Consider the following 57,671-nt stretch of genomic DNA (forward strand, 5'->3'; position numbering starts at 1 on the left):
CCGATGGTACCAACGTTGACATGCGGTTTTAGACGTTCAAACTTGGCCTTTGCCATGGGTATTTCCTCTTTTTTTGGGATCAAATGCTTGGCTCGTATAAATACGACAACTAAGGCAATCTTGACCTCATTAAGATAATTGTTAAAAAATCACACATACTAATGTGCAGATATTATAAGAAAATAACAGCCAATAACAAGTCTTTTAACAAGTTATTGGCGTATTTTTCGATGACGATATAATGATATTAGCTATATTGCCGTCTTTAATAAATTTTTACTTACTCGTCATCATCTTTATTGTTGAACTTAGAGATGATTTCAGCAGCAACTGATTTTGGAATCTCAGCGTACTTTTGGAATTCCATTGAATAAGTAGCACGGCCTTGTGACATTGAGCGCATTTGTGTGGCATAACCAAACATTTCCGCTAATGGTACTTCAGCACGAATCTGTTTAGTACCGCCAGGTAAGTCTTCCATACCCTGTACTAAACCACGACGACGGCTAAGATCGCCCATGATGTCGCCCATATAATCTTCAGGCGTTTCAACTTCTACTTTCATTACTGGCTCAAGTAGTGCTGGGTCAGCTGCCATGAAACCTTTTCTGAAGGCCATAGAACCAGCCATCTTGAATGACAATTCATCAGAATCGACATCATGATAAGAACCATCATACAAAGTCGCTTTTACGCCAACTACTGGGTAACCAGCAAGTACGCCGTTTTTCATGCGCTCTTGGATACCTTTATCAACGGCACCATGGAATTCTTTTGGTACAGTACCACCAACAACTTCTTCAGCGAATTCATACTCAGTATCGCCAGCTGGATCAAGTGGCTCAAGACGTAACCAAACATGACCGAACTTACCACGACCACCTGTTTGACGTACGAATTTGCCTTCTTGTTCAACAGTGTTACGAATCGTTTCACGATAAGCAACCTGTGGTGCACCGATGTTAGCTTCAACGTTGAATTCACGCTTCATACGGTCAACAAGAATTTCTAAATGCAGCTCACCCATACCACTGATGATTGTCTGACCAGATTCTTCGTCAGTGTGTACACGGAACGATGGATCTTCTTTAGCCAAACGACCTAAAGCGATTGACATTCTTTCTTGGTCAGCTTTAGTCTTAGGTTCAACCGCTAGGCTGATAACTGGATCTGGGAATTCCATGCGCTCAAGCGTGATAACATTTTGCTCATCACATAGCGTATCACCAGTTGTTACGTCTTTCATACCAACCAATGCAGCGATATCACCAGTACGGATTTCTTGTAACTCTTCTTGAGAGTTAGCCATCATCTGTACGATACGGCCAACGCGCTCACGCTTCATTTTAACTGGGTTATAAACGCTGCTACCTTGAGTCAAAACACCTGAATAAACACGAACGAAGGTTAAGTTACCAACGAATTTGTCATTCATGATTTTGAATGCTAGTGCTGAGAACGGTACATCATCAGATGCTTCACGGAAGCCTTCTGACTCATCTTTGTCATCAAGGATACCGCGGATAGCAGGTACATCCATTGGTGCTGGAAGATACTGAATAACCGCATCCAACATCTTCTGTACACCTTTGTTCTTAAAGGCAGTACCACAAAGCAATGGGATGATTTGGTTGTCAATAGTCAAATCACGGATAGCGCTGTTAATTTGATCTACAGTCAATTCACCGTTTTCTAGATACTCATTCATGAGCTCTTCGTTTGCTTCAGCAGCACTTTCTACTAGATACTCGCGATATTCTGCGGCTTTGTCTTGTAGTTCAGTTGGAATATCGCGCTCGTCGTATTCCATGCCTTGAGACGCTTCGTCCCAATAAATAGCTTTCATGGTTACTAGATCGATAACACCTTCAAAATCTTCTTCTTTACCAATTGGGATAACCAATGGTACTGGCTTGCCGCCTAAGCGAGTTTTGATCTGCTCGATAACACGATAGAAATCAGCACCAACGCGATCCATTTTGTTTACGAATGCAAGACGTGGAACTTTATATTTGTTAGCCTGACGCCAAACAGTCTCAGACTGTGGCTGAACGCCGCCTACTGCACAGTAAACCATGCAAGCGCCATCAAGTACACGCATAGAACGTTCAACTTCGATCGTGAAGTCAACGTGACCTGGGGTGTCAATGATATTGATACGATGTTCATCAAACTGTTTTGCCATACCTGACCAAAAGCAAGTAGTTGCTGCTGAGGTGATAGTAATACCACGCTCTTGTTCTTGCTCCATCCAGTCCATGGTGGCTGCGCCATCATGTACTTCGCCAATTTTGTGGCTAACACCGGTATAGAATAAAACACGTTCGGTAGTGGTTGTCTTACCAGCATCGATGTGCGCTGAGATACCAATATTGCGATAGCGTTTTAGGGGAGTTTTACGAGCCATAGTGTTTTCCTAGGAAAAGTCGTGTATATAATAATGTATTGTGTCACTACCTCATACTCTATGACAAAGCGGTCAGCTTCATGACAAAGCAATCAACTTCGTAATATTACTTACTGATTATTAAGCCTAATACGGACAAAAAAAGAGCAAATACTAAGAATAGTGTGGTATCAAATTTGGGATACTCTCTCGTTAAACCTAGTTAATAGTTAAATAGTGTCTTTTTAGAGAAGCATCTTGATAGATGTCCGCCAACTTAATTGTAAATAGCTTTTGACTATTGGCAACTAAATAAATGATGGCGGCAATCAATAGAATAAATAACAGTGTAAGACTGGTTAACTTTAGCCAACCAGTCTAAAGCTACTAGTAAACAGTAGCTTAGAAGCGGTAATGAGAGAATGCTTTGTTAGCATCTGCCATGCGGTGAACTTCGTCACGCTTTTTCATAGCAGCGCCTTTGCCATCAGCAGCATCATTCAATTCGCCTGCTAAACGCAGTGCCATTGATTTCTCAGAACGCTTAGCAGCAGCTTCAGCTATCCAACGCATAGCCAATGCAGTACGACGGGAGGGGCGTACTTCCATTGGTACTTGGTAGGTTGCACCACCAACACGGCGAGCTTTTACTTCTACCATTGGGCGTACATTTTCTAAAACGTCTTCGAAGAAAGATACTGGATCTTCGATTTTACGTTTTTCGCTTACTGTTTCAAGTGCACCGTAAACGATACGCTCAGCAGTAGATTTTTTACCATGACTCATTACATGGTTGATGAATTTTGCAACAGTTTGGCTACCAAACTTAGGATCCGGTAGGATCTCACGGGTAGCAACGACGCGACGTCTTGGCATAATAAATTTCCTTGTCTTCAGGAGTGTCTGACATTCACAATCTCGCACCAGTTATTAATCAGGTGGCGTTATATCGAGTTGTCAGTCAGCCTTACTGCACGGCGGTATGTTTTAACAGTGAATCACTAATTTAATAATACTGTCAACACCAGACCCATGCACAGTTAATGTTTGGTATAAAAAGCTTATCTAATAACGATTAGTTATTAAACTTTAGGCTTCTTAGCACCATATTTAGAACGACCTTGCTTACGGTCTTTAACGCCTGCGCAATCCAATGCACCACGAACAGTGTGATAACGTACACCTGGTAGATCTTTTACACGACCACCACGGATAAGAACAACACTGTGCTCTTGTAGGTTATGACCTTCGCCGCCGATGTAGCTTGATACTTCATAGCCTGAAGTCAAACGTACACGACATACTTTACGCATGGCTGAGTTAGGTTTTTTAGGAGTCGTAGTATATACACGAGTGCATACGCCGCGACGCTGTGGGCACGCTTCCAACGCAGGAACTTTTGACTTTTCCTTGATGGTTTTGCGACCTTTACGAATCAATTGGTTAGTTGTTGCCATGAGGCATCCTTCTCCCGTTTGGTATAAAACAAAAAAATGGGGTAATGCACCATCCATCTGACGTTAATGACAGATTTTCGGAGCACCCATTTTTAGGACAGTGTATTATAAAGAGTTGTTGCTGCTATTTCAACCACTTATGAGTGATTGTACTTTACAACATTTGATAGATATGCATTCAGCCTGTTGCTGTACCCACTTAGCTACCTTTAATTAAAAGCCAACTAGAAAATAAGTCACTAAACGTGGCATAAAAACAATATCACATGTGGTCTGAATAAGATGTTTAGTGATAAATAGACATCTATGGTAAGTAAATGGCGATATTATCTAAATTTTCAAGAGTCAAAAGATAATACCACCAATATTAATAGTTAGCGATTGGCCTATAATGACTTATAAGCGCAGCCTTATGTAGAAAACTAAAAAATAGAGATGTTTGAATTGTCTTTATTTACTCTGCTTATCAGCAGACTTATCTTTTGCGGCGCTTGACGAGCTACCAGATGATTCATCTTTCTCATCTGTGCCATCTTTATTTTCAGTATTGCTATCTTTCGTATGGTTATCAGTACTTTCTTGCTCATCGCTCCTAGCCGCTTTATCTACTTTTGCTTCGCTACTGCTATCATCCGTAATTGCACGATTTGCCAGCTTGGCTTCTGGTGCGAAAGTCGCTTGAGCCACGCCGATTACTTCATCAATTAACTGGCTGTTATAGTGCATACCAATGACGACCGCTGTGGCCGGTAAGAAACGGCGTACCCACGATAAGTTGATTTGATCCAAATCAATGCCAACCTGACTGGCAACATTATCAATCTGTTCTGCATAGAAATTAACGTTTTTGTTTTTTAGGCCTAGGTTTTTTAGCTCGTTATGTAAACCACTGTTTTGCGCATTATCAAGTAAACCTTTACCGATACCGATACCAGCAAGCAATGCTTGTTTTTCTTGCATCTTGCTTAGGTCTGCATTTGATAGCAATTCATAAGCCATCTTGATACCTTGGCTGCCTGTCAGTGGTTTGTTATAGACAGCAGCTAATTGATAAACGGTACGTAATGATACTAGTAACAACCACAACGTATCAGCTAACAATCCTGGCAGACCCGCCAATCCTGTCAAACCACCTATTGTCGCAAGTGCGCGGTTTTGATTGGCGATATCCGTGGCCAATGCATAACGCTCTTCATCATCTAAACTAGCGATATTGGCAAAACGATGCTCACTAGGTAAATCAATCTGACTCCAGTTAGACGCGAGCTTTGCTATTTGTGCAAAAGCACCATCAACGGTTGTCTGAAAAAAACTGTTTGGTACTACTTTTTTAGCATATTTGCCATAAGTAGCAAAACGTGGCCCTAGCAATTGCTGAGTTGCTTTAAGTGTTTGCTCACGAAACAAGTCTTGCTGATAATCTTCGTCGCCCAAATTGACCGATTTGTATTGACGCGGCTTGCTTGTCTTGGCGTTGACACCGTCAATGATTGCACCTACGCGCTCTAGATTATTACGGGTCAGAGAGCCAACTGTTTTAATGCTTTTAGAAAGAATGCTACGCTTTGCCATCGTGATGTCCTTAATGTGGTGATTGATTTTATAATAATAGATTTTTACTTATAATTGATATGCTATCTTATCGAATGACTATATTCAGTGTCAGTGCGAACAATGTTATCGCCATTACAAACTTTGTATCTAAAAGTATAACTTAATCGATAGTTGATGCTATGTTAAAGTTTATTTGTTCAGTTATATTCAAGCACAGCCTCATATGTCTCTGGTCGATGTATCGACGACTGCCCTATTCATACTACCTTTTATGTATTTAGTTTTTGGATAACCTTTAACCTTAAGCGCTATTTTGTCGTTATTTTGCACTTGTACAAAGATTTTGGACGCTTGATACGTTATCATATGCCATAATTCACAGTACAGTTGTACTCGGATTTATAAAATACCCTTTATACAGTACATCTAGACAGTATATGTAGACCATACATCATTTAATTATGACAGCAATTATAGCTGCAACAGAAGCATTTGATAGTCAAAAATACTCTTTCTTTAACATATTCTTTAACACACTATTTTGACACATTGTGGTTATAAGAGAGTGGTACGTTTGAGATCAAATAATAGAAGTAGATATTAAAAACGGTTATTAGCAATAATTTATTAACAGTAATTATCAAAAAATCGTTATTTATAAGGAATAGAATATGCGCCGCGTTGTTATCACTGGAGCAGGGATTGTCTCTTGTATCGGACATGATTTAGCCACTGTTACTGCTGCTCTTAAGCAAGGACAGTCTGGTATTACGTTCAATGACTCTTATGCTGAGCATGAGTTTAAGTCACAGGTAAGTGGTAGTATTGATAAATCAGTACTGGATACGTCTGCTATCGACCGTAAGCTTAAAAGGTTTTTTAGTGATGCCAGTCTCTATGCTTATGTTAGTGCGTTAGATGCCATCAAACAATCTGGATTGTCGCTTGATGTCATCAGCCAAAACCCACGTGTCGGTGTGGTTGCCAGCTCTGGCGGCGCTTCAACAGAAAATGTAGTCGCTGCTGTCGATGCCATGCGTGAGAAAGGTCTACGCGGTGTCGGCGCAATGGCAGTACCTAAGACTATGGGCAGCTCAGTATCAGCAGCGCTCGCAACAGGTCTAAAAATCCACGGTATCTCCTACTCTATCTCCTCTGCTTGTGCGACTTCAACACATTGTATCGGTCATGCTGCTGAGCTTATTCAACTAGGCAAAGCCGATGTCGTCCTAGCAGGTGGTAGTGAAGCTGAGCATTGGACTCAATCATGCATGTTTGATGCAATGGGTGCGATGAGTACTCAATATAATGACACGCCTAAACAATCCTCGCGCGCGTATGACAAAGACCGTGATGGTTTTGTGATTGCAGCGGGTGGCGCGATGGTAGTCGTAGAAAGTTTAGAGCATGCACAAGCGCGCGGTGCCAATATCCTAGCGGAAATCGTCGGTTATGGTGCTAGTTCTGATGGTGCTGAAATGGTTGCGCCAAGCGGTGAAGGTGCTGTACGCTGTATGCAGCAAGCATTAGCTGAGGCTGGATTAGACAGCGTCGACTACATCAATACTCATGGTACCAGTACGCCTTTAGGTGACATCACTGAGCTTAAAGCAATTGCTAAAGTGTTCGGTGGTGATGTCAGTAAAGTTCCTGCTATCAGCTCAACCAAATCTATGACTGGTCATAGCTTAGGTGCAGTTGGCGCACAAGAATTAATCTACTGCTTACTAATGCTACAAGAAGGCTTTATCGCACCAAGTATCAATATCGAAGAATTAGACCCTGCTGCTGAAGGCTTTGATATCGTCGCCCAAATGCGTGAAACGAAGCTTGAGACACTTATGAGTAACAGCTTTGGCTTTGGTGGTACGAACGCAACGCTAATCATCAAAAAGTTCGACGCGTAACCGATGCACGCAAAAAATCATAAGACTACTGAGCAGACAGATTCTGCCCTATCGCCAGCTACTAATCCTAGCTGGCGTTTTGGTGAGCTACCTGCCGCAGAATTAATGCCGCACCTACAGCGTTATCTGTTAGCACAAGATGCTAAAGCAAATTGGCAGCTTGTTTGGCTGAATAACAATGGACGGCCCGTAATCGGCTTACTTCCTAAGGTGAGCTGGTCTGTCTATTTTAATACTGCTGATAATCAATTACCTGATACGCCATTGGCTACTTATAAAGTTATTCGACAATGCCGTGATATTGAAACGACCAACAATGCTGATAATAGTAATGTCATTACGACGGCCTATATGAGCTATGCGGAATGGCAAAACAGCTTAACGACTTATAGTCAAGATTATGACATTGATGGTTATGACGAAACATCGACAACTGATATCCATGAAAATCCTAATTATCATCATGGCTTAATAGGGTTTATCGGTTATGACATTGCGGCTCATGAGCTAAGTCCAGCTGCCAATATTGAACTGGCAGCACAGCCTTGTGCGGTATTGGGTCATTACGATATTTATCTGTCACCTAAAGAAAACAGCAGAACTGGTTGGCAGTTAACCGTCAATACAACGGCTAACAGCTCAGATAAAACTATTGATGATGAGTTGAGCGATAAAGCTGTCATAGCGCTTATCTCATATCTAGACAGACTAGATAAAACGTTGTCTGACACATGCCTGAGTCAAAAACACCTTGAGTCATCAACACCTGCTCCTTTAATACTACAAGCACGATGGCACAAGCATGATTATCAACAAGCATTTGATCGCACCCAAGACTATCTGAAACAAGGTGACTGCTATCAAATCAATCTAACGCAAGAATGGCGCGGTCGTCTCTCTCATAAAACAAGCAATACCCAATCAATATCCAATCTGATTGATTATTTGCCTATGCTATATCGTAATACGCAGGCGCCCTTTGCAGGATATCTGTCAGTTAATAGCATGCATGACAGTACAATCACTCCTGATATACCCATGAATCCGTTTGAATTATTAAGCTGCTCACCTGAACTGTTTTTTACCTTCAAAAAAGATACTAACACTGGTAAACATCACATCATCACTAAACCTATTAAAGGTACGATGCCGCGTGGTGCAACGAGTGAACAAGATAACCGCTATAAAAACCAACTAAGCGATAGTGAAAAGGATCGTGCTGAAAATGTGATGATTGTCGATTTATTGCGTAACGATTTGGGCAAATATGCCAAAACTGGTAGCGTAAAAGTACCACAGCTATTTGCAATAGAAAGCTTTAGCAATGTACATCATATGGTCAGCACCATCACTGCTGAGCTCCAAGAAAATACCCATCCGTTGGCAGTATTGTTTGGCAGTTTGCCCGCAGGATCCATCACTGGCACACCAAAAAAACGTGCCGTTGAGATTATATCTGAACTAGAAACTGCACCACGTGGTGCCTATTGCGGCACTATGGGTTATATGAATTTTGATGGTAGTGGTCAATGGAATGTACTGATTCGTACGCTACAGGCTAGCGCTTCATCAAATAATGATTTGAATAGAGAAAAACATGTCAGTTTATGGGCTGGAGGTGGTATTACAGTTGCGTCTGATTGCGATGCTGAATACCAAGAATGTTTAGATAAAGTAGGCAATCTACTGTCAGTACTCGCCCAAAAGAATCTGAGCAAATAAGATTATAGTCAGAGAAGTACATAAAAATAGAGCCTGCTCAACACAATGTTGGCAGGCTTTTTTTAATCAGTATTTATATAACAGGGACGATTCGTTAATCAGCAGTAACGTCAACATCCATTTGTAATGCTTTCAAGGCATCTGTTAGAGACATATTGCTCGGTACATGACATCTGTTCGTAGTACATACTTAACACCTGATATCACTGGTGCACCTTCATGAAACTGTTGATGTGCAAACAATAATGCTTGACCCTTTTTCGGTGTAATAATATAAGTCGGCGTATCGTTATTATACCAACCACCTTGCCATTGATAAAATTTCGTCTCGCCACCTTCGAAGTCGTCATTCAAATAAAACAATAGCGTTAAGAAGCTCTTATGAAATTCATCTTGCTCATAAGCACCATCAAAGTGTGGTTTGAACGTTTGGCCTTCGCCATAACGATAATAACGAAAACGCTCATTCAGCCCCGACAACTCCCATAAACCCTCATCCCATGTTTTTGGCAAATAACACGCTACTTGGTCAAAGAGTTCTTTTGCTAAGTCAGCATCATCAAATATGATACGGTCATTATTTCGGACACTCGTATCTGTTCGAAACTGATCGTTGCCGACCGTAATTTGTGCTTGTTCATACTGCTGAACTTCACTTTTTTTAATGAGTTTTTCACATTCCAGCTCAGTGAAAACGTGATCAATAGTACAAATCAATGGTCGATTACGAATCATATTCAGATTTTTCATCTATATGCTCCTCGCTCGCAGCGTAGTTAATGCGTTTATCAAACGCTCATTTTGCTCTACTGTACCGACAGTAATACGCAAGTACTCATTGATGCGCGGCTTATCAAAATGACGAACGATAATGCCTTGCTCACGTAACGCACTGGCCACAGCACTCGCATTGCCCTCTTTTGGACGCACAAATACAAAGTTGGCATGTGACGGCAGCACTTTATAATCCAAGGCTACTAGATCCGCTGTGAGTGACTCACGCAGGTCAATAACCTGCTGACGCGTTTGCTCAAAATATTCAACATCTAAAACACTGGCAGTCGCACCCGCTTGCGCTAACTTGTCTAATGGATAGCTATTAAAGCTATTTTTCATACGGGTCAATGCTTCGATTAATGATGCGTTACCGAAGGCCATACCGACACGCAATCCAGCGAGCGAGCGAGACTTTGAAAAAGTCTGCGTCACAAGAATATTATCATGCTCATTGATTAGGCTTATCGCTGAGACGGTAGTATCTGAGCTACCCGCCTCTATCTGAGCAAAGTCAATATAAGCTTCATCAATCACAATCACTGAATTAGAGTGCTCACTAGCCAACTTACTGATATCTGCAAGCGATAGTAGCAATCCAGTTGGTGCATTAGGATTGGCAATAATGATACCGCTACAAGGCTGACGATACGCATCTGGGCTGAGACTGAAGTCAGCCTCTAAGGCGATTTGTACCAGTTCGATACCAAAGGTGTGCGCATATACCGGATAGAAACTATAGCTAATATCAGGTGCTAAAACAGGGCGCTCTTTTAAGAAAAAGCTAGCAAACACTAATGCCAATACTTCATCTGAGCCATTACCGACGAATACTTGATTGACATCGAGGTTGTGTAACCCTGCTAATGCACTACGCAACTCATCAGACTCAGGTGCTGGGTACAAGCGCAAATCATCCGCTTGACGTTCCAACACTTTAGCGATAGCTTCTCCTACTTTTGGAGACGGTGGAAATGGGTTTTCATTGGTGTTTAATTTGCATAAATTGTCGTGTTGCGGCTGCTCACCTGGTGTATAAGGTGACAAATTGCGTGCTTTAGATGACCAAAGTCTCGTGTCTATCTTTAATTCACTCATAAGTTATCCTACTATTAGCCACAAAAATTATTAAAAAAGATGTCAAAATCCATGACAAAATTAAATTTTACAGTATTCAAAAAATATTACTGATAACGATAACGAGCAGAGCGCGCATGGGCATCTAAGTCCTCACGCTGCGCTAAAATATCTGCCGTTTCGGCCAATGGTTTACTGCCCGCTTCACTACAATAGATAATAGATGATTTCTTTTGGAAGTCATAGACACCCAGCGGTGAAGAAAAGCGTGCCGTGCCTGAAGTTGGCAATACATGGTTAGGACCTGCACAGTAGTCACCAATCGCTTCAGGCGTATGACGACCCATAAAGATTGCACCAGCGTGACGAATATCATTGAGCAGTTCATCAGGATTGTCTACTGACAACTCTAAATGCTCAGGTGCCACCCGATTGATCACTGCAATGCCCTCTTGACGGTCTTTAACTAAGATAAGCGCGCCACGGTTTTGCAATGAATCACGAGCGATATCAGCTTTTGGTAATTCTGCCAATGCTTTTTCGATCTCAGCCGCAACTTCAGCTAACTGATCTTCACTGGTCGTCACAAAAATAGCTTGGGCAATACGGTCATGCTCAGCTTGTGACAATAAATCCATCGCTAACCAATCTGCACGGTCTTGCGCTTCACCTTCTGCATAAACCAATACTTCAGAGGGGCCTGCAATCATATCGATGCCGACTTGACCGAATACTGCACGCTTGGCAGCCGCCACATACTTATTGCCCGGCCCCGTAATTTTATCCACTGCTGGAATCGTCGCGGTGCCATAGGCCAATGCGGCCACAGCTTGTGCACCACCAATAGTAAAGACACGATCAACCTGTGCCAAATGCGCTGCTGCCAATACCAATGGGTTTAGTACACCTTTGGGTGCTGGCACTACCATAATGACTTCGGCGACGCCTGCTACTTTGGCAGGAATGGCGTTCATCAATACTGACGATGGATAAGAGGCCAGACCACCAGGGACATAGATACCCACACGATCAAGCGGTGTGACTTTTTGACCGAGACGATTGCCTAGCTCATCTTCATATTGCCATGTCTCTTGTACTTGGCGCTCATGAAATGTCTGTACGCGTGTGGCCGCTGTCGTCAATGCAGTCTTGACGGTCTCATCAAGGTTGGCAAATGCCTCAGCAAGTGATTCTTTGGATAGCTCTAGCTCTTGCATCGTCGTCGCTGGATGCTGATCAAATTGCTGAGTCAAGGCTAGCACCACACTATCGCCCTCATGGCGTACTTGCGCGATGATGTCATCAACGGTCTTCAACAAGTCGGCATCATTAACGGTTTCAAAAGCAAGCAGCTCTGTTAATTGACTGTCAAAATCGGCATCTTGAGTACTTAGTTGGCGCATGACCTAATCCTATGGCTGAAATTAATAATGTAATGGTAGCGTGTATTGAATATTAACAATAATTTGATGCCTTATACATCAGATTATACTGAGCTTTTATTCTCTGACAAGCAAAGATGAAAAAACCAGTTTAGCACGCTATATCTATCATAGAGCACTAAACTGGTTTAAAAATTTGCATAACCATGCTTTATATTACCAATGATTGCCAGTGACTTACGATGCACTAGCAATACTGTTTTTAAAGCTATCTAAAATCGGCTCAAGTAGCGCGAATTTACGCTTATAGCTGACTTGATTAACGATAAGACGAGAGGAGACATCACAAATGTGATCACGAGCTTCAAGCCCATTCGCACGTAAGGTATTGCCAGTATCGACCACATCCACAATCAAATCGCCTAGACCGACCAATGGGGCAAGTTCCATCGAGCCATATAGCTTAATAACATCGACTTGCTGACCTTGGCTAGCAAAGTAGGCACGTGCCACGTTGACGTATTTGGTCGCGATACGTAGGCGACGATTTGGCAATGGCGCATCTTTTACGCCAGCAGTCATCAGCTTACATTGAGCAATTTGCAAATCCAACAACTCATAAACATGATTGGCACCATGCTCAAGCAAAACATCTTTACCTGCCACACCAAAATCAGCTGCACCGTGTTCTACATAGGTCGGCACATCGCTGGCACGCAAAATCAATACACGTACATTGGGATTTGAGGTTGGGAAAATAAGTTTGCGCGAGGCCTCAGGGTCTTCTAATAGCTCAACGCCAGCTGCGCGTAGCAGTGGCATGGTTTCTTCTAGAATACGGCCTTTTGATAACGCCAATGTTAAGCCTGAAAACTCATCATTTACTTCGTTTAATACACCGCTGATTGGTAAGGCTTTGGTTGCTTCAGTCATAATGACATCGTATCCATGTACAGTTGACAGCCCCATTAAAAGGGGCTTTTAGTTGTATATTACTAAGCTTTTCGTGATAACACCAATTACATCCGTAGTGGACGAATTGGTGCTGGATAGGCCAGTTAATATTAATCGTTGGTATTAGTACGTTCGATATTCACACCTAGCGCGCGCAATTTGTTTTCAACGTCTTCGTAGCCACGGTCAATATGGTAAATACGATCGATCAGGCTTTCGCCTTCAGCAGTCGCCGCCGCCATGACCAATGACATAGAAGCACGCAAATCAGTCGCCATTACTGGTGCAGCAGTGAATTTCTCAACACCTTTTACTACAGCGGTATGACCATCGACCTGAATAGAGGCGCCTAAGCGATTAAGCTCAGGGACATGCATATAGCGATTTTCAAAGATATTTTCGATAAAAGTACTCGTGCCATCCGCAAGACAGCTAATTGCCATCAATTGCGCCTGCATATCAGTCGGAAAACCTGGATGTGGCTGGGTGCGAATATCAACAGCCTTTGGACGACCCATCATCTGCGCACGAATCCAATCATCACCAGTGGTAATCACGGCGCCCATGGCTTCAAACTTTTCTAACACTGGCGTTAATAATAGTGCAGATGTATTTTTGGTCAATACATCACCGCGAGTCATCAACGCGCCGGCAAGGTAAGAACCTGTCTCAATACGATCTGGTACAACTGAATACTCACAACCATGCAAGCGTTCAACACCTTCGATGGTCATGACTGATGTACCGATACCGCTTATTTTAGCGCCCATCGCGACCAGCATATTGGCCAAATCAACCACTTCTGGCTCTAATGCACAGTTACCTAAAACAGTCGTGCCTTTAGCAAGTGCTGCTGCCATGATTACGTTTTCAGTACCGCCTACGGTAATCATGTCAAATGAGAAGTTACAGCCTATTAGCCTGCCACCTTTTGGTGCCTGTGCTATGACATAACCATTCTCGACGCTAATCGTAGCACCCATCGCTTCAAAAGCTTTTAGATGCTGATCAACAGGGCGTGAACCAATGGCACAACCACCTGGCAATGACACTTCTGCTTCGCCAAAACGCGCCAGCAATGGCCCAAGCACTAATATCGACGCACGCATGGTTTTGACCAAATCATACGGTGCATAAAAATTATCGATATCTTTGGTATCGCACGTAACAGTATCGCCCTGTTTTTGGATTTTGATGCCCATGCCGCCGATCAATTCAATCAATGTGCGCACATCTTGTAGCGATGGCACATTGTGTAATGTCGTTGGAGTCTCGGCTAATATCATAGCCGCAAGTAACGGCAACGCGGCATTTTTGGCGCCTGAGATAGTAACTTCCCCTGCGATACGACTACTACCAGTGATTAAAAATTGATCCATAGAGGTGACAACCTAGCGATGAGTGTAAAAAATGGTGAAAATTAAACTTATAACCAACCACCTAAACGGTCAGTTTAAAATGTTCAATCATATATATAACAGTTTAGCCTTTTGACTGGATATCCCATTCGGCAGGCGTTAATGCTTGAATATTGAGCGCATGAATATCGCCACTCGCAATCTTATCATTGACCAATGCATAAATCGCTTGTTGACGTTGAACGGCACGCTTGCCCTCAAAACTGGCATCAACCACACGTACATCAAACTTATTACCTTGGTTGGCAGCTTGAATAAAAGCATCTGGGAAGTGTGTTTGTAAAAAGGCAATCAAATCGTCAGCGTTCATGCTCATAGAATATCCTGTTAATAGCGGTAAAAAAGGGTTTTATTTTGAATGCAGGTATTATAACAAGAGTTTGAACATCTTACAGCACTGTCTGTGCATAAGAAAATCTGAACTATATAGATAATACCTACATAGCAATGAAAGCAGCCATGACTTAGTAATCAGTACTTGAAACTACTTCAGCTCTTTATCTAGATATGTCAGCACTTGCGAGCGCACATCGTTTAACCAACGTAATGGTGGTGCCATCGCGCCGATACTGGTGGCATGGCTGGCACCTTCTATTTCACTGACTTCTACCCTAGCACCATAATCTTTTAGCGCTTTTGTCATATTGACCGTATTGGTGTCATAGACAATCTTATCATTTTCAGCGGTCAATAATAGATAAGGCGGCTGCTCGCCCTTTAACTGTCTATCAGGCATGACTTGGTCAGGAGTAGCATCGGTAGGAAAAGCAGTAGCACTATCAAACTTTCTAAAGTCATAGCTATAAGGGCCTGCAATACCAACAACTGCTTTGATATCACTTGGTTTAATGCCGTAAGGTGCTAAGAAATCTTCGTTAGAGACTGCGGCAACTGCATTAAACGCGCCAGCTGATTGTCCCATAACGGCCATGCGCTGAGGATCTGCATGCAAGCTTTTGGCATTGTTATAGCTCCATGCAATCGCTTTTGCCGTGTCTTCTACATAATCAGGATATGGATGTTCGGGTGCTTTTCGATAGTTAATAACCGCGGTCACGTAGCCTGCGCGTGCCAGACTCTTACCCACGAAAGCATATTCTTCTTTGGTACCGTTTTCCCATGATCCACCATAGACAAACACGACCATAGGATAAGTATCAGTGATCGCAGTTTGGGCTTTCATGGCTTTTGCCAAAGGCTTCGGGTAATAGATATCTAAATCTTGTGAAGGCTCATCACCGTAGAGGATGTCTTTACTAACGCCAACGCCACCACTCGATGTAATGCTATTGACGATAGCCAGCGGTGATACAGCTTGCGCACTATGTGACGCTAGCGCGATACCCCCTATTGCTAGTACTGCTGTGAATCCTGCTCCGGTGAGTTTTAGCGTGCGTGGCTTTTTATAAGACGCTTTGCTATTAGAGGCTTGTTCATTAGATGTATTGCTATGATTGTTTGCGCTCTGCTGTGCGCGTTTCTCTAAATCCTTCATTTACCAGTATTCCTATTATATTTATAAACAATGATGAGCATTACCACAGCCACTTTATAAAATATCATTCACTAAAATTACCATTATTTATTGAAAGTACCATTTATTATTTGGTTGGCTGTTCTATTGCTGACTGTCTATATATTACTGGCTCGCTAAGGATTTATCGTGTTTTTCCTGTTAGTACTGTTTAGTCTTCTTGTCATTAAAATCCAATCACTTAACAGCCATCACTTATCTATCGGGTTTATAAATAATGACTGCTTTATCAACTTTGGCTTTCCTACTGATCTTTATACAGATCAATATAAGGACTAGAGGATGGCTGTTCACCTGTTGTACCCTCTTCTGTCACTATAACTGGCGTTGCGGTAGTGGCTGTATTGTTTCCTGCAGAGTTGCTAGGACTAAAATTATTAGTAGCAGCGGCACCTTCAACGACTGGTGTTGAATCAGCATTGCCCAAGTTATTATCAGTCATAATGTCGTCGTCGTTTATCTTTACCCCTCGATCATCCACGACTGTCGTCAGTAGCACCAGCTCTGTCACACCGACCGTCGTGTTGGCAATATCAATGAGGTTACTCTGTTGAGTAGGTGTCATACGTCCCATAATATAGACCACGCCGTTATCGCTCACTGCCTTAACCTGTGAAGAACTAACACCGTTACTAGCGGCCACTTTTGCCAGCAATTTTGAAGTGATATAACCGTCTTGCACGGTAGAGCTATAACCTTTTGAGGCACTGACATTCAATTCGTTATAAACGCGGCGCACATCAGGCATAGAGCTGACGACTTTTTCTATCTCTGTTTTGATGGCTTCAGTTGGCACTTCACCGGTCAATAACACCTCACTGTTGAAGCTATCAATGCCCATACGGCTGGTTTGTTGCAGGTTTTCTTGTAGACCATAGACATTGATTTTGGCAGTGTGTTCGATACTACGATCAAGCAGACGCTGCGGAATAGTGCGCTCTGTCATTGGCACACCATACGTGCCTTCTGTGCTATTGGTCAGATAGTTGGTCGTACAGCCAGTAACAGCGATACTCGACAGCAATATCATGCCAATCGCTGTGCGGCTTGATGAGCCGAAAATAGCAGTGCGCAGATGCATCCGTGTCATGATTTACCTCTTAGGACATGATTGTGACGATTATATAAATTTAATGGATTGAACAATTTCGATCTAGCGGCTTTTAGGACGTGTCATCAATTAGATTGTGAGGCTTAAAATGAGAAAAATTGTAGATAAACAAGGAAGAAATTGCCGTGAATATGTACATATTGGCAAAATTCCTAACGATGTTTAGCAAAATTTAGCCATTTTAAGACCACTAAATGTATTAATGCGCTAATTGATGACACGCTCTAACATAGCTGCTTATAATAACTTGTAATACAGCTACTTATAACATAGCTACTTTACTGAATTTTTGCTGAAGGCGGTTAGGTTTTTGGTAACGATAGCTGGATACCAAATTCTATGTGCTGTTTAGCCCGTACTGGTCACCTATATTGTCACCATGCTTGTGCTATAAAGGCACCCTGAAACCATTCTGGTTGAGTATCTATATGTTGGTTTTTTTTGCTCACACTGCTAGCCGTATTATAAGCAATCACATCAAACCGACATTCATAATCGCTATATTCAGGATTCTGTTGCAAAAAATAGCGCGCGGCCTTGATAACTTTGCGTTGCTTACTCGCTGTAATACTAATGGCAGCATCGCCAAATCCTGACTGCTTGCGCTGACGAACTTCGATGAATACCAACGTTGACCATGCCCGCCCTGTTTCCATCATGACTAAATCCAGCTCACCTACTTTCGGCTGCTGCCAATTTTGTGCAACTAACCTTAATCCTTGCGCCTGTAAAAACTCACATGCGTGCTGCTCAAACAGACTACCTTGGCGCTGTTTTGGTGAAGTAAGGGTTAAAGGTTTATGGTTCGCCATGATGTCGATTGGTCTGGTTAACATTTCAGAATTATCATAGCACATCATGCTAAACTAGCCACTTTCGCGTGCGGATGCTGGTATGGTTTTTTATGCTTTGCTTAAGTTCTATTTTTAACCAGTTTTGTCAGTCAGCTCGCCACATTATATTTTAATTCCCGCTTTTAATACTCCGAGGTTTTCATGTCTAGCCCTACCGCGATGCCAGCTTGTCTATATATCGTTGCCACGCCGATTGGCAATATGAGCGATATGACGCCGCATGCAATTGATGTCCTAAAGCAAGTCGCCATCATTGCCTGTGAAGACACCCGTACCTCAGGTAAGCTACTGTCACATTTTGGTATTGATACCAAAGGCAGCAAAACTGACGATGCAAAAGCATCAACGCCTCATCATAATGAAAACAGTGCTGCAGACGATACGGAAACCACTTCAAAACAAAAAGGCCACAATAAGCTGTGGGCGTATCATGAGCATAATAGCGCGATTCAAACACCGAAAATTATTGAAATGATTGAGCAAGGTCATTCGGTTGCTTTGATTAGTGATGCTGGCACGCCACTAGTCAGTGACCCTGGCTATCAATTGGTACAAGCAGCACATGCTGCTGGCGTCGCCGTGTCACCTATCGTTGGTGCCTCTGCTGCTATTGGCGCGCTTTCAGTTGCAGGATTGCCGTCAGATCGCTTTAGCTTTATTGGATTTTTGCCAGCCAAAACTCATGGTCGTCAAAAACAACTGAGCGCATTAATCGCTCGTACCGAAACCCTGATATTTTACGAAGCACCGCACCGTATTATCGCCAGCTTAGAAGATATGGCAACGATATTTGGTGCAGATCGCGAAGTCGCGTTTTGCCGTGAATTAACCAAAACCTTTGAGACGGTACGTAAGAGTACACTTGGCGATTTGGTTGAGTTTGTCAAAGCAGATGACAATCAACAGCGCGGTGAAATAGTTGTAGTAGTCGCTGGTGTGAATGTGGCTCAGGATTCAGACGACATCAGTATCCATGACAAATTATTGCAAAGATTGCTAGAAGACTTATCGGTCAAAAAAGCTGCGGCATTGGGCGCTGATATCACAGGCGTCAAAAAGAATGCGCTATATCAACGCCTACTTGAACTACAGGCTGAATAGCTTTTAAATATAAAAATGTGCGTTTATCACTTAATTGAGGAGAAGTAAGTAATGTACGATGTAATGGCGATAGGGAATGCGTTGGTTGATCACGAATATGTGCTGTCTGATGCAGCATTAGATGAGACAGAACTGACCAAAGGTCATATGACGCTAGCTGGTATCGAGGAGCAACAACAATTACTCGCATATTTCAAACTTGCTAACATTGACCCGTCAAAACAAGCGGGTGGTGGCTCAGCTGCCAATGCGATGTATGCCTTTGCCAGTCTAGGTGGTAAGCCTTTTTATGCGTGCCGCGTCGGTGACGATGATCAAGGAGCCTTTTACCTCAGAGACTTGCACGAAGCAGGCGTGGCTACCTCAGACAAGTCTATCCACACAGGCGGTGTGACCGGTTCATGTGTGGTTGCCGTCACCGAAGATGGTGAGCGTACCATGCAGACTTATCTTGGCACCTCAAGTGAGATTGTCGCTGATAATGTTGATTTTGATGCATTGACGCAAGCAGACTGGCTATATCTAGAAGGTTATCTAGCGATGTCTGAGAGCATCCAACCAGCGATGACTCAGTTACGCCAACAAGCCGGTATTCATAATGCAAAAATTGCGGTGAGCTTTGCTGATCCTGCGGTGGTGCAGTTTGCGAAAGATGGCTTGCTTAATATGCTTGGTAATAAAGTTGCCGTTATATTTTGCAACAGTGAAGAAGCTAAATTGTTTACGGACAAAAAACAAGTTAAAGCCGCCGCACGTGCCTTACTTGAATATTGCCAAACTGCAGTAGTAACCGATGGTGCCAATGGTGCCAATGGTGCTATTATCGCCCATAAATCTGATGACGATTCAGACATTGAGGTTTATGAAGTTGCTACACCAGTAGTTGCCAATGTCATTGATACCAATGGTGCAGGTGATAACTATGCTGGTGCTTTCTTATATGCATTATCGCAGCAATATAGTCTGCCAGAGTGTGGTCGACTTGCCAGCGAAGTATCGGCACAAATTATCCAACAGTTTGGGCCGCGCCTTGCCTCGCAAGACTATAAAGATATCGCTCAGCGTATCTTATCAGCGTGATATAAATAGACCTTTTTGATGTTAATAAAAAAAGCCCATATCGATTTGATATGGGCTTTTTTTGTCACTCAATAAGCAAGTTATTCAGTTCAATGAGAGTCTTCTAGTATTAAGCTGAAGCTAGTGCCTGCTCTAAGTCTGCTTTGATATCTTCAATGTGTTCGATACCAATCGACAGTCGTACCATATCAGTACTCACACCAGCATTAGCAAGTTCTTGCTCATTCAACTGGCGATGGGTGGTCGTCGCTGGATGACAAGCTAGTGATTTGGCATCACCGATATTGACCAAGCGAGTAATCAGTTGCAGCGCATCGATAAAGCGTGCACCAGCCTCCAAACCACCTTTAACCCCAAAGGTCAAAATAGCAGATGGTGTGCCTTTCATGTACTTCTTAGCAAGCTCATGCTCAGGATGATCCGGTAAACCCGCATATTTCACCCAAGCAACTTTATCATGGTCACGTAGATATTCCGCAACGGCTTGAGCATTCTGTACATGGCGCTCCATACGTAAACCCAGTGTCTGCAAGCCTTGTAAAATACTAAAAGCATTCAATGGGCTAAGTGCCGCGCCAGTATTACGCAGCGGTGCCACACGAGCACGAGCGATAAATGCCGCTGCGCCCACGTCTTTGACAAAGTTCACGCCGTGATAACTATGATCTGGTGTGTTTAATAATGGAAAACGCTCAGGATAATCACCCCATGCGAACTTACCGCTATCGACAATCGCACCACCAATCGACGTCCCCGTACCGCTCATATACTTGGTCAATGAATGAATGACAATATCTGCACCAAACTCAAACGGACGACATAGCGCAGGCGTTGCAACCGTACTATCAATTACAACTGGCACGCCATATTCGTGAGCAATATCACTTAATGCCTGAATATCTACGATATTACCCAATGGGTTACCGATACTTTCTGCAAAGACCATCTTCGTCTTATCATCGATTAAATCACGAATCGCTTCAGGGTTTTTGTGGTCAAAAAAGCGTACTTCGATGCCTTGACGTGGTAAAGCATGAGCAAATAAATTGTAAGTACCACCATACAAGGTCGACACAGCAACGATATTATCACCCGCTTCACAGATGGTCTGAATCGCATACGTGATGGCAGCCATACCAGATGCCACAGCAAGCGCACCGATACCACCTTCAAGCGCTGCGACGCGCTCTTCTAGAACGGCATTGGTTGGGTTCATAATGCGGGTATAAATATTACCTGCGACCTTTAAATCAAATAGGTCTGCGCCATGCTGAGTATTATCAAAGGCATACGAGCTGGTATGATAGATAGGTACTGCGACCGCTTTGGTCGTTGGCTCAACACTATAGCCCGCATGGATCGCTAAGGTCTCAAGACGCTGAGGGGTCTCTGATTTTTGGGCTGCTTGCTTGTCTGCTTGTCCATCACTCATTATATATTCCTTTATTTCGATAAAAGTTATTAATCAATAAATGACTAATCAACAAATTATTAATCAACAATCTACCACTGAAAATTCAGCTAAAAAACACTCTACCAAATCATAGCAATAAAAAAAGCCAAGTTCATCAAAACTTGGCTTTTTAATTAAAATAACTTTTCGCTATTACTTAAGTCTGCAACTTCCAGCTAGACTTTTATTTGTAATAAGCGTTTTCAGTACGGGTATGATCCGTCTCATCAATGACTTGGGTCAACTCTGGTATTTGCTGCTTGAGCTGTACTTCAACGCCTTGACGCAAGGTCATGTCGACTGCTGAGCACCCTTGGCAACCACCACCGAATTTCAATACCGCTGTAAGGCCAACACCTTCTTCATCAATCAGCTCAAGCAACTGCACGTCACCACCATGGGCGGCCAGACCGGGATTAATCTCCGACTGTAATACGTAGTTGATGCGCTCTTCTACACTGGCATCAGCACCCACTTTAGGTACTTTAGAGTTTGGCGCGCGGAAAGTCAGCTGACCACCGAAACGGTCTTTATTGTAATCGATAACGGCATCTTCTAGATAAGGAACTGAAGCCGCTTCGATAAATGCAGAGAAGCTGTCATACGTAAAACGCAAATCAGCGCTATCTTCTTCGCCCGGTTGGTTATAGGCCATACAGCACTCTGCACGTGGCGTACCTGGATGCTCGACGAAAATACGTACGCCGATACCGTCTGTATCTTGCTTAGATAACAAATCCGCTAAGTACCCTTGGGCTGACTCAGTAATAGTAATATTACTTTTTGCTTCAGTCTGATCAGTATCTAGCGCTGATTCATAGTCTGCTGATGGCGCTACTGGGCTATCAACTTGGTCATGCTCACTCATAATGTTTCCTATGCGTTATGACACAAACGCTATATCTATTATGGCTACTGTGTCGTGAATTTGAATGTTTAAAATTTTTACGGCTTGTATAAAACATGCAGGCTAGCAATATTTGAGATTTATTATTGTATGACGCTACCCGCCATGAGTATAAAGTTTAATTCGTCTATAGCACTCATTATACCTGAATCAAGCATTAATTCCGACCACGCTACTGTGAATTGAACGGTGGGCGCTGTAAATGGTTGTCATTGATTTTTTTAATGATGCTACCTACTGGCAAAGTAACTCAATATTTAAACAATGAAAAACAAACATGCCTAATAGTTGTGTTGGCTGCCAAGTTACTCTCTATATTAAGCTATTCTCTATATAAAGACAGCTATACCATTTATCAAGCATACTCAGCATTTTCGCTATGCGATACCGTTCACATCTCGTTTGAGCAAGTCATTTATATTTGACGTAGTATTGATAGTTTGAATAACTTTGTGCACTGGCTTTATGAGCATGGTAGCTTTGATGGCCATGTATAAATATTACGTATTTTTCGGATAGGATAATTTTTATGATGACACGGACGTTGCACCTAATAACTACCAAAGATGATGAGAAGATTGCCGTTTGGAAAGTAGTTGATACTATAGAAGACGGTATGATAACCAACACATTAGAAAACAGCTTACCTATTATAAAATCTCAAAATATATTTTTGACGCACGGTACCTTTTCGGACAAACAAACTTGCTTAAAAATTGCTGAGTATCTGGCTGCCCTTGGGCATCACTGCTACATCATGGAGTGGCGCGGTCATGGTGACAGCTCAATGCCAAAAGAAAAATTCAATTTCGAGACGGTTGCTACTTATGACTATGAAGCAACTTTCCGCTATTTTTTTGAGGAATTAAAAATTGAGAATTTGCATTGTATTACTCATAGTGGCGGTGGTATTGGTTTGATTATGTTTTTAATTCAAAACCCACGCTATATCGACAAAATAAACAGCATCAGCATGTTTGCTTGCCAAGCCTATGGTGCAGCATCAAAGCCAATTAGCCATGCGAAAATTATTGCAGCCAAGATAATCACACGACTGCTGGGCTTTATCCCTGCCAGAAAATTGAAGATGGGCGCTTGTGACGAAAGCTACCATACGATGAGTCAATGGTACGACTGGAACCTACGAAGGAACTTTAAAAGCAGCTTTATCAAGCAAAGTACATTTAATCAAGCTAGCACTGATACAAATGGCGTCGCTGACGAGCTTTTAGACTATCGACAACAGATGCCGAATATTACGATACCTGTATACGCCATCAGTGCCAGAGGGGACAGCTTTATCTCCCCTACCCATGGCTGTCAGATGCTCTTTGATGATTTTAAAAATCCTGCCAATGTCTTTCGCGAGTACGCGCTCAGTCACGGTGATTTAGACGACTATACTCACAGCCGTATCATGATTAGTCGTAACGCTGCAAAAGAGATTTGGCCAACGGTGACCGATTGGATTGAGCGTCATACTCGATAGTTACTTAGTTACTTAGTTACTTAGTTACTTAGTTACTTAGCCACTTAGCCACTTAGCCACTTAGCCACTTAGCCACTTACTATAATGAGCGCTTTATTATGTACAACAACTGCAAGGCTTGAAACTATTATGGCTGATAATGGCTATCCAATAGTCTGTAGCGGTAGAATGATAACCAATCAAAACTAAGGGTATGAGAATTATGCTTATTAACCAGCTTTTGAGCACTAGGTCGAACAAAGGTACCATAGACCATAACCATCGCTGGCAACAGCGTTACAAGTCAATATTAGTCGCAGGCTCTATGAGTCTAGCCAGTCTGATGATCGGCTGCCAGTCAACTGCTACTACTCAACTTACGGCTCCCCCATCCTTACCGCAAAATGCAGTCTTGATTAATAAGGCGACCAATTTATATCAAGTTGATAAGCTACTGTTTCGAAGTGAGCAGTTACGTGCAGCTGATATCCCTCTACTTAAAGCCAATCGTATTGACGCTATCCTTAATTTACGATTTTTTGATCGAAATGATGATGAAAAACTACTAACTGATATTGTTAATGAGACGTCCTTAGACTTATATAATCAACCTCTTAAATCGTGGTATGTTACTCCAAAAGAAATAGCTAAAGCCTTAAATACGATAAAAGATTTACAGGCACAAAATAAGAGCGTACTGGTACACTGCTATCATGGTGCTGACCGTACGGGACTGATTATCGCTATGTATAGAATCATTGAGCAAGAGTGGTCTATTGAACACGCTAAGCAAGAGATGGTCGCTGGTGGATTTGGCTATCACGCCGTTTGGGTAAATCTTGAAAACATGTTAAACCCTAAAACCGTGGCTGCTGTCCGTATAGAGATGTAGCCAAAAATTTTGTGATATGGCACTCAAGCTGGTAACTTTAAGAATCCTACCAATGTCTTTTGTGAATACGCGCTCAGCCATGGTGATTTAGACGACTATACTCACAGCCGCATTATGATTAGCTGTAACGCTGCCAAAGAGATCTGGCCAACGGTGACCGGTTGGATTGAACAGCATTCTACTTAAAATTATGGGTGTATTTATCTGGACTCGTCACATCATGATTCACATCATCATTGACCGTTATACTATCCCAAACATCTTTCCACTTGTCAGCGAGTCATCAGCTGTGTCAGTATTGGCATTATTAATTTTTTACCAATGAAATATAAGTCGTAGGAAATTGGCCTCTATGAGTGAATTATCAGAGCAAAGTTCAGACACACAAACCCCTGATCAGAAAAGCAGTAAACACTATCGTTATTTGGTTTTCATTGGGCGTTTTCAGCCTTTCCATCGTGGACATAAAGCCGTCATCGACGAAGCATTAAAGCGCTCGGATGATGTGATTATGCTCATTGGCTCAGCCAACCTGCCACGCAGCTTACGCAATCCATTCAGCGTCGCTGAGCGTGCTGCCATGATTAAAGACGCCTACTCAGCAGAGGAAGCGGCACGTATTCACTGCGTTGGTCTAGATGATGCACTCTACAACGACACCCGCTGGCTACAATATGTGCAGGCAGGCGTCAAATCTGTCACTGGTGACTTGCAGAGCGATATTGGGTTGATTGGTCACTCAAAAGACAGCTCATCATATTACTTATCGCTATTCCCCAACTGGGACTCAGTCTCGGTGCCCAATTATCACAACTTATCAGCCACGCCGATTCGCGATAGCTACCTGATGGGGGCCACGCCGACACCTGAGCGCACACCTGAATCAACTCGTAAAGTACTGAATGACTTCAAAAAAACTGACGATTATCATCAACTGCATGAAGAAGCCGATTTCATCGATAAGTATAAAAGACAGTGGGAATCAGCCCCCTATCCACCTACATTTATGACGGCTGATGCTTTGATTGTACAGTCTGGACATATCCTGTTGGTAGAGCGCCGCAGCATGCCAGGGCGTGGACTGTGGGCACTCCCGGGTGGGTTCTTAAATCCGAAAGAGACCTTATTTGATGCTTGTATTCGTGAGCTGCGTGAAGAAACGCGTCTCAAAGTTCCTGAGCCAGTATTGCGTGGCTCTTGTCACAGTCAGCATACCTTTGATGATCCCTATCGCTCGGCACGTGGTCGTACGATTACCCAAGCATTTTATTTTCAGCTTAAAAATGATCCAAAAGGTCTACCAAAAGTAAAAGGTGGCGATGACGCAGCCAAAGCCTTTTGGTTACCGCTGGCAGAGCTTGATGCCACCATGATGTTCGAAGACCACTATGCGATTATTACCAAGATGGTTGGATTGTAAATTTACATAACGTTGACCGACTAGTACATGATTTACAACCTTATAATCAACTATAGTCTATATAATTTATTTTCTTAGTTTTTTATTTTTAAACCTAATTTATCATTTTTGCACACGTTTTTGTACAACAGCTTTCACCGCCCGAGTCGATAGACGGCAAGGGTTTACCGCTGCAACTGCTCTTTCATTAAAGCAGCTGCGGCATTTCAAAGCAGAGGAGTTCTGTGATGTATACCAGTAATCTAAATAATTTAATTCTTAACAGTGACAGCTATAAAACCTCACATTGGGTGCAATATCCAAGCGGTAGCGAATATCTGTCAAGCTACATTGAGGCGCGTAAAGGCGACTATGATGTGGTATTTTTTGGCTTGCAGGCCTTTATCAAAGAATACCTAAGCACCCCTATTACCCACCAAGATATCGACGAAGCCGAAATGGTCGTTCAAGCGCATGGCTTGACTTTCAATCGTGCTGGTTGGGAGCATTTGGTAGACAAACACAATGGTTATCTACCATTACGTATCGAAGCCGTACCCGAAGGCAGCATCGTACCAGTGTCCAATGTAGTCTGCCAAGTCATCAATACCGATCCTGAATTTTACTGGCTACCTAGCTATATCGAAACTGCACTATTACGTGCTATTTGGTATCCATCAACGGTCGCCAGTGTCTCGCATTATTGCAAAGACATTATTCGTAAAGCATTAGAAAAATCAGCAGACAACACAGATTCCCTTACTTTTAGACTGCATGATTTTGGCTCACGCGGTGCATCTAGTCAGGAGTCTGTGGCACTCGGTAGCTTGGCACATTTGGTCAACTTTGCGGGCACTGACTCAATGACGGCACTAGTAGCTGCCAGTCGCTGGTATCAAATGGATAAAGACATGCCAGCGTTTTCTATCCCTGCAGCTGAACACAGTACAATGACTGCATGGGGCCGTGACGGTGAGACAGCAGCCTTTGCCAATATGATTGAACAGTTTGGTGGCGAAGGCAAAAGCTTCTCAGTGGTCTCAGACAGTTATGACTTATGGAATGCCATCGATAATATCTGGGGTGGCAGCCTAAAAGACGACGTGAAAAATATGGGCGGCACATTGGTGATCAGACCAGACAGTGGCGAGCCTACCAAAGTCGTTCGCGAAGCATTAGAGCGCTTGGCAGTGAAATTCGGCACGACCGTTAATAGTAAAGGCTATAAAGTATTACCAGATTATGTACGAGTCATCCAAGGTGATGGTATCAGTCCACAAAGCCTAACCAAGATTATTGATGTCATATTAAAAGCAGGCTTCAGCGCTGAAAACGTAACCTTTGGTATGGGCGGCGGCTTACTACAGCAAGTCAACCGTGACACCATGAGCTGGGCAATGAAAGCCAGTTCCATCTCTATCGATAGTGCATGGAAAGATATCTATAAAGATCCCATCACCAGCCGCTCGAAACGCTCAAAAAAAGGTCGATTGGCTTTGGTCAAAGACAGCAACGGACAACTAAAAACCATCAAAGCCGATGACTTAGGTGCCGATGCAGAAAACCTGTTGCGTGACGTTTATGTCGATGGCCAGTTATTAATTGAAGATAACCTAACGACTATTCGAGAGCGTGCTGGATGGTAGGCAATATGATAAATAGTAATAAAATGGCGACAGTGGCAAGAGATGTACTGCTTGCCCCTGTTTATCTTTATCAAGGTCGCAGAATCAAACGTGACACGGTTCGCTTGCCTGAACCACATGGCGAAAGGCATGGTCATGTTCAATTAAACCACTCTGCTAATACCCTGTCTGCTAATACACAAAAAGATGGCATCAAAAAAACGCTAAACGTCATGGTGGTTGGTGACTCGGCCGCCGCTGGTGTTGGTAGTCAAACGCAGCAAGAAGCATTAGTAGGCAAGCTGATCCCTGCTCTGCAGCAGCAGTCTGCTATTCATACTCAGTTTGATGAGCTGACATGGTCATTGCAAGCAACTACGGGTCACACTAGCTTTGATATCTTGCGTCGGCTTTATATCCTACCCACTCCTAGCCAAGCGGTTGATGTCATGGTGCTGAGTGTTGGGGTCAATGACACCACTGCCAATGTCTCTGTGCGTAAATGGCAGCAGCAGATTGAAGAGATTATTGCTATTGCTAAGCGTAAATTTGGTGTGCGAGAATTGATTTTTTCAAGTCTACCACCAATGGCACAAATGCCTGCCATCCCTACTCCGCTCAATAATTTTATTGGTGCCAAAGCATCCACTTTGGATAGGATACTGCAGCAAGTCTGTGCCGAGCATGACAGTGTCACTTATATGGAAACTGACTTTGCAAAGATGATAGAAGAGCACTTTGATGGCAAACCTGTCGATATCGCCGTGATGTTTGCCAGTGATGGCTTTCACCCTAGTAGCCTCATGTATGGCTATTGGGCACAGCAGTTGTCAGAGCTGATAGTACAGGTGCTAGACATGCCGACTGCTTAGGGCTTGTCTTAATTTCACCTTTCAAAAATACTACTCTAAAATTCAAAGCAATAAAAAACCGCTGAATATTCAGCGGTTTTTTATTGCTTTGCGAAATATATTTACACAATAAGTGTAAATTATTCTGCAGCGTCAGTATCAGCAGCTTTCTTACGGCCACCAAACGCACCAAAGCGTTTGTTGAAGCTAGCAACACGGCCTTCAGTAGAAGTTTTGCGTTGTTCGCCAGTATAGAATGGATGCGACGCACTTGAGATATCAAGTGGGTAGTATGGATATTCTGTACCTTCGTATTCACGAGTAGCTTTGGTTTTAGCAGTTGAACGAGTCAAAAAGAAAACGTCAGCGTTAGTGTCGTGGAATAAAACTTCTTGGTAATTAGGATGGATATCTTTACGCATAATAAACTCTCTATGTCCGATGTATGTATAGTGCTTTTGAGCAACATCTTAAATGATGTGCCAAATCAACAATGGCATACGTAACTGAGGCACTAAGGACATTTATAAGTATGGCAGCTGCATCACTGGCTTATTCCAGCACCCAACACCATTCCTCTGCTCACTTAGCCTTTCCCCAGCGGGAAAATCAAACCGCGATTTTAACGGTTTTCGGCGTCCGATGCAAGTCAGTCGGGCGCTAAGACTGTAATGATATGCCAATACAATCTTGATAAAGACCAATTAGTTCTAGAACACCAAAGAATAGTATGCCAATGGTGATAAAAGCCTTAGCAGTCGATACCCTAGAGTAGTGATCGAGATGAATACCGTAGTAGTTGCATCATAGTTATATAGTGAATAGACCATAGCATGCCATATTATTCCGTTAGCAATTTGGCTAGCGTTAATACCCCTGATGCCAGTGGGCTGTCTTTACGATAAACAATCGATAGCTGAACTTGCTTTGACCCATGACTGAGTGGCGTCATGACCAATGATTTTTCATATCGGCTGCCGACCACCATATTTTTACCAATGATGGTGTAGCCTAATCCCGCAGCGACACACCCCAATACACCGTCAGCGCTGCTCATCAGCATCAGCTCATCACACCCTCTACCTGCTTCTTGTTGCCAAATGATGGCCTGTGTCCTGTAACCACAACCTTCATCACGTACGAATAAGACAGGATCATGCTCACTATCTAATGGCGTCACCATCATCAGCTCTTCTCTGACAACAGGAATCACTACCAGATCTTTATGCTTGGGTGCATTGCCAATTGCCGCACAGTCTACTTTATTATTTAAAACCGCCAAGACCAACCTATCACTGGTATCTGTATAGATTTTGGCACGGATTTCAGAGTGGTTTAACTTCAGTTGCTTCAGTGCCAATGGCATATGAACAGCGGCAAATGTTTCAGGCATACCGATTATTAATTCATAACTGTCTTTATTTCGCAGCATAGCCGATGTGGCTTGATACTCTAACTGTAAAATTTGATCAGCATAATCGCACAGCTGTCGCCCACTCGGGGTTAATTGCAGCTTTCGACCAATGATATTGAATAGCTTGGTATCTAACTCCCTTTCGAGTTTTTTGATACGGTTGGTAATATTTGACTGAACGGTATGCAGTTTTTCAGCAGCCCCTTTAATACCGTTTTCATCAACAACCGCTTTAAACGTCTTTAACGTCAAAATCTCTATGTGAAAATCCTTATTCACTTATTAAACAGTTCTTATAATGAGAATACTTTGTTCTAGATAATTCAATTTTTAAGATTAACAGAGTCACGTATTCTTTGTTAATAACTTTCCGATATGAAGTAATAAAAATGTCTATAGAACTCACGAAAGTCCGTGTATACATGGCTGGAATTTGCAGTTTAATAGTGACTGTAGGGGTTGCCCGATTTTCGTATAGTCTATTGCTACCAGTCATGCAAGAAGGCGCAGGTTTAACAGAGTTAGGTGGCGGGTGGTTAGCCAGCACGAACTTTATGGGTTATATGTTTGGCGTTTTGATTGCGGCGAGCATGCATAATCTGAATTATAAATATAACTTACATCGTGTTTATCTTGTTTTAAGTGTAGTCACCTCTGTAGCTATGGTTCTGACCACAGATATAACCACTTGGGCGATATTAAGGTTCCTCGCTGGCGTCTGTGCTTCAGGCGGATTTATTATTGCTTCAGGATTGATATTGAAATGGCTAGTAAAAAATAACCACCGTGCTGAGCTCGGGATTCATTTCGCAGGTGCAGGCTTGAGCATTGTGATTACCTCGTTATTGTTTGAGGCAATGCAATCAATATCAGCAGATTGGCAACAGCAGTGGTTGGCACTCTCTGTGTTGGCGATTGTCTTTGCTGTGCCTGCATGGTTGTGGATGCCACACCCTTCCACCGATAGTAAAAATCAAGAAGTGATTGAGGACAATCCACCAAGCAAGACATTCAAATCATTAATGATGCTGGCCTATTTTTGTGCAGGTTATGGTTATGCAGTCAGCTCTACCTTTATCGTTGATATTGTAGAGAGTACAAAAGGCTTACAAGGACAAGGAGGTTTTGTCTTTCTATTGATTGGCTTGGCCGCTACCCCAGCTGTACTTGTATGGGATCGTATTGCTCGGAGGTTCGGTTACCTTAGGACACTAATCGCCGCTTATCTTTTACAAATTATCGGCATCATACTACCTGCCTTCAATGACAGCTTACCTACGGTCATAATCAGTGCAGTGTTATTTGGCGGTACTTTCATCGCTTGTGTGAGTTTGGTATTGACGATGGCCGGTAAATTCTTCCCAAGTGATCCTGCTAAATTCATGGGAACAATGACGTTATCGTATGGTGCAGCTCAAATCATTGCACCCATCTGTACAGGTTATATTGTTAAAATTTATGGAAGTTATGACCCTGGCCTGTATCTATCAGCCGCAGTCGTGACGATGGGCACACTACTCTTGTATGGTTTATTGAATTTAAAGCATCCTCAACCAAAACCTATCACTCACAAACTATCAAAAAATGAGATTTAGACTTAAATCTGCATACTAAAACAAGCACCAAAACTATTACCAAAATAGCTAAAAGCAGCCACTCGATGGCTGCTTTTTTTATTGATATAAAAATAACGGCTTTATTGTTGGACTATATATTCAATAAAACGCATAAAAGATTTTGATAGGCTTGTTAACCTCGAAATTTATTGTTATATTCATATATGTGAATTTACGAATATAATACATATCACTGAGGAAGCAGAAAAATGGATACAATAAAAGTTGATTTTATAGATATAGATAAAGAATGGGATAAGCAAATATCAGACTATCATTTTGACGTATACCATTTATCTGGCTGGATTGCGGCATCAGCCGTCGTCGATAAAGGCATGCCTCAAGGTATAGTCGCTCACTACAAAGATAAAAAAGTGTTTTTACCTATTATCATACGAGAGATAGAATCAGAGCATTGGGATGCCACCTCTACATATGGCTACGGCGGTCCTGTGATGGACAAGACGCTAACCGATGCCCAGCTCGATCTCGTACTAGAAGGCATAAGAGCTTTTCTCTTTGAAAAGGGTTGTGTGTCATTATTTATGCGACTGCATCCAATCATCAATAAAGAATGGCTGCCTACCGTTGGAAAAGCGCTTACTCACGGCCTGACATTAATGTCTGACTTAACAAAATCAGAAGAAGAACACTGGAGCGAGACTCAAAACCGTCATCGTCGAGGCATCAAAAAAGCCATGAAAATGGAGGTTGTCACAAAAATTGAGTCCCTAACCAAAGAAAGCGCCATGGTGTTTTCGAACATTTATAAAGAAACGATGGAACATGTTAATGCTAGCCAGTATTACTTTTTTGATGACAACTATTTTTTCAATTTATTTGAAAACCTTCAAGACAGAATACTACTAATAACGGCTTATCAAGACGGCAAAGCCATTGGTTCATCGATATACACAATCTGTAGAGAATCAGGCATTATGCAGTTCCATCTCGGTGGTACACTCAACGCCTATACACATCTACAGCCGTCTAAACTTATTACTCATGTTGCTCGTAATTGGGGTAGAGAAAATAATTATAACTTACTCCATCTTGGTGGCGGCCTAGGCTCCAACCTAGATTCGTTATATGAATATAAAAAAGGATTTAGCTCACAAGAGCTGTTGTTTAAAACCTATAGACTCGTTGTCAATTCATCCAAATATGCCGCGTTGATTGCGAATAATTGGTTTACTGAAAACGATTTAAGCTCAGATTTTTTCCCTTTGTATAGAAAAGAGCCAACCAAAGAAATGGTATTGGAAGCTGAAGGAACTGAATCTCTAGTTAGTGTTTGATAAGCAGACTTACCTACTCTCAGCAAATATCAGCAAACAAAAAAGCAGCCACGATGATGGCTGCTTTTTTTCGACTCAAGGTTAGCTATTTTATTTCATTGTAACGATATGCCACACACCTAACTTATTATCGCCATCTTTATCACCCACCTTAGTATCATTGGCATAAAAATACAAAGGCTTGCCATTCATGGCCCATTGATACTTACCGTCTTCGCGTTGGAACGCAGCAAACTGACCTGAGGCTTTTGCATTGTCAGGTGCTAAAAATGCTGGCCATACTAATGAACACGCAGCGCCACATTCTGATTTACCCATAGCATCTTTATCAAAAGTATATAAGGTCATGTGATTGTTCGCATCAACCAACATACCGTTTTTGCTCGTAATGGGTGCCGTATTATTATTAGTCGCCTGCACTTCATGCATGCCAGAACCATCCTTCCCCATTACATTGTTTAAAGTTGAACAACCAGTGAGCGTCAAAACACCTGTCAACGCCGATAATATGAGCATACGTTTCATGATAACGTCCTTGTTATTGTCATGGTTAATTTTATTTAGAGTTTGCTTACGATCATACGACTTGAGTACATATTATTTGAGTATATGTGCTTTGATTACATGTGATTTGAGTAAAAGCAAAAATGACCCAATCCTGACTTCAGGCTATTTAATATAGCATGGGCATATAGACAGTTGTTTTTATACAGAGTGGTCTTTACAAAACTGCTTATATCCTACGGAACAAGCCAACAAATCCATCGCACTGGACAGACAGTCCTACCTACTCGTTGACAAAACTCATGTATTCACTTACTTATTTGCCGTCATGTTAGTTGTAGTTTTTCGTAAAATAACGCTATAGAGTTTAAGAGTTACTAAACAATAGAAAATATTACCATTGCGGCCCAATATACATATTGAAGTTGGCAACTTTGCACGCATATCAACAGTTATAAGTTATTTAGACACAAGATATTTAATGAATACATCGAGCACTATTTGCTGTGAATGCTATTAAGGATATAACAACGACAATGACTCAATCTGTTATCAAAAATCAAACGCATCCTACTAAACGCGTCGGTATTCTAGGTGGTGGTACGGCTGGAGCAACTATTGCTATTCGCCTTGCAGCGTTAGGGCTTGAGACGTATTTATTTGAAAAAAACAAATCGCTGATTGATGGCCCACCGATGTGTCATCTACATGCAGGGGGCAATCTATATCGCGAGATACCTGACGAGGACTGTGTTGCCCTACTGAAACAATGCATCGATATTTTACGTCTTTATCCTTATACCATCGATGTACGTCCAACCGTATTTGCGGTGCCGACACGAGATGGCGGTCTACCCGAAGACTTGCTTCCACGTCTCGATATATTGACCGATGCTTATCGTGAACTTATCGCTCAAGATAGCAGTAATAAAGTACTGGGTGAGCCGGAAGACTACTATCAACTGTATAGCCATGAGCAGCTGATTGAGCTGTCTGAGCGTGAGCAAGTCACTGTACCGACGACTGTTGATGAGTGGATGATACCCGTTGCTAAGTATCTGGATCTGAACAAAGTTAAGTTTCCATTGATTGTTGTACAGGAGTATGGCTGGAATATCTTCCGCCTAGCGGCTTCTGCACAATTGGCACTAGCAGATTATGACCATGCTCATGTCTTTACCGATACTCAAGTACAGCAAGTCATGCCTGTCGACTGTGAGAACTGCTCAAACGCGGATCACCATGTCACCAAATGGCGTATCGACTACCAACAAGCTGCTGGTTACGAATCAAATCTCGAATCAACCCTTGAATCAAAGCCTCAGACTGAGTCTATCGAAGTAGATTACTTGATCAATGCCTGTGGCTTTCGTACTGGTGTAATCGACGATATGGTCGGTGTCAAAGTGAGTCGTATGGTTGAGTTTAAGTCCTCTTATATTACGCATTGGGACAATGCTGGCGGGCAGATACCAGAGATTATTGTTTATGGCAATCGAGGTACACCAGAAGGCATGGCGCAGCTAACCCCTTATCCAGGTGGCTACTTTCAAATACATGGCATGAGTAAATTCATCACTTTATTTGATGATGGTCTGGTCGCTTCTAGCAAAGAAAGTGCACAGCCGAAATTGCCACCGCAATATGTTCATTATATCGAAGATGGTTGGGACAAAGCCCCGTTACAAGCTCGCAGCCAACAATCGATTGATTATGTGGCTGAGTTTGTACCGACTTTCCATAGCGCGCGTACGGTCGGTAATGCGTTATATGGTGGGCAGCAAATACCTGGGCAAGATGACACTTTGCGGGTTGCCGATGTGAGCTTATATTCCAATATACGTTATGCGCGTGCTGAAAATGTCAAAGCATCCTCGACTCTGATCGCTGCCGATCAAATCGTTGACGAATTGACTAAACTTGGCTTGGTTGATTCCGATACGCCTGCGAATCGCAATCGCGATGCTCATGAATGGTCTTATCTGATGCATAACGATAGTATGACTATTGATAGAGTCGCTCGTGGTTTGGCTGAAGAACGTGGTTTCCCTCTAGCAATGGCGGGCGTGAATCACAGTATTCCTAAGAAGACCCTAGACGCTATATAGTTCATTTCATATAAATCAGACATGGTTTCAGGCTTGTCTTAAGCCTCATTATTAGCTACTTTAAAAACTGCACGAAAAAAGGAGAGAGTGGCTTGTAATTAGCCACCCTCTCTTTTTTTATGTAGATCTACACTCGATTGCCTTGTACTACTTTTAACTTGAATCAATTATAAGCCAAATACTGCTTAAAACCAGCCTTAGTTACCAGCCATTTTTTCTGTATCGACAGCACTATCGATGGTTACTACGGTTTTTAATAGGTCAATGGCTTCATCAATCGTATTGCACACCACCAAACGCTCAAGATCTTCTTGCTTCATAAACCCTTGGTCAGCAGTATATTTTAAATGCTCAACCATACGATCATAAAAACCATTGATATTGAGGATAATCATCGGCTTTTCATGCTGATATAACTGACGCCAAGTAGCAATCTCCATGATTTCTTCTAATGTACCAAGACCACCAGGCAATGTAATGAAGGCATCAGCATACTCTGCCATCACTGTCTTTCGGGTGTGCATGGTATCGGTTAGGTGCAAACGAGTTAGCTGCTCATGAGCAATCTCATGTTTGAGCATAAAGGTTGGGATCACGCCAACTGCTTGCGCACCACCATTAATGACCTCATCTGCGACCGCACCCATCAGCCCAATACTAGCACCACCGTAGACCAGACCCATACCATTATCGGCTAACGCACGACCTAACTCACGTGCTGCTTGCTCGTAGACTTCTTTATTACCGAGACGTGATCCGCAATACACTGCCACTAATGGCATCGTCAATTCAGACTTATCAACTGCTTGTTCAATATTAGTGATGTCTTGGCTAGTGATAACTTCATACGTATCGTTGTTAATCTTCATTTGCATATAGCTTCCTTAATGTTACATCGATTGTTTTTATTGAATGTCTATTGATTAAAAGTTTAGTTATTAAAAAGTGTATGTATATTAATTATTCAAATAATAGATTTTTATGAAAACCTTGATAGATAATAGCATTTAAAATAAAAAAAATAGAACTTGGAAGTCATCTTCGAGTGCCTTCCTTACCAGGATTTATTCTAACATAAGCAATCCTATCAGATGTCAGCAACGATTTATCACTACGCAATAACTACATGCCCGAGACGATTAGCGATTCTTTACTCATCAAACGCACTCACAAAAATGATAAAACACACTAAGGTCAAACCATGGACAATAGCACTCTCAATAATAAAATGGATACTGACTCGCAAACAGAGATTTACTCTCTAAGCATCATGACAGACCGTAATAAGGTATTGGCAGCGACTGTCTATCGCCCTACAGAAACAATAAAAACAGCGATTATGATAGCACCAGCCACTGGTATCAAACGCCAGTTTTACCATAGCTTTGCGACCTACTTAGCAGAACACGGCTTTGGGGTGCTGACTTTTGATAACGAAGGTATCGGCGAGTCGCTTTCTTCTGACTTATCTAAATGTGATGCATCTTTGATTAGTTGGGGTCGCCATGACATGCCAGCCGTCCTTGATGCCCTACAAGATGAGTTCTCTGATGCGACTTATCATTTAATTGGTCATAGTGCAGGCGGTCAGCTCATTGGTTTGATGCCCAATTATAAGACTATCAATTCTGTATTCAACGTTGCCTGCTCATCAGGGCGTATCAAAAACATGGACATGCCGTATAAACTCAAGGCAATAGGCTTTATGGATGCATTCATTCCACTCGCTAACTTGACGCTAGGCTACACACCATCGGATAAAATTGGCATGGGTGAGCCATTACCGCGCGGTGTGGCTCGACAGTGGCGTGATTGGTGCAATGGCGCAGGCTATATCAAGACCGCTTTTGGCAAGAGCATACACACGCATTTCTATGATGAACTGAGCATGCCAGCGCTTTGGTTGGGATTTAGCGATGACGAGATTGCCAATAGCAAAAACATGGATGATATGATTCGCGTATTTACGAAAATGCCAGTAGAAAAGCGCTTTTTAGAACCCAAAGATTTCGGGCTAAACCATATCGGCCACATGCGTTATTTTAGTAGTAAAACCAATGCCAAAGCGCCACAACTATGGCAGAGGGCAGTAGATTGGCTGAATAAGCAGTAGCATTTTTTACTAACCCATTTAAACTCAATCAGCTCTATTTACTTTTCCGCATTTTCGTTCTCTTCTGCTTTGATACGCTTGGTCAACGCAGAATACAGCGACGGCTGCATGTTATGAATATTGCCTATCATCCATTTAACATAGTTGATCGGTACTTCTTTAATTGGCTTGCCCTTATGCTTGCCAAACGGCATTTTACTCACAGGGGTCGCTTTATTAGAGATAGCATGCGCCGCCGAAAAATCCGTCGGAGCAATCTCTAGACGTTCGCAGCAAGCCTGATACAGCAAATAACACATGCGCGCATCGCCTAATGCATCATGAGCGGCAACTGTCATTACACTTGCCTCAGACTTTCCTAATAGCTGCTCGATACACTTGGACTGACCATAAGCACTCCATTCTGGAAAGGCTGCCCGCGCTAGCCGCACAGTACATATGAGTTTGGCAGAAGGACTACCAATCACTCGCCAATCAAAACGTACGTTGTGACCAATCAAATACTCAGGCAATTCAAATTGATCTAATTCAAAACGTTCAAGACCAGCCACATCCTCATCAGTAATACCATGTACCTTGATAACAACGGGTGATATAGATCGGCCACTATTAAAGTATTTCATCCATTCAAATCCTGTCGCCACATTAATAGTCGCAACTTGAATAGGTCGTGGATCACGGCCTTGATCTGTTTCGGTGTCGATAATCAGAGCAGTGTCAAAATCAATCATAAAATATGGTCATCAATAGTAGCTGAAATGGCCTGATAGAAACGTCATAATGAATAGCAATACGCTTGTCACATTTATGATTATTGGGATAAAAGCCAAATATAACAAGGTCATACAGAAAATGAAGGATAGAACTTCTACAATATAGTATTCCATAATATAAAAAAACCAAGAGAGCCCTATGCTACCTGTCAATGAACATCAGCGAGCCAAGCCCACACTCCTACGCCGTGTACTAAGCGTACTCATTAGAGCTGCTGTGTTGGTGATGCTATTGTTTATATTAGACAAACTACTGCCAAGTATCAGTCAACAAACACAGTCGTTTGTTGTGTCAAAATGGCAGCAGTTGAGTCTATTGCAGCAAGCACTGCCCACAGAAGACAGTCTACCCTCGCCGTTACCAGAGCAGCATCTAACGGATACTTGGGGCGCTGCGCGTAGCCAAGGCCGCTCGCATGAAGGTATTGATATTTTTGCCGCACGAGGCACACCGATACAATCGACAACGCAAGGTATCGTCCGAAAAGTGGGGGAAAACAATTTGGGTGGTCGCGTGGTGGTCATCGTTGGACCTGGAGGCGCAGGACACTACTATGCACATTTAGAGGACTATGCCGATATTGCTCCCAACGACTGGGTAAATGCTGGCGATATCATTGGCTATGTTGGTGATAGTGGCAATGCAAAAGGCACACCGCCCCATGTCCATTATGGAATATACATAAATGGTAGTGCTGTGAATCCGTATCCATTTTTGCAAAAGAACTAGGGCATATTATCCGTCTATAAGTCAGTAATATTTCTGGTCTTAACTCGTCGGAGCAGATCGAACGTAAGCTGTTGGAAATACCATGCTAAATGTGGAGCCAACCCCTTCTACCGAATCAATTTGCAAGTTGGCCTCATGTTGATACAAGACATGTTTTACAATCGCTAAGCCCAAACCCGTACCACCTGTGGCACGACTACGGCCTTTGTCAATGCGATAAAAACGCTCCGTCAAACGTGCGATATGCTGCGGTGCAATGCCAATACCATTGTCCTCAACAGCAAACTTGCAGCCTTCTGACGTCTTGGTCCAGCTGATAGATATGTTGCCACCTTTTGGGGTATATTTAATGGCATTGATCACCAAGTTGGACAACGCGCTATTTAGGTACATCTCTGAGCCTTGCAGCCCGTCATAAGTATCTATCTGCAAATGAATGGTATGACCATACGATTGGTTATATGCTTGCGCATCATCATAGACATGAGTCAGCAGCTTGGTCATATCAATATATGTCAGCTCATGAGCTTCTTCGATTTCAATACGAGATAACAGGAGCAAGTCATTCACAATTCTATTCATGCGAGCCGTCTGCTGAGTCATTAACTCAAAACCACGACGCCAATGCGGCGGCATATCTGGCTGATGTGAGAAGTTTTCTAAATACCCCATCATGACGGTCAGTGGCGTACGCAATTCATGCGAGACATTCCCGACAAAATCACGGCGCATCTCTTCCAAGTTATGCAATCGTGTCACGTCGTAAATAATGAGCAGCTTTTCATCACCGAAAGGTGTAATTTCACACTTTAGATAGCGCTTAGCATCTCGCCATGATTCTATATGAACACCATCATTAGGTGTCGTGATCGACTGATAATATTGACGGAATTCGGGGGCGCTGATGAAGTCAAAAATGCTTTGGCCTTTATCCATTACTTGCAATAATAGCAAATCCTCTGCCGCTTGATTCCACCACTCTAAACCATCATCGTCATTGAGTAAAATCACCGCATCTCGTAGCGCTTGTACGGCGCTGCTGATTTTTTTAAGTTGACCCGTTGCATTTTGCTCAGAGGTTGGCTCTAATGTGCCCTGTTGATTATTTTCTATTGGCATAGTATTGCTCATCTATTGTCCTTACCACTATTCGCTATATTGAGTCACGATTGCCAAGGCACTTTTATTATCAATTAATTGGGTTCAATAAAGCTAGAAAACCGATAGCCTGTACCACGAACTGTCTGTATCAACTTATCACAGTCATGTGGGCGTAGTAAGGTGCGCAAACGCTTGATATGTACATCAATGGTTCTATCCTCAATATAGACGTTGCCACCCCATACCTGATCTAGCAGTTGTGTCCGCGTATAGGCACGCTCTGGGTGACTCATAAAGAACGCTAATAATCGATACTCAGTGGGGCCAACCTCGATGACTTTGCCTGTGGCTGTCACACGCTGACTCTTTGTATCTAGGCTCAGACTGCCTATTTCGATAGGCTTATCACTACTGAGTGCACTACTACGGCGTAACACTGCTTTGATTCTTGATATCAATTCGCGTGTCGAAAAAGGCTTGGTCATATAGTCATCAGCACCCGCATCAAGGCCGTGAACTTTGCTATCTTCTTCCCCTTTGGCCGTCAGCATAATGACTGGTATCTCAGAGAGCATCTCATCGTTTTTGAGCATTCGGCAAAAATCCACGCCGCTTTTATCTCCGGGCAGCATCCAATCTAACAAAATAAGCGCTGGCCTATGATCGACGACTTGCTGATGCGCCTCTGATACATCAGCTGCCTGCAAGCTATCAAACCCAGCCATTTCTAGTGTCATTACGATCATCTCACGAATCGCAGGTTCATCTTCAACAATCAAAATTTGCTCACTATACATACGGTATTCTCAGCGTTAGATGACGAAACTCAACTTATAAACAAGGCGATAGGCGCTCGCTATATTTTATCTATTAAACGGATTAATTATGACAGCTTAATGACATTTGTTTGAAATGCCTTATCTCTAATATTGAATCCGATTGTTTACTTTACCTCTAATAAAAAATTCAGCGGCCCGTCATTGATGCTCGATACCTGCATATCAGCGCCAAACTGTCCAGTGGCCACATTCATATGTTGAGTTTTGGCATAATCAACCAATTGTGCGAACAACGCCTGTGCCATATCGGGTGCCATTGCACCACCAAAGTCAGGGCGACGACCTTTATCAGTTTTTGCCATCAAAGTGAACTGTGATACTAATAGCAATCCACCGGCTACTTGCTGGACGTTTTTATCTAATTTACCATATTTGGCAGGGTCATCATCATTTTCAAAGATGCGATAAGTCAGAATTTTATCGACCATTCTCTGCGCGCTGTGTAGCGTATCATCATGACCTAAGCCAATATATGCCAACACACCTTGCTCGATGGTACCGACACAATGTTCATCGATGGTAACACTCGCACCCTTCACTCGTTGTATAAGTGCTTTCATTTACTGACTCCTTACAGATTATGCTCATACAATAACATGCTGTCCATGATAAAATGCTGCCACTAACTTGCCCATTAATTATTACATCAAACTCTATTTTGGTAACCTCATTATGAATTTATTCACCACCTTGCAACAGCTTGTCCCGCAGCAGCAGCTAAGTAAAGTTGCAGGCCGTCTAGCCGCAAGTCGCCACCCTTACGTCAAACGTACTTTTATCCGTAGTTTTGCTAAGGCTTACAATGTTAGCTTGGACGAATATGAGCGCCAAAGTCTCAATGCTTATGAAAGCTTCAATGATTTTTTCACTCGTGAACTAAAAGACGATGCTCGCCCTATCGATACCACTGCTGACGGCATCGTCAGCCCTGCGGATGGTATTATCTCTCAACTCGGTCAGATTGACGACCACAAATTACTCCAAGCTAAAGGCCGCTACTACGATGTCGGGCAGCTACTTGCTAATAGCGAAGATGGCCATTATTTTGCTGATGGTAGCTTTGCGACGGTTTATCTAGCACCAAGTAACTATCATCGTGTCCATATGCCATTCGCGGGAACTTTGACTAAGACCCGTTACATACCTGGCACGCTGTTTTCAGTCAACACGACCACTGCAGCTAACATACCTGATTTGTTTGCACGCAATGAGCGTTTGGTTTGTATGTTTGATACTAAGTATGGCAAAGCAGCCGTGGTGATGGTCGGAGCGATGATTGTCGCTGGTATCGAGACGGTAGCGACAGGTAAGATTTCGCGTACTGATGATATCCAAGGAGCCAACCATGACATGAGCTTTGAGAAAGGCGATGAGCTGGGCCGTTTTTACTTAGGCTCAACCGCCATTGTCGTACTACCAAAAGCCGCAAAAGCTGCTTGGCAAGACAGTATGAAGGCCAATAGTGTTGTACAAATGGGACAATTATTGGGCAGTGCCGACACCAAATAAATGTAATACTGACTCACAAAACAAGAGCCGCGAAAAATAAAAGCCCCGTTAAGCGTTATGATTTACGCTTAACGGGGCTTTTTATTGATTACTTTTTACTAATTATTAAAAGTAACGACTCATAACTAAGGCGCTTCAGTATTAAAATATATTCAAAGCACTTTAATATCGAAAATGCTTATGAATAGGATAAGCAAATAGGATATTTTCCTCTTGCGTACCACTACCGATATTATGAATAATCATCGGTGTGCCATCATCAGCTACCTTGTCCGAGACAATGCCTATGTGCGGCAAATTATCTTTTGGCAAACGCCATGACACGATGTCTCCGGCTTGAAAGCTGTCCTTGTCCGTAATCGACAATGTCTGCCCATGACGCTCAAAAAACACTTCGAGATTGGGCACACGGCGGTGATCGATGTTTTTATCTGTCGATTTCAGTCCCCAATTCTTTGGATAGCTTGACCAGTTAGACTTCATGTCATGATTGACCAATTGCTGTAGATCAATGTTTTGCAGACGATACGCTCTGATGATGACATCAGTGCAGACACCACTTTCTATCGGCACATCACCACGCGGAAACTCTAATTTACGATAAGCGGGATCATAACTGGTGGTAACCCCAATTTGCTTTTTGGCATCGTGCGCCAACTTACTACCACTACTGATGGAGGTTGCGGCTTGAGCCATTTGTGCCAAGCCTAATATACTGACCAAGACCAGCGATGTACATAATGTTCTATAAGTTATAGATAATCTCATTTAACAATCTCTTTTTGGTTGAACCAATCACCAGTACTGTAGCACGTGCAAATGATAGCTAAGTTGCAAAATGTTTAAACAATCATCCTGTCCCTTTACAAATCAATCAACCACCCTTGCTGAGTCGCGTATTTGATATTTTCTGATAACCAGTCATGAATGCTAGGAAAGCTGTCTTTGATAAATGCATGCGCACCGCTCACTTGCGAGCGAGTGATACCCAGCTCAATCCATGTTTTTCCTTCGGTATTTAGATTGAGTAAAAAAGGCAATAAACGATCAATCACTTTTAGCAGTTGAGTTTCTTTGCTATCGCCTGTCTCTTGCTCTTCCCAAACTTCACTTAAATTCGCAATACCATTACCACGTTCAGCTTGTAACCGAACAATACCTTCACGCTCTTCTACGTGTGCAGTGCTACGAGTACTGGCATACAAAAACGTATCGCCCGCATCAATCTCACCCAAATCATGTACCAGCGCTAACTTCAATAACTTTTCATGATTGACATCTAACTCAAACTTCTCAGCGATGGACCAACATGCCATGGCCAAATGCCAAGAGTGCTCAGCAGAGTTTTCTAAGCGCGTGGTACCCGTCACATAGCTGCGACGATTGACACGTTTGAGCGCATCCAACTCTAATAAAAAATGGGTAACGTCATTTATATCGATATCTACAGCGCGCGTTGAATCGGCTGATAAAATAGGCTTGGTTGATGACATAGTTATCTCTATAATTTTTTAAGCAAGTTTAGAACTTTTTTCTTATTTTTCCTAATATATATCATACATTCTACTAGAGCTAAGACTGATTACAGCGGAAGTTTGCCTTTCGTTATCAATACTCATAAAAAAATAGCGCTTTATATCATAAGCGCTATTTTTTGAGACAGTCTAAAGAGAATTAAATATTTGAAACCATCATTAGCCCATTATAGTCAATCAATTCTATGACATTGGTTATTTGATCAAATTGCTAATGGTTTTGAACGCAGGGTCTTCACTGCTACGGCATAGTTCAAACAGAATGGTTTCGACCGTGGTAATCACTCCACCTGCCCGGCGAATACGGCGAATGGCTTGCTTTTTATCGTAAGGAAAGCGTGAGCCAACCGCATCTCCAATGATGACCGGTTGCATACCGTTATCGAGTAAATCGAGTGCGGTTTGCAGCACACAGACATGCGCCTCTACCCCAAACAATAAAACAATGCTGCGATTCTGCTGTGCTAGATAGTGCCATGAGTCATTGTTGTCGCAAGCGCTAAACGTGACTTTCTCAAAGCTTTTGGCATTAGTGCCTTCTAATATTTCACGTATCTCCGGCAATGTATCGCCTAGACCTTTTTTATACTGCTCATTGAGCATGATAGGAACATTCAGCGCTTGCAGACCTTTGATAAGCGTCACTGTTTTTTTGACGATATTCTCATGATCATAAATATGCGGGGTAAGACGCTCTTGCACATCAATAATCATGGCTTGCGTATTTTCGCGAGCGATTCGATAAGTACGATCGGTAATCATAGTAGACATAGCACACTCCTTGTACAACTGACGTTTATAATTCAAATCCGTTTTAGTTTTATCATTGTTGAACCAACTCTTATTTAGTCACAGTTTTATGAATGCGTCAATGGAGATAAACTTAAATAATCGCTATTTTGCTTTTGTGTGTCTAATTTGGTGCAGTTGGCATCAAGTAGAACTTACTCTTTTGGTGTGTTTCCAGAGTCTTTGCTACCTTCAGCCCATTTCCCTAAGTTATGTGCTTGGCAGCTGTATTTCGCCATTCGCGATGCAGTACTTTCACTATTACCATTATCCAATGCTTGCTGATAATTTTTCATATAAATACTGTCCGTTGGCTGACAGTTACTGCTTGTGGTAGCACATCCAGCTACTACAAGTATACCCAAAGATAATAACCCCATTCCCAATAAATTTTTCATATTCACTCTAAAAAGTTATAATAATATGATTAAAAACTAATTAATCGATTTTGATCTCAATAAAAAAAACTCTGCACGAGTGCAGAGCTTTTATTAGAATCAATTCAATAAATCAACAATTACACACGCTCAATGATAGTAGCAATACCTTGGCCAAGACCGATACACATCGTCGCTAGACCGATTTCAGTATCTGACTGCTCCATTGCGTTTAGCAAGGTAACCGTGATGCGAGCACCTGAACATCCTAGTGGATGACCTAATGCAATCGCGCCACCATTGATGTTGACGATGTCTTGCTTGTCCGTCAAGTTCAATGCTTTAAGTACTGATAATCCTTGAGCAGCAAATGCTTCGTTTAGCTCGATGGTTTGCATATCATCGATGCTCATGCCAGCACGCTTAAGTGCTTTTTGAGTCGCAGGTACAGGACCATAACCCATAATAGCAGCATCACAACCAGCCACTGCCATACTACGGATACGAGCACGAGGTTTTAGACCTAGCTCTTTGGCTTTTTGTGCGCTCATGACTAGCATCGCAGATGCACCGTCAGACAATGCAGATGAGGTTGCAGCAGTAACCGTACCACCTTTTGGATCAAACGCTGGACGTAGCTTTTGCATTTGTTCCATCGTCGCATCTGGACGAATCACTTCATCGACCGTGCATAGTTGCAGACGACCCGCAGCATCATGACCTTCGATGCCGATGATTTCATTGTCAAAACGACCTTCGGTAGTCGCAGCCCATGCACGGCGATGTGACTCAAGACCAAATGCGTCTTGCTCTTCACGAGTAATGTTATTCATACGGCCTAGCATTTCAGCAGTCAAGCCCATCATGTTTGAGGCTTTTGCGTAGTGCTTTGACGCTTCAGGGTTTAGATCAACACCATGCATCATGCCGACGTGACCCATATGCTCAACACCACCGATGATGAAAACATCACCTTGGTTGGTCATGATTTGCGCAGCAGCAGTGTGAAGCGCCTGCATAGAAGAACCACACAGACGGTTAACCGTTTGGCCACCCGCTGTCTTTGGAATACCAGCTAGCAGGCCGATGTTACGACCGATGTTTAGGCCTTGTTCTAGTGTCTGGTTGACACAACCCCAGATAATGTCTTCAACGTCGCGTGGGTCAAAGTCATTACGCTCGACCAATGCACGTACCAATTCAGCAGACATGCTATCAGCGCGAACATGGCGGAACATACCGTTTTTCGTTTTACCCATCGCTGAGCGTACGCCATCTACGATGACCACGTCTTTTGGACTTAAAATTGTCATACTATCTTCCTTTTCAATTTTTATTGTCAGTGTAGTCAGCTCAATTTACTACTATAAACTCGTCAATCTCGCTTAAAGTACAATAGGTACATTTGCGCTCGATTTCATTGTACTAGTATTAAATTGCACCAACTATAATCGTACGTTCACGAGACGATTCATGTCTCAATTGCTTTCATGCAAAAATAGCAAACGTACGGCACTTCATCCTAGTAGTGACTGCCTATTACGCTGTTGCGTAAAAGGTCTCGCCCGCTGCTGCCATGTCGCGAATCTTTTGCGGGGCTTCATAAGCTTTGCCAAGATATGCATATTTTTCACACAGTGCCAAATAATTCTCTAGACCCATTTGGTCGACATAACGGCAAGGGCCACCGCGGAATGGCGGGAAACCTACGCCCATAATCATCGCCATGTCAGCTTCAGCAGGCGTGCTCACGATGTTGTCTTCTAAGCAACGTACTGTTTCATTACAGAATGCAATCATGGTGCGATCAATGATGGCTTGATCGTCAAATTCTTGCTTTTCGCTATCTGTGGTGGTTTTTAGCAGCTCATAAGTGGCTTCGTCAGCAACTTTCTTTGGCTTGCCGCGTTTGTCCATTTCATACTTATAGAAACCAACACCATTTTTCTGACCTAGGCGTTTGTTTTCATATAAAAGCTCAATAGCACCTTTATAATCAGGCTTCATGCGATCAGGGAAACCTTCTGCCATGACTTCTGCGCCATGAACACCAGTATCTAGACCGACGACGTCGATTAGATAAGCAGGACCCATTGGCCAGCCGAATTTTTCCATGACTTTATCGACATGAGCAAAGTCAGCACCTTGCTTAAGTAGCAAGTCAAATGCGCCAAAGTATGGGAACAGAACACGGTTAACTAAGAAACCTGGACAGTCATTCACAACTACTGGCACTTTACCCATTTTAGACGCTAGTGCAACGGTGGTCGCAACCGCTTCTTCAGATGATTTCTCACCGCGGATAACTTCAACCAATGGCATACGATGTACTGGGTTGAAGAAATGCATACCAACGAAGTTTTCTGGACGCTCAAGCGCTTCTGCTAGGAACGTAATAGAGATGGTTGAGGTATTTGACGCTAGGATACAATCGTCTTTTACCAAGCCTTCGACTTCTTTTAGTACCGCACGCTTCACGTTTGGATTTTCGACTACCGCTTCGATAACAATGTCAGTTTCAGCAAAATCGCCGTAGTTAAGCGTTGGACGGATACGGCTTAACGTTTCACCCATTTTTGCTGGGGTCATTTTGCCGCGATCGACCATTTTACCAAGTAACTTGCTGGCTTCGCCCATACCAAGATCTAATTGCTCAGACTTGATATCTTTCATGATGATTGGCAAGCCTTTGCTGGCTGCTTGATAGGCAATACCGCCACCCATGATACCAGCGCCTAGTACGGCTGCTTCATTGATTTCATGTGCTTTTTTGCTGTGCTGTTTTGCCAGTTTTTTGACTAGCTGATCGTTTAAGAACAGACCTACCAAGCTTTCTGCTTGTGGGGTTTTAGCCGCTTTTGCAAAACCAGCTGCTTCTACTTCGATTGCTTTGTCACGTGGTAAATTCACGTGCTTCTCAATCGCTGCGATCGCTAGCGCTGGTGCTGGGTACTGCTTAGGATTTGCTTTAGCAAAGATCATACCTTTGGCACTGTTGAATGCCATGGCTTGCTCAAGCTGATTTAGCTTAACAGGAACCAGTTTTTCTTCACGTTTTGCTTTCCAATCAAGCTCACCTGAGATACATTTTTTGACCAAGTCAATCGCTGCATCTTGCAAGTCGTCGGCAGGGACCGTCGCATCAACCAAGCCTAGCTTTAATGCTGCCAATGCTTTTTTAGGAGCGCCAGTCGCGATAAGCTCAAGTGCATTATCGATACCGATAATACGCGTACTACGAACCGTACCACCAAAACCTGGGAAGATACCCAATTGAGTTTCTGGTAGACCGATAATCGCTTTGTCGCTCATGACACGGTATTCACACACCAAGGTCATTTCACAACCACCGCCCATGGCAGCACCATTAATAGCAGCTACTTTTGGAAACGGTAAATCTTCAAAACGATTGAAAGCGTCATTGACATGAACGACCCAGTCTTTGATCTCACTTTCCGACTTCTTAAAAGAACCAACGAATTCTGTGATGTCAGCACCAGCGATAAACACGCCTTTGGCTGAAGTAACGATAAGACCTTTTACGTCGTCCGCTTTTTCTAGCGCGCTAACCGCTTCACCAAACTGCTTATTGGTCTCAGCATCAAATTTGTTCACGCTCTCATTTTCGGCGTTGTACTGCATATTGGCGATGCCATCCTCTAGCATTGTCACCGTGATGCGATTTCCTTGGTATACCATGTGGAACTCCTTTCTATTGTAATAAAAACGATGTAATAAAATTTATGACTTATAAAGTTTATAACTTATAAAGCTACTTTTTAGACTGTAAAAAATAGCCGGTTATTGTTAGTAAAGTAAGTAATAGCACTAATTGACCTGTACTCTCATCATGACAAACAAAAATAACGTCATCATGACAAAAAGCATGGCAGATTAATCAGTGAAGATGTCTTTATTATCTAGCGCTTATCATTATGTATTTATGGCTATGTGCTCATTATTGTTTCTTTAACACAAATAAATACGGCGCTTCATTTATATAATTTCTTTCAAGGTAATGCTGTTGCAAGTGTTGGTGTTATAAATACTGACTGATATTTGGTTTTATATGAGTTATCCACTTAGTTTAGATTCCGGTATAAAACCCATGTTTTCATCATCAGACTATCTCTACGCCAATTAGTGTAGGGGATTATGACCCTCACTGTCACAAGCTAATACCATACTCGCAAGTCACTCTTAAGTCGATAGTAACCCTTTACCTAGTGACAAACGTGCTTTAAGTGAGTAAATGTACACTGAAATTTATACTGTGAGTGAACTTATTGGTACTTGTCGCTCACTCCTGACCATCTTTCACTCTTATAACAACACATTCACCTTTGAAGTTAAATCGCCTATACGTAACGAGGACTTGTTGCATTATTTCCAAACTTTCAATATTAAAACGTAAAAAAATGGGCATTAATCAGACCCACAACATAAGCACTATAATCGTTCATGCTACACTAACGATAATTTTATTACTCTTCTAATAAATGGTTGGATTATGACTGTTTCTTCTACGCCAAGCGTTATGCCTACTAGCTTTAAGTCTTTTAATTTCTCTGATAACAGCACCGATAGCAATGCCGATAACAGCACCCAGCAATTCCATAGTGCTGTGCGTGCCCAATTGGCGCAAGACATCGATGTGCTGTTTGCTTATGCCGATCTACCAAGCCCATTGTTGGATGCCTGCCGTTATGTGATGACTGGCCAAGGTAAATTGGTACGTCCACTGCTGGTCGCCAGTGCTTTCGCCAACGTGAATGATCACAGTGATAAGAATATTGATAATAAGTTTGATAAAGATACTGTAGTCAGCGATGACTTAACATCACTATTAGAAAACGACTCAGATTATGATATGGCGCGCCGTGCAGCGTTGGCAGTAGAGCTACTGCATACCTATTCGTTGGTACATGATGACTTACCGTGTATGGACGATGATGACCTGCGCCGTGGTCAGCCGACGGCTCATATCGTCTTTGATGAAGCGACAGCGCTGCTAGCAGGGGATGTGCTACAAACGCTCGCCTTTGAAGTATTGACCGCAGAGCTGCCTACCTTTACGCCTTATGACTCAAATATTGCAAGCCAACTGCTCGCTATATTTGCGCCACGTGCCAGACGTATGGTCTCCGGTCAAATGCTGGATCTCAATGCAGAAGCCAGTGACAGCATCACACAAAGCGATTTGGAAGCCATTCACCGTGACAAAACGGGTGCATTGATTGAAGCGGCCATGCTCATGGGCGGCATCTGTGCTGGAGCAACCGCTCCGCAGCGCATGGCACTACAAGAATGTGCTCAGCATATTGGTCTAGCCTTTCAAGTTCAGGACGATATTTTAGATGTGACCACCTCTACCGATACTCTTGGCAAGCCTGCCGGCAGCGATGAAAAACTGGATAAATCTACTTACGTAAAATTCATGGGTGTGGATCAGGCGACCGACTATGCACAATCGCTGTTTAATGATGGGCGTGCAGCCATCATTCGCGAAATGAGTAATGGTAATTTGAGCAGTCATGAGCAAACAAGTAGCACCGACAACATTGACACAGAAAATGACGCGCTATTGGCACTGATTGAGTGGCTATGGTCGCGTAAGAAATAGTGTAGCGAACAGCCACTGAGTAAAAACAGATCAGCAAATTTTATTACCCAAACGGCAGTGAGTGGTCAACATGGACAGTAACCCTACCCCGCGTATTTATCTTGGCACTGGTGGCTATAGCGATACCGATTTGCTCGGCACGCTGTATCCTACTGGCACAAAAAAGACAGATTTCTTACGTGAGTATGCCAAGCAATACGGTGCGGTGGAGATTAACAGCAGCTTTTACGCACCCATTGGACAAAAAGCGTTCGCGGGTATGGTCAATAAAGCCTACGTGCAAGCCGACAGTCAGTTGAAGTTTGCCGTCAAACTGCATCAAGACTTTACTCATGCACGCAAAGGCACTGCCGAACACGCACAAGCATTTCTAAACGCCTTATCTCCACTTATCGAAGCAAATGCTCTAGCGCCATTATTACTCCAGTTCCCACACGGCTTTGATCGTACTCGCGAGCATCGTCTCTATCTAGCAGAGCTTGTCAGTTGGTTTCAAGACTACCCACTCACCATTGAGTTTCGTCATAACGCTTGGCACACACCGCAAGTGGTCGATAGCTTTCGGCAGCAAGGTCTCATTTGGTGTAGCGTTGATTACCCAAAGGTGAATGGCCTGCCACCGTCACGATTGATATTTACCGAACGCACTGGCTATCTGCGTATGCATGGTAATAATCTAAATTGGTGGGAAGCGATGAGTGCGGCTGATCGTCATGATTATCACTATAGCGAAGCAGAGATGCAGGACTGGGCGCAAGCGATTGCCAATCAGCGTCAGCATTTCGATACGTTATATATCTTCTTTCAAAACACCACTAAAGCACATGCCTATTATAATATTGCGATGTTACGTGAGGCATTATCCGCTCACCATTTTGAGATTTTTTAAACCAAAAACTGTCTAATTTGATAGTAAGTCATTACTCACACTCAAATAAGAAAGCAAATAAGCAAGCAAATGAAAAACCACACAAGTAGATAACCATGGATTCACTCAGTCAGATTGTTTTAGGCGCTAGTGTACAAGGTGCGGTACTGGGTAAATACCAAGGACGCAAAGCCTATCTATACGGGGCCATGCTGGGAACCTTGCCCGATTTGGATGTCTTAATACATTATCCTGATCCCATCAGCAATATGACGTATCACCGTGGTTTTAGTCATTCGCTAATTGTCTTGACGGCAGTCGGCATCGTAGGCGCATTGGCAATTAGCCGCTATCATGCATGGCGCAACTTACCACTACCTTACTCCACTGCGCGCTTGGCAACGGCCATGACGCTGGCGCTCACGACCCATCCACTTTTAGACAGCTTTACGGTCTATGGCACGCAATTACTGTGGCCGCTACAAGAGTCTTTATCGCTGACGCCTTTTAGCATTGCCTCGATGTTTATCATCGATCCACTATATACGTTGCCACTGCTCATCGCCATGATTGTAGGGCTGATAAAAGGCAGCAAGCTTGGTATTTTTAAAACTGGTGTATTAGTCCACTGTCAACGGTTTGCCATTTGGATGTTGGTTATCAGTAGTGGTTATTTGATGCTGTCATTAGGGCTAAAATATCACGCGCAAGACAAAGCTGAGCAAACGTTAGCAGCTGCCAAAATAGGCAATATAGCCCGTATTAAAACCATGCCTGTCCTACCTACTATCCTGATGTGGCGTACGGTCGCTGAAGACGATCAAAACAGATTGGTTGAAATACGCGGTAGCGTTTTAGACAGTCGCTTGCCTGAGTATCGCTATCTGACGCAGTATGATAACTCGCAGACACTACGGGCAAACCTACCAAAAGCGAGCCAGCCCTATGCACACAGGCTGGATTGGTTCTCTGGTGATTGGACAGGCTACCGAACTCAAACAATGCTTGATGACGCTGTTGAACCTCACAAACAAGACGTCCAGTTGGTCGTTGATGACCTACGCATGATGGCAGGCGACACGGCATTCTTTAGTTTTGTATTGGCCAATAAAACAGCACAAGGGTCACCATGGCAATCTATTACACCTATAGACGCGCCTATTGTCAAAGTTGACGGCGAACCTGAAGTATCGCGTATTGAATTGGTGAAACAAGGATTTGTGAGAGTGTTTGATGAGTCGGTTGTGGATAAAGATGGTGGCTGGATTTTGGTTGAGCATCATGATTGAGTAAGAATCAAACCTAATTTTTAAATTTAAAAATATAAAACCTTAGCAACTAATTAAGTATAATATGAAAATATCCAAACAAATAACGAGTAAGATCTATGAAATTAGCAGTAATAATAGGTGTAAGTGAATATCAGCACTGTGAATCGTTAGCTGCTTGCAATAATGACATTGAACTAATAAAAAATATTTTTGAAAAACTAGATAAATTTGACGATATTTGTGTGATAGATCAATCCCCAAAAGCATTTGAAGCAAAAGCTAAATTAACAGAATTTATAAACAAGTATAAAAATAATGAAATTGAAGAATTTGTTTTCTACTATACAGGTCATGGGGCTAGATATGACGATGACTTCTTCTATGTTTTTTCTGATTTTAAGGAAAAAAACAAAGAAGCGACAAGTCTAAGAAATACAGAGCTAGACGGTCTCATAAGGAACCTGAATCCTGAGCTCACGGTTAAGATTGTAGATGCCTGTTATTCTGGTTCTACTTATGTGAAGTCTGATTCTGATATAGAACCATTTTTAGAAAAGTCAGCAAAAGACAAAGGGCTAAAAAAATTATACTTCTTTCATTCATCGAACTCTAATGAAACATCGCTTGCTTTGCATTCTTATAGTTGTTTTACATACAGCTTCTGTAAATCGATAACAAAAAGAGAAGGTACAATTAGATATAGCGATATTATGTCCTCCGTTGCTGATGATATGGGTTCAACAGGATATCCAAAGCCAACCTTTATTGTACAAGCTGATTACGTTGAAAATTTTGGTAAAATTGGACTTGAATTAATTTCTTATGTTAAGAAAATGCTAGGAATTTCAGATACATTTGAAAACGATAGCTTTCAACCAGTCAAAAACGATAATGCTGATAATTCTTTGTTATCTTTAATCAATCAAAAAAGCTACGAAGAGTATTGTACCTACGAAGAAGCTTCATCTAATCTCGAAATTATTAGAGATAACCTTAAAAATGAGTTTTGGTCAAAGGATATTAATACATTATTTGAAGTTGAACAGACAGAAATCGAAAACACGCGTGATATACCTAATTCTGTTGAAATAGGTATATGGATTAATAAACAGAATAACAATAGTTTTTTTACTAAACCATTATATGAAACTAGAAAATATTTTAAAGATGAATATGTGGAAAAGCCAAAAAAACCATCTGCAAATAGAGGTGTCTTTGCAACTATTTCACATAACTTATCAGCTTTTGGTTTAGATGATACAGATTACCAACTGGAAAAAGTTGAAAAGAATCAACAAGTAATTAGTGGTTTTAAATATACCGAAGAATCCCCATTTCGGGCTTTGAAACTATTATTCGTACCGAAGAACCTAGCGATAGAAAACTATTGTGTAACTTTAGTTGTGCTGTTTTCTAGAAAATCATTAGCTATATTCAACTCTAAAGAATGCTTACCATACAAAGGCTTTGAAGACATTACTGATCCAGAGTGTAAAAATTGGAAAGTTGAATTACTAATGCTCAAAGATGTAGATTCTATAGTGAAACATGTGGATACTCTAATTTCGAATATGTCGACATATGTCATAGAAGACATCACTAGAAAATTAAATGACTAAACCAAAAAAGGACATCTCACCGTGTCCTTTTCTTATCCAAACCCTCAGCAACTTAAAACTTTTATCTTTCAAACCTGCAGAAACCCAGCTCATACATTTATCTAAAAATAAGCCTACAGAACCGCTCTACTCATTGTCTTTGCACACTGGTAACGTCTATATTGTTAGTAAAAATTATCAGTCAAAGCACCATATAGGTGTGCTGATATTCACCTACAATAATAGAGAGAATAATAATGACAACACTAAAAAATAAAGTAGCGATTGTAACCGGTTCATCAAAAGGAATCGGTGCACAGATAGCCATATTGCTAGCATCAGCAGGGGCCAAAACAATTATTAACTATGCAAACGATGACGCAGCAGCCAGTGATATCGTAAGCCAAATAAAATCGGCAGGTGGTGAAGCTATCGCTGTGCAAGCCGATGTCAGTAATGCCAAGCAAGTCGAAGCGATGTTTGATGCCACCATCGATGCGTTTGGCAAGCCAGATATCTTGGTAAACAGCGCAGGCATAATGATCAATAAACCCATTGCCGATACCACAGACGAAGACTTTGACCGCATATTTGCTATCAATGTAAAAGGCACGTTTAATACATTGCGTGAGGCGGCGACTAAACTTAATGACGGCGGCCGTGTTGTAAACCTCTCAAGTACGACTACTCGTATGCTACTACCTAGTTATGGTACTTATTGCGCGACTAAAGGCGCAGTAGAGCAGCTGACTAGAGTCTTTTCTAAAGAAGTTGGGGCACGCAATATCACCGTCAATGCCGTATCGCCTGGACCAACAGATACCGAATTGTTCAATCAAGGTAAAACAGACGAAGCGGTTGAAAAACTCGCCAGCATGTCAGCTTTTAACCGTATTGGTGAACCAATTGACATCGCCCGTGTCGTATCATTTTTGGTAAGTGAAGAAGCGGCTTGGGTCACTGGACAAAATATCGGTGCAAACGGCGGTGTCGCTTAATAGCGTTATTGTATTGACGGTATGTATATTAATACCTAAAACAAAACGACCAAACAAAAAAAGGACACCTCGCGGTGTCCTTTTTTCAATCAAATACTTAGCTATTGAATATTATTCTTCAACGCCAGCGTCTTGACCTTTATATTTTGCATTTGCGTAGTCCCAGTTCACTAGCTTGTCTAGAAACGTATCTACGTAGTCAGGACGACGGTTACGATAGTCGATATAGTACGCATGTTCCCATACATCACAAGTCAATACAGCGATTTGGTCATGTGCAAGTGGGGTATCAGCGTTAGCAGTTTTAGCGATAGACAGTTTGCCACCGACTTTATCAGCGACTAACCATGCCCAACCTGAACCGAATTGAGTCAATGCTGCGTTTTTGAACTCTTCACGGAACTTGTCATAGCTACCGAAGTCTTCTTCGATTTTAGCTTTTAGATCGCCAGTAGGTTCGCCGCCGCCGTTTGTTGGCGTCATGCAGTTCCAGTAGAACGTGTGGTTCCATACTTGGGCTGCTTGATTGAACATACCTTGTTTGCTGTCATCCTTAGCAGTCGCTAGGATGATTTCTGGCAACGTTTTGTCTTCTAGACCAGAACCTGGTAGCAAATCGTTAAGCTTGGTCACGTATGCATTATGATGCTTGTCGTGATGATACTCTAGCGTCTCGGCACTGATATGTGGCTCTAGTGCGTCTTTTGCATATGGTAGTTCTGGCAATGTAATGTTTGACATAGTTATTTTATCCTTGCTGTTTAGCCGTTAGTTTATAAAACTTACTATAGAAACTGAATCTTACGCTATTTTTACACCGTAAAAAACACTATAAAATAGCGGACTAAATTGGCTGAGTTTATTGTTTGAAATGAATGGTATTGCTTGATACACGGTACTGCTCAATACAATATCACGTATTATTATGAATCCAAAATGAACCTAGCGGTTACTACCTGCTATTATTCTTTGCTTAAAAGCCAAGTGTTTGACTTCATAAGCATTTATTAATTAAATATTCAAAAGTTACAGGATATAACTCGCTGTAGCTTGGTTTGCATTATAGCAACAATGACCAAAAGTATCAGTTACCAAATGTTATAGACCGTACAATCAGTATAGCCATTGGCTATGTATTAGCGGATTGTGCAGCCTATTTCAAAAAGATAAATGACAAGTCAAATATGACTGGTAAATACGTTTATATCAACAGTAAAAGAATGCCAAAAGACAAAAACCAGATTAACCAGACTCTACGTAATCATTTAACGGAAAGACACTATGAGCAACACCAGTACTATCAACACTCCTCTACACGCGACACAATTAGCACCAACTAGCCACTGGGTGCTCGCCAGTAATAATAAAGGCAAGCTGGCTGAGTTTAAACGGTTATTCGCTGAGGCAAATCTGGATGTGACGATCATCCCGCAAGGTCAGCTCGATATCGAAGATGCCATCGAGGATGGTTTAAGCTTTGTAGAAAATGCCATTATCAAAGCGCGTCATGCCAGCCGTATCAGTGGACTGCCTGCTATCGCTGATGACTCAGGACTGTGTGTGCCCGCACTCGGTAACGCACCGGGGATTTACTCTGCTCGCTATGCTGGTGAGCATGGTAACGATAGTAAAAACAATGCAAAGCTCATCGCTGACTTGCAGCCTATTCGTGCTGAGCACGCTAACGAGCCTATTAAAGGG

General features: G+C 42.4%; 51 protein-coding genes (1 of these 51 running past the window's edge). 21 read left to right on the forward strand and 30 right to left on the reverse strand.

Features of this window, described 5'->3' with window-relative positions; genetic code table 11:
* Nucleotides 1-280: 280 nt before the first annotated feature.
* The 4 genes from fusA to AAEY75_RS13080 all read right to left on the reverse strand — a co-directional run bounded on the left by fusA (nt 281) and on the right by AAEY75_RS13080 (nt 5,415).
* Nucleotides 281-2,407: an elongation factor G gene (fusA, locus tag AAEY75_RS13065; protein WP_194198271.1), complete on the reverse strand. Its 2,127-nt coding sequence runs from the start codon at nt 2,405-2,407 to the stop codon at nt 281-283.
* Between the two features lie 381 nt (nt 2,408-2,788).
* Nucleotides 2,789-3,262, reverse strand: a complete 474-nt coding sequence (gene rpsG, locus AAEY75_RS13070) for a 30S ribosomal protein S7 (protein WP_110924207.1) — start codon at nt 3,260-3,262, stop codon at nt 2,789-2,791.
* A 206-nt stretch (nt 3,263-3,468) separates the two neighbouring features.
* Complete coding sequence (gene rpsL / locus AAEY75_RS13075; RefSeq protein ID WP_011281154.1) at nt 3,469-3,843, reverse strand: 30S ribosomal protein S12; 375 nt, start codon at nt 3,841-3,843, stop codon at nt 3,469-3,471.
* Between the two features lie 450 nt (nt 3,844-4,293).
* Complete coding sequence (locus AAEY75_RS13080; protein WP_352259785.1) at nt 4,294-5,415, reverse strand: EcsC family protein; 1,122 nt, start codon at nt 5,413-5,415, stop codon at nt 4,294-4,296.
* A 653-nt stretch (nt 5,416-6,068) separates the two neighbouring features.
* Between AAEY75_RS13080 and AAEY75_RS13085 the strand changes: the two genes are divergently transcribed.
* Both AAEY75_RS13085 and AAEY75_RS13090 read left to right on the forward strand, forming a co-directional pair.
* Nucleotides 6,069-7,304 carry a beta-ketoacyl-ACP synthase II gene (locus AAEY75_RS13085; protein ID WP_352259786.1) on the forward strand — a complete coding sequence of 412 codons (1,236 nt, stop codon included), beginning with the start codon at nt 6,069-6,071 and terminating at the stop codon, nt 7,302-7,304.
* A gap of 3 nt (nt 7,305-7,307) precedes the next feature.
* Nucleotides 7,308-9,026 carry an anthranilate synthase component I family protein gene (locus AAEY75_RS13090; RefSeq protein WP_352259787.1) on the forward strand — a complete coding sequence of 573 codons (1,719 nt, stop codon included), beginning with the start codon at nt 7,308-7,310 and terminating at the stop codon, nt 9,024-9,026.
* A gap of 144 nt (nt 9,027-9,170) precedes the next feature.
* On the opposite strand, the gene AAEY75_RS13095 is transcribed toward AAEY75_RS13090, so the two are convergent.
* The 9 genes from AAEY75_RS13095 to AAEY75_RS13135 all read right to left on the reverse strand — a co-directional run bounded on the left by AAEY75_RS13095 (nt 9,171) and on the right by AAEY75_RS13135 (nt 18,136).
* On the reverse strand, nt 9,171-9,776 hold the full coding sequence (locus AAEY75_RS13095) for a prolyl hydroxylase family protein (RefSeq protein WP_352259788.1): 606 nt from the start codon (nt 9,774-9,776) through the stop codon (nt 9,171-9,173).
* Nucleotides 9,777-10,898 (reverse strand): histidinol-phosphate transaminase, encoded by a 1,122-nt coding sequence (hisC, locus tag AAEY75_RS13100; RefSeq protein WP_352259789.1) that lies wholly within the window; start codon nt 10,896-10,898, stop codon nt 9,777-9,779.
* Between the two features lie 86 nt (nt 10,899-10,984).
* Nucleotides 10,985-12,280, reverse strand: a complete 1,296-nt coding sequence (gene hisD / locus AAEY75_RS13105) for a histidinol dehydrogenase (protein ID WP_352259790.1) — start codon at nt 12,278-12,280, stop codon at nt 10,985-10,987.
* Nucleotides 12,281-12,496: 216 nt separating this feature from the next.
* Nucleotides 12,497-13,192, reverse strand: coding sequence for an ATP phosphoribosyltransferase (hisG, locus tag AAEY75_RS13110; protein ID WP_194198264.1), 696 nt, complete (start codon nt 13,190-13,192; stop codon nt 12,497-12,499).
* Between the two features lie 131 nt (nt 13,193-13,323).
* A complete protein-coding gene (gene murA / locus AAEY75_RS13115; RefSeq protein WP_201549937.1) occupies nt 13,324-14,592 on the reverse strand; it encodes a UDP-N-acetylglucosamine 1-carboxyvinyltransferase in 1,269 nt (422 codons plus the stop codon).
* Nucleotides 14,593-14,695: 103 nt separating this feature from the next.
* Nucleotides 14,696-14,947 carry a BolA family protein gene (locus tag AAEY75_RS13120; RefSeq protein ID WP_110924198.1) on the reverse strand — a complete coding sequence of 84 codons (252 nt, stop codon included), beginning with the start codon at nt 14,945-14,947 and terminating at the stop codon, nt 14,696-14,698.
* A gap of 168 nt (nt 14,948-15,115) precedes the next feature.
* Complete coding sequence (locus AAEY75_RS13125; protein ID WP_352259791.1) at nt 15,116-16,126, reverse strand: alpha/beta hydrolase; 1,011 nt, start codon at nt 16,124-16,126, stop codon at nt 15,116-15,118.
* A 283-nt stretch (nt 16,127-16,409) separates the two neighbouring features.
* On the reverse strand, nt 16,410-17,255 hold the full coding sequence (locus AAEY75_RS13130; RefSeq protein ID WP_352259792.1) for a BON domain-containing protein: 846 nt from the start codon (nt 17,253-17,255) through the stop codon (nt 16,410-16,412).
* Between the two features lie 395 nt (nt 17,256-17,650).
* Nucleotides 17,651-18,136 carry a YraN family protein gene (locus AAEY75_RS13135; RefSeq protein ID WP_352259793.1) on the reverse strand — a complete coding sequence of 162 codons (486 nt, stop codon included), beginning with the start codon at nt 18,134-18,136 and terminating at the stop codon, nt 17,651-17,653.
* A 135-nt stretch (nt 18,137-18,271) separates the two neighbouring features.
* On the opposite strand from AAEY75_RS13135, the gene rsmI reads away from it, so the two are divergent.
* Entirely contained in the window at nt 18,272-19,231 is a 960-nt protein-coding gene (rsmI, locus tag AAEY75_RS13140; RefSeq protein ID WP_352259794.1) for a 16S rRNA (cytidine(1402)-2'-O)-methyltransferase, read from the forward strand.
* 51 nt (nt 19,232-19,282) lie between these two features.
* Nucleotides 19,283-20,311 carry an adenosine kinase gene (locus AAEY75_RS13145; RefSeq protein WP_352259795.1) on the forward strand — a complete coding sequence of 343 codons (1,029 nt, stop codon included), beginning with the start codon at nt 19,283-19,285 and terminating at the stop codon, nt 20,309-20,311.
* A 109-nt stretch (nt 20,312-20,420) separates the two neighbouring features.
* Here the strand turns inward: AAEY75_RS13145 and AAEY75_RS13150 are convergent, their stop codons facing one another.
* Both AAEY75_RS13150 and nfuA read right to left on the reverse strand, forming a co-directional pair.
* Nucleotides 20,421-21,743: an O-acetylhomoserine aminocarboxypropyltransferase/cysteine synthase family protein gene (locus AAEY75_RS13150; RefSeq protein WP_197102478.1), complete on the reverse strand. Its 1,323-nt coding sequence runs from the start codon at nt 21,741-21,743 to the stop codon at nt 20,421-20,423.
* Nucleotides 21,744-21,948: 205 nt separating this feature from the next.
* The gene (gene nfuA / locus AAEY75_RS13155; RefSeq protein WP_110924191.1) at nt 21,949-22,632 is read right to left on the reverse strand and encodes a Fe-S biogenesis protein NfuA; all 684 of its coding nucleotides are present in this window, start codon (nt 22,630-22,632) and stop codon (nt 21,949-21,951) included.
* A 568-nt stretch (nt 22,633-23,200) separates the two neighbouring features.
* Between nfuA and AAEY75_RS13160 the strand changes: the two genes are divergently transcribed.
* From AAEY75_RS13160 to AAEY75_RS13180, 5 genes are all read left to right on the forward strand, one after another.
* Nucleotides 23,201-24,160 (forward strand): alpha/beta fold hydrolase, encoded by a 960-nt coding sequence (locus tag AAEY75_RS13160; RefSeq protein WP_352259796.1) that lies wholly within the window; start codon nt 23,201-23,203, stop codon nt 24,158-24,160.
* Between the two features lie 202 nt (nt 24,161-24,362).
* Nucleotides 24,363-25,031 carry a dual specificity protein phosphatase family protein gene (locus AAEY75_RS13165; RefSeq protein ID WP_352259797.1) on the forward strand — a complete coding sequence of 223 codons (669 nt, stop codon included), beginning with the start codon at nt 24,363-24,365 and terminating at the stop codon, nt 25,029-25,031.
* A 352-nt stretch (nt 25,032-25,383) separates the two neighbouring features.
* Complete coding sequence (locus AAEY75_RS13170) at nt 25,384-26,451, forward strand: bifunctional nicotinamide-nucleotide adenylyltransferase/Nudix hydroxylase (RefSeq protein ID WP_197102480.1); 1,068 nt, start codon at nt 25,384-25,386, stop codon at nt 26,449-26,451.
* Nucleotides 26,452-26,678: 227 nt separating this feature from the next.
* Nucleotides 26,679-28,076, forward strand: coding sequence for a nicotinate phosphoribosyltransferase (locus AAEY75_RS13175; RefSeq protein WP_352259798.1), 1,398 nt, complete (start codon nt 26,679-26,681; stop codon nt 28,074-28,076).
* A gap of 5 nt (nt 28,077-28,081) precedes the next feature.
* Nucleotides 28,082-28,927, forward strand: coding sequence for an SGNH/GDSL hydrolase family protein (locus AAEY75_RS13180; RefSeq protein WP_352259799.1), 846 nt, complete (start codon nt 28,082-28,084; stop codon nt 28,925-28,927).
* Between the two features lie 119 nt (nt 28,928-29,046).
* Here the strand turns inward: AAEY75_RS13180 and AAEY75_RS13185 are convergent, their stop codons facing one another.
* Together AAEY75_RS13185 and AAEY75_RS13190 are read right to left on the reverse strand one after the other, a co-directional pair.
* A complete protein-coding gene (locus AAEY75_RS13185; protein ID WP_110924187.1) occupies nt 29,047-29,328 on the reverse strand; it encodes a type B 50S ribosomal protein L31 in 282 nt (93 codons plus the stop codon).
* Nucleotides 29,329-29,747: 419 nt separating this feature from the next.
* On the reverse strand, nt 29,748-30,599 hold the full coding sequence (locus AAEY75_RS13190; protein WP_352259800.1) for a LysR family transcriptional regulator: 852 nt from the start codon (nt 30,597-30,599) through the stop codon (nt 29,748-29,750).
* A gap of 110 nt (nt 30,600-30,709) precedes the next feature.
* Between AAEY75_RS13190 and AAEY75_RS13195 the strand changes: the two genes are divergently transcribed.
* Nucleotides 30,710-31,915 (forward strand): YbfB/YjiJ family MFS transporter, encoded by a 1,206-nt coding sequence (locus tag AAEY75_RS13195; protein ID WP_352259801.1) that lies wholly within the window; start codon nt 30,710-30,712, stop codon nt 31,913-31,915.
* 230 nt (nt 31,916-32,145) lie between these two features.
* On the forward strand, nt 32,146-33,234 hold the full coding sequence (locus AAEY75_RS13200; protein WP_352259802.1) for a GNAT family N-acetyltransferase: 1,089 nt from the start codon (nt 32,146-32,148) through the stop codon (nt 33,232-33,234).
* 90 nt (nt 33,235-33,324) lie between these two features.
* Here the strand turns inward: AAEY75_RS13200 and AAEY75_RS13205 are convergent, their stop codons facing one another.
* Nucleotides 33,325-33,759 carry a COG4315 family predicted lipoprotein gene (locus AAEY75_RS13205; RefSeq protein WP_352259803.1) on the reverse strand — a complete coding sequence of 145 codons (435 nt, stop codon included), beginning with the start codon at nt 33,757-33,759 and terminating at the stop codon, nt 33,325-33,327.
* 515 nt (nt 33,760-34,274) lie between these two features.
* Here AAEY75_RS13205 and AAEY75_RS13210 point away from each other — a divergent pair.
* Nucleotides 34,275-35,846: an FAD-dependent oxidoreductase gene (locus tag AAEY75_RS13210; protein WP_352259804.1), complete on the forward strand. Its 1,572-nt coding sequence runs from the start codon at nt 34,275-34,277 to the stop codon at nt 35,844-35,846.
* Nucleotides 35,847-36,043: 197 nt separating this feature from the next.
* Here the strand turns inward: AAEY75_RS13210 and AAEY75_RS13215 are convergent, their stop codons facing one another.
* On the reverse strand, nt 36,044-36,721 hold the full coding sequence (locus tag AAEY75_RS13215) for an LOG family protein (protein WP_197135179.1): 678 nt from the start codon (nt 36,719-36,721) through the stop codon (nt 36,044-36,046).
* Between the two features lie 326 nt (nt 36,722-37,047).
* Between AAEY75_RS13215 and AAEY75_RS13220 the strand changes: the two genes are divergently transcribed.
* A complete protein-coding gene (locus tag AAEY75_RS13220; protein ID WP_227685932.1) occupies nt 37,048-37,959 on the forward strand; it encodes an alpha/beta hydrolase family protein in 912 nt (303 codons plus the stop codon).
* 38 nt (nt 37,960-37,997) lie between these two features.
* Here AAEY75_RS13220 and AAEY75_RS13225 read toward each other — a convergent pair whose 3' ends face one another.
* Nucleotides 37,998-38,690, reverse strand: coding sequence for a putative quorum-sensing-regulated virulence factor (locus AAEY75_RS13225; protein ID WP_197135180.1), 693 nt, complete (start codon nt 38,688-38,690; stop codon nt 37,998-38,000).
* A 181-nt stretch (nt 38,691-38,871) separates the two neighbouring features.
* Between AAEY75_RS13225 and AAEY75_RS13230 the strand changes: the two genes are divergently transcribed.
* Entirely contained in the window at nt 38,872-39,462 is a 591-nt protein-coding gene (locus AAEY75_RS13230; protein ID WP_352259805.1) for a M23 family metallopeptidase, read from the forward strand.
* Between the two features lie 39 nt (nt 39,463-39,501).
* Here the strand turns inward: AAEY75_RS13230 and phoR are convergent, their stop codons facing one another.
* From phoR to dtd, 3 genes are all read right to left on the reverse strand, one after another.
* On the reverse strand, nt 39,502-40,593 hold the full coding sequence (gene phoR, locus AAEY75_RS13235) for a phosphate regulon sensor histidine kinase PhoR (RefSeq protein WP_227685934.1): 1,092 nt from the start codon (nt 40,591-40,593) through the stop codon (nt 39,502-39,504).
* 62 nt (nt 40,594-40,655) lie between these two features.
* Nucleotides 40,656-41,360, reverse strand: coding sequence for a phosphate regulon transcriptional regulator PhoB (phoB, locus tag AAEY75_RS13240; protein ID WP_194198244.1), 705 nt, complete (start codon nt 41,358-41,360; stop codon nt 40,656-40,658).
* Nucleotides 41,361-41,506: 146 nt separating this feature from the next.
* Nucleotides 41,507-41,962, reverse strand: a complete 456-nt coding sequence (gene dtd, locus AAEY75_RS13245; protein ID WP_197135182.1) for a D-aminoacyl-tRNA deacylase — start codon at nt 41,960-41,962, stop codon at nt 41,507-41,509.
* Nucleotides 41,963-42,074: 112 nt separating this feature from the next.
* On the opposite strand from dtd, the gene asd reads away from it, so the two are divergent.
* The gene (gene asd, locus AAEY75_RS13250) at nt 42,075-42,911 is read left to right on the forward strand and encodes an archaetidylserine decarboxylase (protein WP_352259806.1); all 837 of its coding nucleotides are present in this window, start codon (nt 42,075-42,077) and stop codon (nt 42,909-42,911) included.
* A gap of 162 nt (nt 42,912-43,073) precedes the next feature.
* On the opposite strand, the gene AAEY75_RS13255 is transcribed toward asd, so the two are convergent.
* The 6 genes from AAEY75_RS13255 to fadB form a co-directional block, all read right to left on the reverse strand.
* Nucleotides 43,074-43,679 (reverse strand): DUF1287 domain-containing protein, encoded by a 606-nt coding sequence (locus tag AAEY75_RS13255; RefSeq protein ID WP_352259807.1) that lies wholly within the window; start codon nt 43,677-43,679, stop codon nt 43,074-43,076.
* A 95-nt stretch (nt 43,680-43,774) separates the two neighbouring features.
* Nucleotides 43,775-44,404, reverse strand: a complete 630-nt coding sequence (locus AAEY75_RS13260) for an HD domain-containing protein (protein WP_352259808.1) — start codon at nt 44,402-44,404, stop codon at nt 43,775-43,777.
* Between the two features lie 237 nt (nt 44,405-44,641).
* A complete protein-coding gene (locus tag AAEY75_RS13265; protein ID WP_110924173.1) occupies nt 44,642-45,217 on the reverse strand; it encodes an isochorismatase family protein in 576 nt (191 codons plus the stop codon).
* A 173-nt stretch (nt 45,218-45,390) separates the two neighbouring features.
* Nucleotides 45,391-45,531: a hypothetical protein gene (locus tag AAEY75_RS13270; protein ID WP_341610608.1), complete on the reverse strand. Its 141-nt coding sequence runs from the start codon at nt 45,529-45,531 to the stop codon at nt 45,391-45,393.
* A 221-nt stretch (nt 45,532-45,752) separates the two neighbouring features.
* A complete protein-coding gene (gene fadA / locus AAEY75_RS13275) occupies nt 45,753-46,925 on the reverse strand; it encodes an acetyl-CoA C-acyltransferase FadA (protein WP_352259809.1) in 1,173 nt (390 codons plus the stop codon).
* A gap of 226 nt (nt 46,926-47,151) precedes the next feature.
* Complete coding sequence (fadB, locus tag AAEY75_RS13280; RefSeq protein ID WP_352259810.1) at nt 47,152-49,311, reverse strand: fatty acid oxidation complex subunit alpha FadB; 2,160 nt, start codon at nt 49,309-49,311, stop codon at nt 47,152-47,154.
* Nucleotides 49,312-50,122: 811 nt separating this feature from the next.
* Between fadB and AAEY75_RS13285 the strand changes: the two genes are divergently transcribed.
* From AAEY75_RS13285 to AAEY75_RS13305, 5 genes are all read left to right on the forward strand, one after another.
* Nucleotides 50,123-51,235: a polyprenyl synthetase family protein gene (locus tag AAEY75_RS13285; protein WP_352259811.1), complete on the forward strand. Its 1,113-nt coding sequence runs from the start codon at nt 50,123-50,125 to the stop codon at nt 51,233-51,235.
* Between the two features lie 70 nt (nt 51,236-51,305).
* Nucleotides 51,306-52,124: a DUF72 domain-containing protein gene (locus tag AAEY75_RS13290; RefSeq protein WP_352259812.1), complete on the forward strand. Its 819-nt coding sequence runs from the start codon at nt 51,306-51,308 to the stop codon at nt 52,122-52,124.
* 95 nt (nt 52,125-52,219) lie between these two features.
* On the forward strand, nt 52,220-53,392 hold the full coding sequence (locus AAEY75_RS13295; protein ID WP_352259813.1) for a metal-dependent hydrolase: 1,173 nt from the start codon (nt 52,220-52,222) through the stop codon (nt 53,390-53,392).
* Between the two features lie 98 nt (nt 53,393-53,490).
* Entirely contained in the window at nt 53,491-54,993 is a 1,503-nt protein-coding gene (locus AAEY75_RS13300; RefSeq protein WP_352259814.1) for a caspase family protein, read from the forward strand.
* 236 nt (nt 54,994-55,229) lie between these two features.
* Nucleotides 55,230-55,970, forward strand: a complete 741-nt coding sequence (locus AAEY75_RS13305) for an SDR family oxidoreductase (RefSeq protein WP_352259815.1) — start codon at nt 55,230-55,232, stop codon at nt 55,968-55,970.
* A gap of 111 nt (nt 55,971-56,081) precedes the next feature.
* Here the strand turns inward: AAEY75_RS13305 and sodB are convergent, their stop codons facing one another.
* On the reverse strand, nt 56,082-56,711 hold the full coding sequence (sodB, locus tag AAEY75_RS13310; RefSeq protein WP_198327407.1) for a superoxide dismutase SodB: 630 nt from the start codon (nt 56,709-56,711) through the stop codon (nt 56,082-56,084).
* Nucleotides 56,712-57,251: 540 nt separating this feature from the next.
* Between sodB and rdgB the strand changes: the two genes are divergently transcribed.
* Nucleotides 57,252-57,671, forward strand: partial view of an RdgB/HAM1 family non-canonical purine NTP pyrophosphatase gene (gene rdgB / locus AAEY75_RS13315; protein ID WP_352259816.1) — the 5' portion only. The gene runs 243 nt beyond the window's last position; the window shows 420 of its 663 coding nt (coding positions 1-420); it begins with the start codon at nt 57,252-57,254; its stop codon lies off the right edge, out of view.

This window comes from Psychrobacter sp. TB55-MNA-CIBAN-0194, assembly GCF_040309505.1.
GTDB classification, from domain to species: Bacteria; Pseudomonadota; Gammaproteobacteria; order Pseudomonadales; family Moraxellaceae; genus Psychrobacter; species Psychrobacter fozii.

Excerpts from the sequence above, each read along its gene's own strand:
- fusA (WP_194198271.1), bottom strand. The coding sequence starts at position 2,407 with ATGGCTCGTAAAACTCCCCTAAAACGCTATCGCAATATTGGTATCTCA.
- rpsG (WP_110924207.1), bottom strand. The coding sequence starts at position 3,262 with ATGCCAAGACGTCGCGTCGTTGCTACCCGTGAGATCCTACCGGATCCT.
- rpsL (WP_011281154.1), bottom strand. The coding sequence starts at position 3,843 with ATGGCAACAACTAACCAATTGATTCGTAAAGGTCGCAAAACCATCAAG.
- AAEY75_RS13080 (WP_352259785.1), bottom strand. The coding sequence starts at position 5,415 with ATGGCAAAGCGTAGCATTCTTTCTAAAAGCATTAAAACAGTTGGCTCT.
- AAEY75_RS13085 (WP_352259786.1), top strand. The coding sequence starts at position 6,069 with ATGCGCCGCGTTGTTATCACTGGAGCAGGGATTGTCTCTTGTATCGGA.
- AAEY75_RS13090 (WP_352259787.1), top strand. The coding sequence starts at position 7,308 with ATGCACGCAAAAAATCATAAGACTACTGAGCAGACAGATTCTGCCCTA.
- AAEY75_RS13095 (WP_352259788.1), bottom strand. The coding sequence starts at position 9,776 with ATGAAAAATCTGAATATGATTCGTAATCGACCATTGATTTGTACTATT.
- hisC (WP_352259789.1), bottom strand. The coding sequence starts at position 10,898 with ATGAGTGAATTAAAGATAGACACGAGACTTTGGTCATCTAAAGCACGC.
- hisD (WP_352259790.1), bottom strand. The coding sequence starts at position 12,280 with ATGCGCCAACTAAGTACTCAAGATGCCGATTTTGACAGTCAATTAACA.
- hisG (WP_194198264.1), bottom strand. The coding sequence starts at position 13,192 with ATGACTGAAGCAACCAAAGCCTTACCAATCAGCGGTGTATTAAACGAA.
- murA (WP_201549937.1), bottom strand. The coding sequence starts at position 14,592 with ATGGATCAATTTTTAATCACTGGTAGTAGTCGTATCGCAGGGGAAGTT.
- AAEY75_RS13120 (WP_110924198.1), bottom strand. The coding sequence starts at position 14,947 with ATGAGCATGAACGCTGACGATTTGATTGCCTTTTTACAAACACACTTC.
- AAEY75_RS13125 (WP_352259791.1), bottom strand. The coding sequence starts at position 16,126 with ATGAAGGATTTAGAGAAACGCGCACAGCAGAGCGCAAACAATCATAGC.
- AAEY75_RS13130 (WP_352259792.1), bottom strand. The coding sequence starts at position 17,255 with ATGACACGGATGCATCTGCGCACTGCTATTTTCGGCTCATCAAGCCGC.
- AAEY75_RS13135 (WP_352259793.1), bottom strand. The coding sequence starts at position 18,136 with ATGATGTGCTATGATAATTCTGAAATGTTAACCAGACCAATCGACATC.
- rsmI (WP_352259794.1), top strand. The coding sequence starts at position 18,272 with ATGTCTAGCCCTACCGCGATGCCAGCTTGTCTATATATCGTTGCCACG.
- AAEY75_RS13145 (WP_352259795.1), top strand. The coding sequence starts at position 19,283 with ATGTACGATGTAATGGCGATAGGGAATGCGTTGGTTGATCACGAATAT.
- AAEY75_RS13150 (WP_197102478.1), bottom strand. The coding sequence starts at position 21,743 with ATGAGTGATGGACAAGCAGACAAGCAAGCAGCCCAAAAATCAGAGACC.
- nfuA (WP_110924191.1), bottom strand. The coding sequence starts at position 22,632 with ATGAGTGAGCATGACCAAGTTGATAGCCCAGTAGCGCCATCAGCAGAC.
- AAEY75_RS13160 (WP_352259796.1), top strand. The coding sequence starts at position 23,201 with ATGATGACACGGACGTTGCACCTAATAACTACCAAAGATGATGAGAAG.
- AAEY75_RS13165 (WP_352259797.1), top strand. The coding sequence starts at position 24,363 with ATGCTTATTAACCAGCTTTTGAGCACTAGGTCGAACAAAGGTACCATA.
- AAEY75_RS13170 (WP_197102480.1), top strand. The coding sequence starts at position 25,384 with ATGAGTGAATTATCAGAGCAAAGTTCAGACACACAAACCCCTGATCAG.
- AAEY75_RS13175 (WP_352259798.1), top strand. The coding sequence starts at position 26,679 with ATGTATACCAGTAATCTAAATAATTTAATTCTTAACAGTGACAGCTAT.
- AAEY75_RS13180 (WP_352259799.1), top strand. The coding sequence starts at position 28,082 with ATGATAAATAGTAATAAAATGGCGACAGTGGCAAGAGATGTACTGCTT.
- AAEY75_RS13185 (WP_110924187.1), bottom strand. The coding sequence starts at position 29,328 with ATGCGTAAAGATATCCATCCTAATTACCAAGAAGTTTTATTCCACGAC.
- AAEY75_RS13195 (WP_352259801.1), top strand. The coding sequence starts at position 30,710 with ATGTCTATAGAACTCACGAAAGTCCGTGTATACATGGCTGGAATTTGC.
- AAEY75_RS13200 (WP_352259802.1), top strand. The coding sequence starts at position 32,146 with ATGGATACAATAAAAGTTGATTTTATAGATATAGATAAAGAATGGGAT.
- AAEY75_RS13205 (WP_352259803.1), bottom strand. The coding sequence starts at position 33,759 with ATGAAACGTATGCTCATATTATCGGCGTTGACAGGTGTTTTGACGCTC.
- AAEY75_RS13210 (WP_352259804.1), top strand. The coding sequence starts at position 34,275 with ATGACTCAATCTGTTATCAAAAATCAAACGCATCCTACTAAACGCGTC.
- AAEY75_RS13215 (WP_197135179.1), bottom strand. The coding sequence starts at position 36,721 with ATGCAAATGAAGATTAACAACGATACGTATGAAGTTATCACTAGCCAA.
- AAEY75_RS13220 (WP_227685932.1), top strand. The coding sequence starts at position 37,048 with ATGGACAATAGCACTCTCAATAATAAAATGGATACTGACTCGCAAACA.
- AAEY75_RS13225 (WP_197135180.1), bottom strand. The coding sequence starts at position 38,690 with ATGATTGATTTTGACACTGCTCTGATTATCGACACCGAAACAGATCAA.
- AAEY75_RS13230 (WP_352259805.1), top strand. The coding sequence starts at position 38,872 with ATGCTACCTGTCAATGAACATCAGCGAGCCAAGCCCACACTCCTACGC.
- phoR (WP_227685934.1), bottom strand. The coding sequence starts at position 40,593 with ATGAGCAATACTATGCCAATAGAAAATAATCAACAGGGCACATTAGAG.
- phoB (WP_194198244.1), bottom strand. The coding sequence starts at position 41,360 with ATGTATAGTGAGCAAATTTTGATTGTTGAAGATGAACCTGCGATTCGT.
- dtd (WP_197135182.1), bottom strand. The coding sequence starts at position 41,962 with ATGAAAGCACTTATACAACGAGTGAAGGGTGCGAGTGTTACCATCGAT.
- asd (WP_352259806.1), top strand. The coding sequence starts at position 42,075 with ATGAATTTATTCACCACCTTGCAACAGCTTGTCCCGCAGCAGCAGCTA.
- AAEY75_RS13255 (WP_352259807.1), bottom strand. The coding sequence starts at position 43,679 with ATGAGATTATCTATAACTTATAGAACATTATGTACATCGCTGGTCTTG.
- AAEY75_RS13260 (WP_352259808.1), bottom strand. The coding sequence starts at position 44,404 with ATGTCATCAACCAAGCCTATTTTATCAGCCGATTCAACGCGCGCTGTA.
- AAEY75_RS13265 (WP_110924173.1), bottom strand. The coding sequence starts at position 45,217 with ATGTCTACTATGATTACCGATCGTACTTATCGAATCGCTCGCGAAAAT.
- AAEY75_RS13270 (WP_341610608.1), bottom strand. The coding sequence starts at position 45,531 with ATGAAAAATTATCAGCAAGCATTGGATAATGGTAATAGTGAAAGTACT.
- fadA (WP_352259809.1), bottom strand. The coding sequence starts at position 46,925 with ATGACAATTTTAAGTCCAAAAGACGTGGTCATCGTAGATGGCGTACGC.
- fadB (WP_352259810.1), bottom strand. The coding sequence starts at position 49,311 with ATGGTATACCAAGGAAATCGCATCACGGTGACAATGCTAGAGGATGGC.
- AAEY75_RS13285 (WP_352259811.1), top strand. The coding sequence starts at position 50,123 with ATGACTGTTTCTTCTACGCCAAGCGTTATGCCTACTAGCTTTAAGTCT.
- AAEY75_RS13290 (WP_352259812.1), top strand. The coding sequence starts at position 51,306 with ATGGACAGTAACCCTACCCCGCGTATTTATCTTGGCACTGGTGGCTAT.
- AAEY75_RS13295 (WP_352259813.1), top strand. The coding sequence starts at position 52,220 with ATGGATTCACTCAGTCAGATTGTTTTAGGCGCTAGTGTACAAGGTGCG.
- AAEY75_RS13300 (WP_352259814.1), top strand. The coding sequence starts at position 53,491 with ATGAAATTAGCAGTAATAATAGGTGTAAGTGAATATCAGCACTGTGAA.
- AAEY75_RS13305 (WP_352259815.1), top strand. The coding sequence starts at position 55,230 with ATGACAACACTAAAAAATAAAGTAGCGATTGTAACCGGTTCATCAAAA.
- sodB (WP_198327407.1), bottom strand. The coding sequence starts at position 56,711 with ATGTCAAACATTACATTGCCAGAACTACCATATGCAAAAGACGCACTA.